Source organism: Streptomyces mangrovisoli (genome assembly GCF_000974985.2).
Taxonomy (GTDB): Bacteria; Actinomycetota; Actinomycetes; order Streptomycetales; family Streptomycetaceae; genus Streptomyces; species Streptomyces mangrovisoli.
The window spans coordinates 1-43849 of record NZ_LAVA02000040.1; the positions used below are offsets into that span (position 1 = coordinate 1).

The window sequence follows — 43849 nt, forward strand, 5'->3', positions numbered from 1 at the left end:
CCCTGCGGACCGGCCCCTGCGGACCGGCCCCGGCGGGCCGGGGCCGTGCACCGGCCCCCGGCGGATCGGGTGCGCGGTGGACGGGCCCCCGGCGGACCGGGCTGCCGCGTCCCTGGCCCGTCCGAGAGTCGGGTCCTAGGCCAGCAGTGCCTCCGCCTCCGCCAGTGTCTCGGTGACCCGCAGTGCGAAGGCCGCGTCGCAGGGGTGCGGGGTGCCCGTGCGGGCGGAGTCGAGGAGTGCGTCGGCGGCCCGGCGGAAGGCCGCGACGCCGTCGTCCGAGCCGGCGGGCAGCAGCGTCGCGCCCGCCTCGCCGCGCAGCTCCAGCGCGGCCCCGGCCGCGGCGGGCGGGGCGCTGAGGCTGAGGGTGAGCGTGCTCGACGCGCCGCCGGTGTGCTCCAGCACCAGGTGTACGGCGTCGCGCGGCCCGCGGACGGCGGCGGCCACCCGGCGCACGTCGCCGAGGACCGGGACCAGCACCGACAGGGCGTGCGGGCCGATGTCCCAGAGCGGGCCCTTCTCCCGCCGCCAGGGCGAGTCGGCGAACGGGCTGTCGCTGGTGAAGACGGCGCCGAGCCAGTGGGCTCGCGCCGTGAACCAGCCCGGCTTGGCGGCCTGTTCGGCGATCCAGACCGCGGGTTCCCGCTGGAAGCGGGTGGTGAAGAAGACGACCGAGGCGACCTGCGCCTTCTCGGCCGCCGTCACCACCGCGCGGCCCTCCGGCACGGACAGCGCGATCGGTTTGTCCAGCAGCAGGTGGCGGCCCGCCCCGGCCGCCCGGACCGCCAACTCGGCCTGCACGGACGGGGGGAGCGCCACCGCGACGGCGTCGACGTCGTCGAGGAGGGCGTCGACGTCGGCGTAGGCGCGGGTGCCGAAGCGGTCGGCCAACTCCCGTGCCGCCTCGGGGCGCCGGCCCCACACCCCGGCGAAGTCCAGCCGGTCGTGCTCGTGCAGGGCGGGTGCGTGCACCATCCGCGCCCAGGGTCCGGTGCCCAGCAGTCCGATGCGCATACGGTGGCCTCTCCTCGGCACGCCGCCGCGGTGGCCGCCGATGTCGTACGGACGCACGGTCGCGTCCGCGGTGATCGTGACATGGCCCCCCGGCCCGCGCGCAAGCCCCTGCCGGCCGTGCCGGGTTCCCGGCCCGCGCCGCAGCTCAGGACGTGGTGCGGGCGGTCCCGTTGGCGTGTGCGTGCGCCGGGCGGGGCTCGCCCGCGAGCCACTCGGCGATGCTGCGGGCGATGGGCTGGCCGGTGTCCATCTCGATGAAGCCGAACTGGCCGGACTGGTTGCACTCCAGGAACCACCAGATGCCGTCCGCGTCCTCGGCGAAGTCGAAGGCACCGTAGGCGAGTTCGGCCTCGTGAAGGTAGGTGCGGACGGCGGCGCCGACGCGCGGCGGGACCTCCACGGGCCGCCAGGGTTCGGTGGACTCGGCGAACCGCACGTCCACCACGTCGGGGTCGGCGTCCGCGGCCACGGCCTTGCGGGCGCCGTGGAGACGGTCGCCCACCACGGTCAGCCGGATGTCGGCCCGTTTGGCGATCCGGCGTTGCAGCAGTGTCGGGCCGTAGGCGACGGCCGCGAAGTCGGCGTCCGGGGCGACCCTGCTGGTCGGCACCGCCCGCGGCGGTTCCTGCGGGTGCGCGCCGGAGACCGGCTTGACCACCAGGTCCGGGAAGCGCTCCGCGAAGTCCCGGGCCGCCTGCGGGAACGTCGTGATGAGGGTGGCGGGCACGGCCAGGCCGCTGCGCTGGGCGAGCCGCAGCTGCCAGGGCTTGTGGCGGGCGCGGGTGGCCGCGTCGGGATGGTTCATCCAGCGGGCGTCGGTGGAGCGCAGCATCCCGTACAGCGCCTGGGAGGACTCCTCGGACAGCCAGGCGGACGGGTCGGCGGCGCGGGCGGCGGGCACGCCCGGTCTGCGCACCCAGACGGACCGCAGACCGGACATGCTGACCAGGCGGCCCGCCACGGACAGATGCCCGCGTGAGACGCCGTGCACGTACTCGCCCGAGAGGGCGACGCCGTGGGTCAGGTCGGCGGGGTCGAACCGGAGCACCGGGACGCCCGCCTCGTGCAGACGGACGACCACCATGTCGGCCGTCACGTCTTCTTCACTCGTCAGGATGAGCACGGTCATGTCGGATTCCGCGGTCAGTCGTCGAAGTGCGTCTTGGAACCCGCGGTCGAGGTGGTGGTCCCCAGCGCGCGCATGACGGCGAAGTCGGTGGCGGCGAGCCGACCGTCGGGGAGCACGTTCAACTGGAGTCCGGAGTCGTAGACATACGGAACGGTGACTTCCAACTGTGCCGCTGGGCGCGCGTAGTTGAGCGCGAACGGTTGCATCGTCTCTCCCTGTTCGGTGCTGCCTCCGCCGGACGGGCCCTCTTATCGGATGCCCCGCTCCGCCCGCCTGGTTTCGGCTTCCACGGACTTATACGAATCGAACGGGTGAATGGTTTCCTTACTCTCCGTAGTCATCGTCCGGGCCTGCGCTTTTCCAGCATGTTCAACGACCACGTGTCGCCTTAATCACATCCGCCACTTGAGCAACATGGCGCGAACGCGCCCCGGGAGTACCCAAGTCCACCTGTTCGGATGACAATTCCCGCCCGTACGTCCTCAGTTGGGCGGGCTGTCCGAGGTTGACCGGGACGCCGGAAGTATGCGCCCGCACGGGACCGATACCGGGAAAGACGCGCGCGGAGCCGCCGACGTTTCGCCGGGGCGGTGCACCCTGTCCGCGCGGACGCCGTCACCGGGCGCCGATGGTGCGGCGCGGGGTCGTACGCGATGATGGCCGGCGTGAACCTCGAGCCGCACCGCAGCGAGTTGGTTACGTACTGCTACCGCATGACCGGGTCCTTCCACGAGGCGGAGGACCTGACGCAGGAGACGCTGCTGCGCGCCTGGAAGGCCCGCGACCGCTACGACCCGGCGCGCGCCTCACTGCGGACCTGGCTCTACCGGATCGCCACCAACGTGTGCCTGACCGCCCTGCGGGGCCGCGCCCGCCGCCCGCTGCCCTCCGGGCTCGGCGCGCCGAGCGACGACCCGGCGGCGCCGCTGACGCCCGCGACGGACATCCCGTGGCTCCAGCCGTTCCCCGACGCGCGGTTCGACCCGGAGCTGCGCACCGGCCTGCGGCTCGCGCTCGTCGCGGCCCTCCAGCTGCTGCCGGCCCGGCAGCGGGCCGTGCTCGTGCTCCGCGAGGTCCTGGAGTTCAGCGCCGCCGAGGTCGCCGAACAGCTCGACACCTCGGTCGCCGCGGTCAACAGCGCGCTCCAGCGCGCCCGGTCCGCGCTGGCCGGGATCGAGGACGCGGGCGAGGTGCCCGAACCGGACGACCCGGCCGCCCGCGCCACCGTCGAGCGGTACGTCCGCGCCTTCGAGGCCGCCGACGTGGCCGCGCTCGTACGGCTGCTCACCGACGCCGTCGTCCTGGAGATGCCGCCGATCCCGTTCTGGTACCGCGGCGGCGAGCACTACGGCGCCTTCATGGAGGGGGTGTTCGCGCGGCGCGGCACCGGCTGGCGGGTGCGGGTCGTGACGGCGGGCGGCCAGCCCGCGCTCGCCGCGTACGCCCCCGGGCCGGGCCGGGACGACGGGCCGGTGCTGCACTCCGTCCAGGTCCTCACCCTGCTCGGGGACCGGATCGCGCGGAACTCGGTGTTCGTCGACCCGCAGGTGCTGGCCTCCTTCGGCCTGCCGCCCCAGCCGCCCGCGAACGAATTCTCCCCGCCGCGATGAGTCCGGCCGGTGCCGCCGGTATGTACCTGCGAGCATCGACCGAGAGGACAGTCGCGATGAGCGTCATCGTCATTCAATTCATCACCGTGGACGGGGTGGCCGCCGACCCGGCCGGCGCCTCGGGCACGCCGACCGGTGGCTGGGTCCTGCGGCACGGCCGGGAGCAGATCGCGGGGGACAAGTTCGGGATCGCGGACGTGCTGGAGGACGGCGCGATGCTGCTGGGCCGCGCGACCTGGCAGGAGTTCGCGCGGATCTGGCCCGGTCGGTCCGGTCCCTTCGCGGACCGCATGAACGCGGCGCGCAAGCTGGTCGTCTCCCGCACCGGCCTGGACACCTCGGCCTGGAGCAACTCGACCGTCGTCGACGGCGACCCGGCCGCCGCCGTCCGCAAGGCGGAGGGCGACATCGTGGTGCTGGGCAGCCGCAGCGTCGTCGGGGCCCTCGCGGCCGAGGACCTGGTCGACGAGTACCGCCTGCTGACCTTCCCGGAGGTCGTCGGCACCGGAGATCCGTTCTTCCCCGCGGGGACGGCGCCGGTCCACCTGCGGTGCCTGTCGGTGGAGCCGTCCGGCGTCGGCTTCCTGACCCGCTATGCGAGGACCGGCGCGTGAACCAGCGCGACACGCGCGCGGGGCCGGACGCCGTACGGCGTCCGGCCCCGCGCTGTCCTGCCCGTTCCCGTTGTGCGGCGGGTCAGACGCCCCAGGTGCCCTGGTTCACGGCGCAGTTCCAGCCGGTCCCCTTCAGCGTGAACTTCACCTTGTAGGAGTGCGTGTTGAGCAGGTGCGTGCGCACCGTGACGCCGAGCTTCCCCTTGGCCTTGAGCGTGGCCGTGTAGACGGAGACGGTCTTGGACGTGCGGTGCGTGACCTTGCCGCCCTTCGCCGTCGCCGTCCCGAAGCGGATGTTCTTCACGTCGGTCACCGTGAAGGTGACCTTCTTGAAGCTCTTCGTGGTGCTCTTGTTGTTGACACCGAAGTACAGCCCGCTGCCGGTCACCCAGCCGTTCGAGTCGACGTAGAAGCGGCTCGGGTAGCTGATGCTGATCGGGCAGCTCGAACTCGTCGCCGAGGCGGACGCCGCCGACGCGGCGCCCGCGAAGCCGAGCTGAGCGGCGGTGACGATCCCGGCCGTCGCCAGGACGGCCGTCGTCGTACGCGTACGGTTCACTGCGGTCTACCTCCCCCTGAGGCCCCCGTGGGCCCTGCTGACGGAACGTGCGGTGTTCCGGACCGCCCGACTCGATGGAGCGTCAAGGCGGCGCGCCGCCATTCCTAGCACGAACCCCCACCCCCACACGCCCTCAAAAGCGCCCCCCACCCAACCGGTGACGAAATCCGAACATCCACCGGGCATAGGGCCGTTGAGCGCCACCTCGCACCGGCCGCCGCACTGCCCCACCGCCGCTCCCGTCGCACCGCCGCTCCCGTCGCACCGCCCCACGCCGCGCGGCGCGGGTGCCGCCTCGCCAGGATGACGCGCTCCCCGAACATCATCGTCCGGAGGGGTCGTTCCGAGGGAAGCTCAGGGGACTGGGCATCTTCACCGCGGGCGCCGTCATGGGTGCCGGCGGTGACGGCGGACAGCAGGACGCCGGGGCTTCCGGAGTGGATCGAGCGGGGGCACCGGAACCAGCGGGAGCGGCAGCGGATCGGGCTCCACCACCACCTGCTCGATCCGGTCCAACGCCGGCAACTGCTACTCCGCAGGCCAGTTCTGCCGCAACAGCGACCACGGTGCCACGACGACCACCGCGAGCGGCGCGCGGATCCGGTGTTCCTACAGTGCGAACGCTTGGCGGTGGACGTACGCCTGAGTGGGTGTCGGTTGGGGCGAACGTGTATTCCTGTAGCGGCCATGTTTTCTCAAGGCGAGGCAACGGGGCGGCAACGGCGGTATGGCGTGGGTCATGGGTTGGTCAATCCCTTCCTTCCCGTTGTCCGCCTGTTCATCATCGGCCCCTGACGCCGCACACCGCGGCGAGCGGAGAGTGGCGGGCGACCAGTCCGCGAGAACACTCGACAAGGGGTATCCATGGCCGAGTTGACACGTCGTAGACTTCTGGGTTCGACCGCGGGCGCGCTGGGCGGCGCCGCGGCGCTCTCCCTCCTCCCACCGAGCGTCCAGAAGGCGGTCGCAGCCGAACCGCCCAAGCACAGCTCGCTGCGCGACATCGAGCACGTCGTCCTGCTGATGCAGGAGAACCGGTCGTTCGACCACTACTTCGGGACCTTGTCCGGCGTCCGCGGCTTCTCGGACCCGCACGCGCTGCGCCTCGACACCGGCCGCAGCGTCTTCTACCAGCCCGACGCCGTGAACCCCAAGGGCTATCTGCTCCCCTTCCACCTGGACACCCATACGTCCAGCGCCCAGGCCATCCCGTCGACCAGCCACGCCTGGTCCGTGCAGCACTCGGCGTGGAACAACGGCAAGATGGACCAGTGGCTCCCCGCCCACCGCGCGGCCGACGGGGTCAACGGCCCCTACGTCATGGGCTACTACACGCGCGAGGACATCCCCTTCCAGTTCGCGCTCGCCGAGACGTTCACCATCTGCGACAACTACTTCTGCTCGGTCTTCGGCCCCACCTGGCCGAACCGCCTGATGTGGATGACCGGTTCGATCGACCCCGGCGGCACCCTGGGCGGCCCGGTCATCAAGAACTCGGCTCCGCAGCCCTACCGCTGGACGACCTACGCCGAACGCCTCCAGGACGCCGGAGTCAGCTGGAAGGTCTACCAGCAGGACGACGACTACGGCTGCAACATGCTGGAGCAGTTCGCCACCTTCAAGAACGCGCAGCCCGGTTCCGACCTGTACGAGCGCGGTGTGCGCCCGCAGCCCGAGGGCACCTTCGAGGACGACGCTCGCAACGACCGGCTGCCGGCCGTGTCCTGGATCATGCCCACCAGCTACCAGTCCGAGCACCCGGACTACCTTCCCGCGGCCGGCGCCGACTTCGTCGCGTCGAAGATCGAGGCCATCGCGTCCAACCCGAAGGTGTGGCGCAAGACGGCCTTCATCCTCAACTACGACGAGAACGACGGCCTGTTCGACCACGTCGCCCCGCCCACCCCGCCCGCCGGCACGGCCGACGAGTTCATCTCCGGCCTGCCCATCGGCGGCGGCTTCCGGGTGCCCGCCATCATCATCTCGCCCTGGACGGTGGGCGGCTGGGTCGCCACCGAGGCGTTCGACCACACCTCGGCACTCCAGTTCCTGGAGCGCTTCACCGGGGTGGCGGAGCCGAACGTCAGCGCCTGGCGGCGCGACACCTTCGGCGACTTCACCTCCGCGTTCCGCTTCTCCCGCCCCCGGCGCCACGCCCCGAGCCTCCCCGACGACACCGCGGAGCAGCTGGAGAAGGCCAAGGAGGAGGTCGCCACCCTGCCCAAGCCGACCCTGCCCGGCGCCGACCAGACGTTCCCGCACCAGGAGCGCGGCCGCCGCCCGCACGTGTGACCCGCGCCGCTCGGCATCCCGTGGTGCGGGGCCTTCCCACCGGCCCCGCACCACCCGGTGTCAACGGCCCGCCGACCGCGTACGATCCCGCCACCGACGTACCACCGGCGGGGACCGAGGAGAGCGACGCGTGGACAGCGTGGACACAGGGGCGGACACGACCGTCGTGGTGACCGGCGGCAGCGGATTCGTCGGCAGCCATCTCGTACGGCGGCTGCTGGAGCGGGGCTACACCGTGCGCACGACCGTGCGCCGCGCCGCGGACCCCGTGAAGACCCGCCCGCTGCGCGAGATGCAGGAGGCCTTCCCCAGCCGCCTGACGCTCTTCGAGGCCGACCTGCTCGCCGAGGGCTCCTTCGACGAGGCCATGAAGGACTGCCGCACCGTCTTCCACGTGGCGTCCCCGTTCCTGATGCCCGAGAAGATCACGGACGGGCAGCGCGACATGGTCGACCCCGCGCTGCTCGGCACCCGCAACGTCCTGGCGAGCGTCGAACGCACCCCGAGCGTCGGCACGGTGGTCCTGACGTCCACCGTCGGCACCGTCTTCGGCGACTACGCCGACGTCCTGGAGATGGACGGACAGGTCCTGAGCGAGCGGTACTTCAACACGTCGAGCACGGTGGAGAACAACCCCTACCACTACGCCAAGACCCTCGCCGAGGCCGCCGCCCGCGAGGCCGCCGCCGGCCAGGACCGCTGGCGGCTGGTCTGCCTCAACCCCGGCCTGGTGCTGGGCCCCTCGCTCACCCCCGCGTCCACGTCCGGCAGCCTGTTCCTGCTCGACGAACTCTTCAAGGGCTACTTCTTCTACGGCGCCCCCGACTTCAGCTTCACCACGGTCGACGTCCGTGACCTGGCCGACGCCCATGTCGCCGCCGCCGAACATCCCGAGGCCACCGGCCGGTACATCGTCGCGGCCGAGACCATGACGTCGTTCCACGACATGGCCCGGATCGTCCGCACCCGCCACCCCCGCGACCCGCGGCTGCCGCGCACCGCCCTGCCGCACTGGCCCGTCCGGATCCTCGGCCCCGCCTTCGGCCTCACCCAGGACTACATCCGCAAGCACCTCGGCATCCGCTTCCGCGTGGACAACACCCGCGGACTGCGCGAACTCGGCCTCACCTACCGGCCGACAGCGGAGACCGTGCTGGACCACCACGCGTCGTGGCGGGCCCAGCGCCGCCGTACCCGCTGAACCCGCCCCGGACCGCGCACGGCAACGGGCCGGGCGGAAAAGGGCCGGGCGGAAAAGGGCCGGACGACAAAGGGCCGGACGACGAAGGGCTGCACGGCAAAGGCCCTACGCGTCCTGCCCGTTCCGCAGCGCCCGTCGCGCCCCCACCTCGCTCGGGTACTCCCGGACCGTGAACGCGGCGAGGACCCAGCCGACGAGCCACGCCGCGCACGCGGGCAGCACGGGCGCCGCCACCAGCAACAGGAAGCGGCCCGCGACCGCGCGCCCGCCGGACCGCCGCGTCTCGTCCCGCTTGCCCGCACGGGCCGCGGCGGGCGACGGCGGGTCCTGGAGCCGGCGCCGGTGCTCCCGGCGCTGCACCACCCAGCCCCACACGAGCGCCCCACAGGACGCGACGACCTGGACCCAGTCCCACACCGGCCGCACCGCGGAGGGCAGTTCGCCCCGGAAGCCGCCGTAGAGCCGCAGCGCGACGAAACACGCGAAGGCCGTCACCGCGAACCAGAGCAGGGCGCCGAAGGCGCGCCGAAGCCAGTAGCGCGGGCCCCGCTCGTACCAGGTGGTGCCTAGCCCCGGCAGGGCCGGGACGCGGGCGGGAGCCCCCGCGGCGGGCGCTTCAGAAGAGGCTCTTGATGCCATGCCAGACGTCATCCTTCAGTCGTACGAAGTCGTCCCCGGTCTCCGACAGCACGTTCCCGGAGCCGTGCAGGATCCCCCCGACCACGCCGTGGTCGTGGATGTCCTCGCTCCAGTGCTCGTGGAAGGAGTGGTCGATGATGCCCGTCGCGCCGATCACGACCGCGCCGCCGACCCCGGCGACCACGGCCACCGGAACATCGACCGGCGCGGCGGCCACCAGCCCGGCCGTGATCGCCGTCCCGGCGACCAGACCGGCGATGTTGGCGCCGCCGTCGACGGTGACGGAATGCTGCCACGACCAGCCCTTGTCGTGGTCGTCGGACGCCTCCAGCAGCCCGCAGGCGCCGGCCGCCGCGACGTCCAGGACCGGTATCTCCTTGAGGAAGTCGGGGAGTTTCTCGACGCCCTCGCCGAGCCGCAGCGCGTCCGCGGCGTCGGCGAGCTTCACGTTGAGCGCGCGGTCGTACGGCAGTGCCGTACTGCCGTGGTCGGCGCGGGCGATGTCCGACTCCAGCGACTCGACCTGCGCGACCGCGTCCCGGTAGGCACCCTTTGCGGGGAGGTCCTTGGGCAGGTTCTTGCCGGCCTTCTGGAACGCCTTGCGCTCGGAGCGCAGCGCCTTCTTGGCCGCCGTCTCCTCGGCCTTGGCGTCGTCCAGGGCCGCGCGCGCCTTGGCCCCGCCGGCCCGCGCGTCCTCGGCGTCGTAGGCGTACAGACCGCGCAGATAGTCCGCGAGGGTGACCTTGTCGCCCTGCGAGACCGGGCCGGTGACCTGCGCGTACAGCGCGGTCAGCTGGTCGGCGGCGACCAGGCGGGCGTGCTGCGCGGTGTGCAGGATCTCCTGGCGCACCTGGTCGTACTCGTGGAACGCGGAGATCGTCTTCTGGTCGTCCGCGGTGGGCGGATCGGCGGTGACGAAGGAGTTCGGCACGCCCTTGGCGCCCATCGGCACGCCCTTGCCCACCGCGACGGCCTCGGCGTTCTGGAGAGCCGTCTCGCACCCGGACAGCGACTGGACGAGCGTGTCGAGGATGGCGCCCGCGTCGTGCACGAGGTTGGCGAAGGCGCCCGCGGTGAGCGCGTCCTCGCTCCAGCGGCCGCGGAAGCTCTCGGCGGCCTCGCCCTGCCAGCCCGCGTCGGTCACCAACGCCTCCACGGCGTCGGTGACCGGGCGCACGACGTCGTCGAGCTTGCCCTTGGCGTTCTTGTAGGTGTCCGCCATCGTGCGCAGCCCGCCGATGTCACCGCCGACCCAGCTGTCGCCCATCAGCCCTCACCCGTCATCAGGTCCTCGAACACGCCGTGCACGTCGACGTCGTGGCGCTGGAAGGAGTCGCGTGCGTACGCCACCTTGTCGCCGTGGTCGTCCAGCCGGTCGGCGAACCCGATGTGCAGGGCCACGATCAGGTCGGCGATCTCCTTGATCGCGTGGTCGCAGCCGCCGTCACCGCTGTCCGCGACCGGCGGGGTCACGTCCGGGCCGAGGCCCCGGTAGTCGCGGGCCTGGTCGTGGAAGGTCTTGGTCATCGCGGTGAGATCGCTCATCACCGCCTGGAAGTCGGCCATCAGCGCGCCTCCCGCGCGTACGCGGCCAGGTCCTCCGGCCGCCAGTTGGATTGTCCCGGCGCCACGCGCGGGTCGAGCAGCACGGTCATGCCGCGCCCGCGCACATCCTCGGCGAGCGGTCCGAGCGAAGTGGCCACCCACGGCTGGTTGTCGCCCAGCGCCGCCACCAGCGCGCTCAGGCTGGTGAACGCGAAGGCCACCGTGGAGCCCGCCGGGTGCGCGAAGAACTCGTAGACGATGAAGGGGACTCGGACGGGCCGTCCGGCCTCGTCCCTCGCGTCGACGTAGCGCGGATGCGCGGGCACGAACACCGGTGTGTGGTACGGCGGGACGCCGGGCCGGGGTCCCGGGCGGGCGTCGGCCGGTCCCGCCGGGGCCGGTTGGGCGTCGGCGTAGTCCTGGAGACGGGAACGGACGGTCTTCGGCGTGCCGTCGGCCCGCGTGCCGTCCGGCGGTTCGGGCCCGACGAAGTCCAGTATGCGCGAACGCGTCACCACCCCTGCCCCCGTCCCCTTTGGCTGTGTCGTCGATCGGGTGGCACCACCGTAGCCAGCGTGCGCGAGGGCAAATCCGGCTATGTCGGTTCGGGCCGGGGGACCGATGCAGAACCCGTACAGCGGCTTGGCCGACGCCTGGGTATCGCTTGACCGTTCGATGACCTGGCCGGGAATCGCCGGTGGCCACCGTCGTACGACGGTGGCCACCGGCGAGCGGCGCCGCGGCGCCGGGTGTCACGCGGGCCGGATCGCGCCCTGGATGGCCTGCGGGCCGGCGAAGAAGATGGACTCCTCCTGGATGGACCCGCCGGGGCCGGGCGCGTGGATCATCAGGCCGTTGCCCGTGGACATGCCGACATGGGCGGCACCGGCGTGGAAGAAGATCAGGTCGCCGGGCTTGAGCCGGGTGAGGGGGATCTGCCGCCCGGCGCCGACCTGTTCCTGTGCCGTGCGCGGCAGGGCGACTCCGGCGGCCCGCCAGGCGGCCTGCGTGAGGCTGGCGCAGTCGTAGGCCTCCGGCCCGGCGGCACCCATGAGACACGGCCTGCCGACCTGTGCGCGGGCGAACTCCAGCGCCTTGGCGGCCTTGAGGGCGTAACGGGTGGGCTGCCCCGGGGCGGACGGCTGGGCCGGTGCCGGTGCCGGTGCCGGTGCTTGTGCCGCTGCGGCCGCGGGCATGGCCGCCTGGGCCTGGGCGGCGGCGGCCGGCCATTCCACCGGGGGAGGGGTCTGGGCGGCGACGGCGGGGATCTGCCCGGTGTCCCACTCCGCCTGGGCCGGGACCACGGGCACGGCACCCGTGCCCCACGCCTGCTGCGCGGGCGCGACAGGCATCTGTCCCGTGCCCCAGTCGGGGGTGGGGGTGGCGGTCGGGATGGCGCCCGTGCCCCAGTCGGGGGTGGGGGTGGCGGTCGGGATGGCGCCCGTGCCCCAGTCGGGAGCGGGGGCCGCGGTCGGTACGGCACCGGTGCCCCACTCGACGCGCGGGGTCGGCGGCTGGGCCTGGGCGCCGCTCGTGCCCCACTGGACCCGTGGGGTCGGCATCTGGGCGGCGGCGTCGGTGCCCCACTGCACGCGCGGGGTCGCGGTCGGTACGGCGCGGGCGGCCGGGGGAGCGGCGGGGACGACCGGGGCGGCCTGAGCGGCGGCCGGGGTCGCGGGGAAGGATCCGGTGTTCCACTCCGGCTGAGGCTGCGCCTGGGGCGGGACCGTGGGGACGGCGCCGGTGCCCCAGTCGCCCTGCGCGCCGGGCACCTGGGGAATCGGACCGCTGCCCCAGTCGTTCTGCGCGGGCACGGCCGGGATCTGCCCGGTGCCCCACTCGGGCTGTGCGGGGACCTGAGGGATCGCACCCGTGCCCCAGTCCGGCTGCGAGACCTGCGGGACGGCGCCCGTGCCCCAGTCCGGCTGCGCGGGGACGACGGGCATTCCGCCGGTGGCCCAGTCGGGCAGATCGGCCACCGTCGGGACGGCTCCCGTACCCGGGCCGACCGAGGACGGGACGACCGGGATCGGGCCGCTGCCCCAGTCGTTCTGGGCCGGGATGACCGGCATGGGGCCCGTGCCCCAACCGGGCTGGGCGGCGGGGACGACGGGCATCTGCCCGGTGCCCCACTCCGCCTGCGCGGGGACCTGGGGGATGGCACCGGTTCCCCAGTCGGCCTGTGCGGGGACCTGGGGGATGGCGCCCGTGCCCCAGTCGGCCTGTGCGGGGACCTGGGGGATGGCGCCCGTGCCCCAGTCCGGCTGTGCGGGGACCTGCGGGATCGCACCCGTTCCCCAGTCCGGCTGAGCCGGGACGACGGGCATGGCGCCCGTGCCCCAGTCCGGCTGTGCGGGGACCTGCGGGATCGCACCCGTGCCCCACTCCGCCTGGGCCGGAACCGCCGGGATCTGCCCGGTACCCCACTCGGGCTGCACGGTCGGCAGGACACTCGTCGGGCCGGGCGCGGCGGCGGGGGAGGCCGTCAACTCGGGGCGCGGAGCGGTGGGTTGCGCGGGCGCGGCGGGCAGGGCGAGCGGGGCTGCGGCCGGGCGGGCCGGGGCCGCCGGAAATTCCGCAACCGCGGCGGAGCCCGAACCGCCGGTCAGCTCCGGGGTCTTGCGGAGAGCGGCCTCCAGGTCGCTGAGGGTGGGACCGGAGTCCTTGTCCTTGCGCGGGGCGGGCGAGGAGGAGCGCGGGCGGTCCGCCTCGCGCTGGGGGAGCCGGTCCCGGGGCAGCGCGGCGGCGACCGTCGGGCCGATCGCGTTGCGGGCCATGTCGAACCACTGCCGCGCGACGCCGTCCATCTCCGAGCCGGAACCCGAACCGCCCCGACCGGAACCCGAACCGCCTCTGCCCGCACCGGACTTGCCGGATCGGCGGGAGGCGCCGACGGTCATCGCGCGGGTGGCGTTGTACGTTCCGGAGTCCGTCTCGGCGCGGTTGTACAGGTTGTTGATCCGCTGCTCGATCTCGGCGCCGCTGGGCCCCTCGTCTCGCGCCATGGTGGGAGACGTACTCCTTCCGTGCTCCGCCTACCGAGTTAGCTGACGGGTTCGGGCGGTATCGGAAGGCGTGCCCTACGGCCCTCGCCCGGGTGGGCGGTCGGGTCGATTCACCCCGGAGATCGGTGGGTCCCCGGCTCCGGTTCGCCCCTGGGGGCCGTACCGGATTCGACGGAGGCCGCGCGACCCGGCGAGGTTCGCCGGAGGGAGTCGTACAGCCTGGGGTCAAAATAACGAACTTGTGTGCCGTGTGTGAAGGTTGGAGCGCGGTATGTCCGATACGTAATTGTGATATTCGCCTTAGTCATTGGTGGGCAAAGTCACCACGGGGCCGGGCGGGGTCTGGTGTCGTCCGTTCAGGCCCGTGTTGCGACCGCTCCCACAACGGCCGTGACCGTCCGGCGCACTGCCTCGGCGTCGGGCGGGGTGCCCGTGCGGTCGGCGAACAGCAGATGCCCGGCCCCGATGAGCGTGGGGGCGAGGGTTCGCACGTCGGCGTCGGCGGCGACGCGTCCGCGCTCGCGCTCGGCGTCGAGGTAGCCCGCGAGCATGGCCGTCGCCTCCGCGAGCAGGGGCACCCCCGACGGTGCGGTGCGGCGCAGCCGGGCGCGCAGCTCGTCGCGGAACGTGATGAGGCTGACGATCGCCACGGCCACCGAGCCGAACACCTCCGTCAGCGCCTCGGCGAGGTTGTCCACCACGGTGCCGGTGCCCGCGCGGTCGCGGAGCGCGGCGGCCTGCGTCTCGACGCGGGCGACCCGGTCCTGCACCAACTCGGCGAGGAAGGCGTCGAAGTCGGCGAAGTGCCGGTGCAGCACGCCCTTGGCGCACCCGGCCTCCGTGGTCACCGCCCTGCTGGTCAGCGCGCTGGGCCCGGACCGCAGCAGAATGCGCTCGGCCGCGTCGAAGAGCTGTTCGCGCGGGTCGCGCAGGGCCACGCCGGTCGGCGCCATACGGGTCGTCCTCTCCTTGCCGGAACACGGCCGAGGGTAACCCTCCCCGTTGACGAGTGGGCACGTGCCCACCATAGTGGGCGTATGCCCACTCCTTCGCTCCCGGAGAGCGCGCCCCACCGGCACCGCGACGTGGCGGAGTCCTTCGGCGAGGACGCCGAGCGCTACGACCGCACCCGTCCCCGCTATCCCGAGGCCCTGGTCCGGCGGATCGTCGACGCCTGCCCCGGCCCGGACGTCCTCGACGTCGGCTGCGGTACCGGCATCGTCGCCCGCCAGTTCCGGGCCGCCGGCTGCACCGTGCTCGGCGTGGAACCCGACGCGCGCATGGCTGGCCTCGCCCGCCGTTCGGGCATCGCGACCGAGGTCGCCCGCTGGGAGGAGTGGGATCCCGCCGGACGGACCTTCGACGCGGTGGTGTCGGGGCAGGCGTGGCACTGGATCGACCCGGTGGAGGGGGCCGTTCAGGCCGCGCGCGTGCTGCGTCCCGGCGGCCTCCTGGCCCTGTTCTGGAACGTGCCCGAACTCCCCGTCGAGGTCATGGAGGCGTTCGCCGCCGTCTTCGAACGGGTCGTGCCCGACTCGCCGTTCGACTTCCGGGCGCTCTCCGGCGGCGCCCTGACCGGCTATGCGAGGCTGCTCGACAAGGTCGCCGAAGGCATCGGCGGCACGGGCCGGTTCGGCGGGCCGGAGCAGTGGCGGTGTGCGTGGGAGTGGTCGTACACCCGGGACGCGTGGCTGGCGCAGATGCCCACCTTCGGCCCGCTCACCCGGCTGCCGAAACCGCAGCTGGAGCAGGTGCTGGACGGGGCGGGTGCGGCGGTGGACGCCCTCGGTGGTACCTTCACGGCGCGCTACACGACCATGGCGGTAGGGGCGTCCCTGCTGCCCGGGTGATGACCCCATAACCCCCTGTCGGACCCGTCGAGCCCGACCGTACACTGACAACTCATAGGCATGAGGCCGCAGTTGACGGGGGGAGCCGCCATGTCCGGTGACACACAGGGTCCGTACGGCCCATCAGAGGGCTTCGGCCCCCCGCAGGGCCAGCCGGGCCAGCCGCCCCAGGGCCAGCCGGGTCCGCCGCCGCAAGGATATCCGTCGCCGGGCTATCCGGCGCAAGCACACCCGGCCCAGGGATTCGGTGCGCCGCAGGGCTACGGCGGTCAGCCGCAGGGCTACGGCCCGCCCGCCGGCGCGGGCTTCCCGCCGCTGCCGCCGAGACCGCCGGGCCCGCCGCCCGCGCCCGCCGACGGCTGGCGCGCGGCCGCCGTGGCCCTGCTCAACCTCAGCGGCCTCGGCCTCGGTTACGTGCTGCTGCGCCGCTGGATCGGTGCCGCGGTCTGCTGGGCCGCGACGATCGTGCTGCTGCTCGTGGCGCTGCCGGCCGACGCCGACGGCGTGTCGGGCACGGCCCTCGTCGCGTACGCCGTCCTGCTCGTCCTCGCCGCCGTGCACGGCGCGGTGGTGGGGCTGCGGACCCGGCTGGTGTGGCCGGGGCGGGCGCCGCTCGCCGCCCTGCTCGGTCTGGTCCTGCTCGCCGTCCCGGTCGGGGGCGGGGTGCTCTACGACCGGGCGCACGACGAGGCGATCCAGCAGATGCTGCTCGACCGGCTCGACAAGGCCGACCAGTTGGTCGCGGACGCCGGGGAACGGCCGTTCAGCAGCGCCGAGTCCTCCTACCGGAGCGCGCTGCACACCTACAGCGGCCTGGTCGCCGACCATCCGGACTCGCGTGCGGCGGGCAAGGTGTCCGACCGCATGACGACGTTCTACGAGACGGTCGGCGCCGCCTACGACAAGAAGCAGTACTGCGACGCGATTCCGGCGCTGAAGTATCTGCGCAAGGTGCCCGACACCCTGCCGAAGAAGCAGCTCGGCTCGCTCGTCACCTGGCCCGACGACCGGCTCGCGACCTCCCTGTACGAGTGCGGGGCCTCCGACCTGACCTCCGACGGGTCGGCCTGGGCCGGGCAGTTCGGTGATCTGCTGGCCACCTTCCCCGAGTCGGACCAGGCGGGCAAGGTGGAACCGGCCGTCGGTTCGGCCGTCACCAAGGCCGCGAAGGGCGTGCACGGCAGCGACCCCTGCACCGCCGTCGACCGGCTGAAGGGGCTCAGCTCCCAGATCGGTTCGCTGTCCGGGGCCAAGGCCCAGGACGCCCTCGACGCGGACGCCTCGCGCGCCGACCGGAGCGCGTCCACGGGCGGCTACGCGTGCGGCGTGGACCAGTACAAGGACGGCGACTTCGACTCCGCGATGACGACGCTGAACGACTTCGTCGACGCCAACAAGCACGACAAGAACGCCGCCCGCGCGAAGAAGATCGTGATCGCCGCCGAGATCGCCAAGACCACCCCCGCGGCCGGCAAGCACCTGCCGACGACCGCGTCGGGCGGCAGCATCTCGGTGACCGTCGAGAACGACAGCCCCGACGAGATCACGGTCCTCTACACCGGGCCCGTGACCGGCAGCTTCACCCTGAAGGCGTGCGGCAGTTGCCGGTCCTACTCGCTGAGCGACACGCTGGTGGACTTCAAGCCGTGCTCCAGCGGCAAGAACTACCCGAAGCGGACCATCAGCCTGCCGGCCGGCACGACCTACTTCCTGCACAAGCCCAAGGGCGACAGCGTGTCGACCCCGGGCTCCGACACGGCCAAGCTGCGCTCCGGCTACATCTACACCGAATGTGCCTACGTCACCCAGGGGTTCGGCACCAGCAGCGGCTGACGCCCGCCCGCCGCGCGGCGGGTCCGGCACCCCTGCCGGGCCCGGTCGCGGGGCTGACACGACGTCAAGAAGATTCCGAGACGGCCTCGTCCAGGGCGGCCGTCGCCGCCTCCAGGGCCGCCGCCCGGTCCGTCGGCACCAGTCCGATCCGGGTGCGGCGGTCCAGGAGGTCGGACGCGTCCAGGGCGCCCTCGTGGCGTACCGCCCACAGGAGTTCGGCGCGGGTCACGGGGTGGCCCGGGACGACGGGTTCGCGCAGCCGGGGGTCGTGGTCGCCGAGCGCGTGGACGGCCGGGGCCTCGGTGCCGTAGCGCTGGATCAGGCGGTGCGGGGCCCGCAGCGCGGCGAGCGTGTGCGGCGCGGCGGCGCCGACGAGCGGGAGGGCGGCGGTCGTCGACGGACCGGCCGGCAGGCCGTGCGTCCGCACCACGGCGTCCACGGCGTCCTGCGCCATGCGGCGGTAGGTGGTGAGCTTGCCGCCCACGACCGTCGTGACGCCTTCCGTCGAGGTGAGCACCGCGTGCTTGCGGGAGACGTCGGAGGTGCGGGTGGTGCCGCCCGGCCCCGAGGTGTCCAGCAGCGGGCGCAGCCCGGCGAACGCGCCCACCACGTCGTCGCGGTGGACCGGGACGTCCAGCGCGGTGCCGAGCACGTCGAGCAGGAAGCCGATGTCGGCCTCGGGCACCTCGGGCACGTCCGGGATACCGCCGTCGACGGGTTCGTCGGTGAGGCCGACGTAGACCCGGCCGTCGCCCTGCGGGAGGACGAGGACGAAGCGGTTGCTCTCCCCGGGGATCGGGATGTGCAGGCCCGCAGGGAGCGGCCCGAGCCGGTCCGCGCGCAGGACCAGATGCGTGCCGCGGGAGGGGCGCACGCGGATGCCGTCGACCAGCCCGCCCGCCCACACGCCGGAGGCGTTGAGCACCGCGCGGGCCCTGATCTCGCCCTCCTCGCCGGTGAGTTCGTCCCGCACACGGGCGCCCGAGCCGGTGAGTTCCAGCGCGCGGACCCGGGTCAGGACGCGTGCGCCGCGCGCGGCGGCGGTGCGGGCGAGCGCGGTCACCAGCCGGGCGTCGTCGGTGACCTTGCCGTCCCAGGAGAGCAGCCCGCCGCGCAGGCCGCCGGTGCGCAGCGCGGGGGCGAGGTGCCGGGTCTCCACCGCCGACAGCCGGCGGGGCGCGGGGAGCGTGGCGCGGGCGGTGCGCGCCGCGAGCCGCAGGGTGTCGCCCGCGCGCAGTCCGGTCCAGGCGAGCGCGGCCTGAGCGCGGGAGACCATGGGCGTCAGCGGCAGCACGAACGGCTCGGCGCGCACCAGGTGCGGCGCCGTGCGCTCCATCAGCACGCCCCGTTCGACGGCGGACTCGTGGGCGACGTCCAACTGCCCCGAGGCCAGGTAGCGCAGTCCCCCGTGGATGAGCTTCGAGCTCCAGCGGGAGGTGCCGAAGGCCAGGTCGTGGGCGTCCACGGCGACCACCCGCAGTCCGCGCGCCGCCGCGTCCAGGGCGGCTCCGGCGCCGGTCGCGCCGAGGCCGATCACCAGCACGTCGGCGACGAAGTCGGCGCCGGAATCGGCGAGTTCGCGGCGGCGGCGCGCGGCGGACAGCGAGGAACCGGGTGCGACGGGGGCCGGGAGGGCGGGGCTCATGGCGTCAATGTCCTCTCCAGGACGGTCCGCAACTCCGCCAGGAAGGCGTCGGAGTCGAGGTCGGGGTCGTCCTCGTCGGTCATGGTGCGCAGGGACAGGGTGAAGGACTGCACCACCAACAGCACCGCACGGGCCTGCCGTTCGGGGTGGTCCGCGCGCACGGAGCCGTCGGCGTGGCCCTCGCGGAGGGCGTCGGCGAGGAGCGCGAGCAGCGCCTCCTGGCTCGCGCCGCGGCGGTCGAGGACGTAGGGGAGCAGCAGCTCGGGATCGACGTCGACGATCTTCTGGAAGAGCGGGTGGGCGCGGAACGCCGCCACCCCGGCGACCAGTCCGTCGACCGTGAGCGCGCGCGTGGTCGTGCCGGGGCGCCGCTCGGGCATCGCCGACGTGGCCACGTCGACCCACTCCCGGGTCATCAGGTCCCCGACCAGGGTGCGCACATCGGGCCAGCGCCGGTAGAGCGTCATCCGGGAGACGCCGGCGCGGCGGGCCACGTCCGTGAGGGTGGTGCGGCGGACCCCGACGGCGAGGACGCAGTCGCGCACCGCGTCGAGCACGGGATCGCTGTCCGAGTGGTTGTGACGAATAGGCGTCATGTGTAACAGTGTAACGCCCGCCGGCCGCGGCGAGCGGCGGCACTCCGTCCGTGGTCGGCGGGGCCCCCGGCCCCGAACCCGTCGCGGACCCGCGGCACCCCGCGAAGCGACCGACTGTGAGGACAAGCGCGATGGACATGCTCTGGAGCGGCTGGGGCGACCCGGCCAAGGCGACGCCGCTGCCCGAGTCGGTGACCGGTCTGCTGCACGACCTGCTCGGGGTGAAGCCGTACGACGCCGAGCCGATCGCCCTCGACGACATCGCCGTACCCGACTCACCCCTCGGCGCGGCCGCCCGCGACGCGCTCCTCGACGCCGTCGGCGGCGACCCGGCGCACCTGCGCACCGACGCGGAGAGCCGCATCCGGCACACCCGCGGCAAGTCCACGCCCGACCTGCTGCGCATCCGTACCGGGGACGTCGACGACACACCCGCGGTGGTGGCGCTGCCCGCGAGCCACGACGAGGTGCTCGCCGTACTGCGCGCCTGCGCCGAGCACGGTCTGACGCTCGTCCCGTTCGGCGGCGGCACCTCCGTGGTCGGCGGGCTCGCGCCCGAGCGGCGCGGCCCGTCCGTCGCGCTCGACCTGCGCCGCATGAACCGGCTGCTCGACCTCGACCCGGTCTCCCGCACGGCCACCCTCCAGCCCGGGCTGCGCGCCCCGCAGGCCGAGGCGCTGCTCGCCGGGCACGGCTTCACCCTCGGCCACTTCCCGCAGTCCTACGAGTGGGCCACCATCGGCGGGTTCGCCGCGGCCCGCTCCAGCGGCCAGGCGTCCGCGGGCTACGGCCGCTTCGACGAGATGGTGCTCGGACTGACCCTCGCCACCCCGCGCGGCACCCTGGAGACCGGCCGCGCCCCGCGCTCGGCGGCCGGCCCCGACCTGCGCCAGCTCGTGCTCGGCTCCGAGGGCGCCTTCGGGGTGATCACCTCCGTGACGGTCCGGATCCGCCCGGTGCCGCAGACGCGGATCTACGAGGGCTGGCGCTTCGCCTCGTTCGAGGAGGGCACCGCCGCGCTGCGCCGGCTCGCCCAGGACGGGCCCCGGCCCACCGTGCTGCGGCTCTCGGACGAGACGGAGACGCTGATCGGCCTGGCCCAGCCCGACGCCATCGGCGCGCCCGACGCCGCGACCCCGGCCGGCTGCCAGGCGATCGTCGGCTTCGAGGGCACGGAGGAGGACACCACCCACCGCCGCCGGCGGGCCGCCGAGGTGCTCACCGCCTGCGGCGGCACCCCCCTCGGGCAGGAGCCGGGGGAGCGCTGGGCGCACGGCCGCTACTCGGCGCCCTACCTGCGCGACGCGCTGCTCGACGCGGGCGCCTTCGCGGAGACCCTGGAGACGGCGGCCTTCTGGTCGCGCATCCCCGAGCTGTACGCCGCCGTCCGCGGGGCGCTGACCGCCGCGCTCACCGAGGCCGGCACCCCGCCGCTGGTCATGTGCCACATCTCGCACGTCTACGAGAACGGCGCGTCGCTCTACTTCACGGTGGTCTCGGCCCAGGGCGAGGACCCCGTCGCCCACTGGGCGCCGGCCAAGCGCGCCGCGGGCGAGGCGATCCTCGCGGCCGGCGGCACCATCACCCACCACCACGGCGTGGGCACCGACCACCGCGACTGGTACGTCCGCGAGGCGGGCCCGCTCGGCATCGACGCCCTGCGCGCCGTCAAGCGGCAGCTGGACCCCGCCGGGCTGCTCAACCCCGGGGTGCTGCTGCCGGCCGACTGACCGCGAGCTGTTCCGGCGGGGCACCCGTGTCCGTGTCGGCTGTTCCGGCGGGGCCACCGCGCCCAGCCGCTCCGGCGAGCCACCGGCACCCCGGAACCGACCTGCCCGGCCCCCGCCGCTCCCGCTGAGCGACACTGTTGCGACTCGCGCCCCGCTCCACCCGGCCCGACACCCCGTACCCGCCCGACCCGCCGATTCTCCGGAGGCCCACCGATGCGACAGTTCACCGCCGTCGTCAACCCCACCGCGGGCGGCTCGACCGGCGCCGCGGCGCTGCTGAAGGTGGCCCGGGTCCTGCGGGAGGCGGGCGCGGAGCTGGAGACCGAGTACAGCCGCAGCCTCGCCCACGCCCAGGAGCTCGCCCGCGCGGCGGGGGAGCGGGGCCGGGTGGTCCTCGCCGTCGGCGGCGACGGCATCGCGGGCGGCATAGGCGGCGCGCTCAGCGGCACCGGCACCGCCCTGGGGCTGGTCCCGGCCGGGCGCGGCAACGACTTCGCCCGCGCCCTCGGCCTGCCCGAGGAGCCCGAGGCGCTCGCCGAGGTGCTGCTGCACAACCCCGCCCGGCCGGTCGACACCATCGAGGTCGAATCCGCCGCGCACGGCCGCGTGGTGGTCCTCGGCAGCGTGTACGCAGGCGTCGACGCGCTCGCCAACCGGCACGCCAACCGCTCCCGGCTGCTGCGCGGCGCCGCCTCCTACTACGCCGGCGGGCTGCGCGCCGTCACGACCTGGCGCCCGGCGTCGTACCGGGTGACCGTCGACGGCGAGCTGCACATCCACCGCGGCTACACCGTGGTGGCCGCCAACTCGGCCTACTACGGCTCCGGCCGCATGATCGCCCCCGGCGCCCGGGTGGACGACGGCCTCCTGGACGTGGTGCTGATCCGGCACGCCCCGCGCAGGCTGTTCTTCGCGCTGATGAACGAGCTCAGCGCCGGCACCCACGTCGAACGGCCCCAGGTGCAGGTCCTGCGCGGCAAGGAGATCCGCATCGAGGCCGACCGGGAGGTGCCCTACGGCGCCGACGGCGAGGTCGACGCCGTCCTGCCGGTCACCGCGCGGGTGCTGCCGGGGGCGCTGCGGGTGGTGCGGTAGGGGGCGCCGGGTGGGGACGGCCGGGCGCCGGCCGGGGCGGGGACGGCCGGGGCGGGGACGGCCGGTCGCCGGGTTCCGCGTTTGCGGCCGGGCCGGGTGCCGGGGCAGGGTGCGGGGTGTGGCCACCTTGCTGATCGTGCATCACACGCCCTCACCCAACTGCCAGGCGCTGTTCGAGGCCGTCGTGTCCGGGGCGACGGCCCCGGAGATCGAGGGGGTGCGGGTGGAGCGGCGGGCGGCGCTGTCCGCCACGCCGTCCGACGTGCTCGCCGCCGATGCCTATCTGCTGGGCACCCCGGCGAACCTCGGCTACATGTCCGGCGCCCTGAAGCACTTCCTCGACCAGATCTACTACCCCTGCCTCGACGAGACGCGCGGGCGTCCGTTCGGCTACTGGGTGCACGGCGGCAACGACGTGACGGGGGCGGTCCGCGCCATCGAGTCGATCACCACCGGGCTCGGCTGGCGGCGCGCCGCCGACGCGGTGACGGTCACCGGGGAGCCCGCCAAGGCGGACACCGAGGCGTGCTGGGAGCTCGGCGCGATGCTCGCCGCGGGGCTCATGGAGTGATGTTCGGCACGTCGCGGCCCGACGCACCCGGACGGCCCGGACGGACGCCCCGCGACTGCACGGAGTGACGCCGCCGACGCGGCGGAGTGACCGTCCGGGGTCCGTGTTCACCGGTTGCGGAACGCGTGGTGACGGTTGGTCACCTGCGCATTCTGCCTGATGAGCTGTGGTGTGGACCACGCTTCCGCTACCGCAAGTAACAAGATCATCATCATTTCTCGTACCCCCTTGCTCCGAGTACGAGGACCGTCATGACCGATCAGCAGGACCCCGCCGTCGAGCAGGCGCGCGACGCCTACGACAGCCACATGCGCACCTGCCGCCAGTGCGCGTACGACGGTGCCGCGTGCCCGGTCGCCAAGCACCTTCTGCGCATCTACAACAACGTGCGGAGAACGCACGGCCGTTGAGACCGGCGCGCGGCCCCGCGCCGACGCGGGTCCCCCGGGGGTCGTGGGCTCGCGTCGGCGCGGTGTCGGTCAGCCGATGTGGTAACTGTCGCCGTACACCTTCCAGTCGAGCGGCGGGGTGAGGTCGAGATTGCCCTTGCGCAGGAACACCCGTTGCTCGGTGTCGACGCGGGTGGTGTCGCTGTGCGCCTCCTCCTGCTTCATCGCCCAGACGCGGGCGTCGAGGAAGGCGTTGAGGTACGTCACCTCGTTGCCGCCCTGGGCCGGCGGCTTGGCCGAACGCAGCGCCCGCGCCCGGATGTTGCGGAAGCTGGTCGGGTCGTCGCCGTCGCCGTGCATGACGATGGCGTCGTAGTAGGCGAACTGGCCGAGGGCCCGCAGCCCGTCGGTCTTCCCCTGCCGGACCGCGGGGTCGAAGTACACGCGGTCCCGCTCGTCGTTCTGGGCCTGCTGGAAGGCTGTGTCCTGCGCCGCCTTGCGCCAGTCCTTCGGGAAGTTCGGGTCGAGGCCCGCGTGCGAGTCGCTGCCGTCGACCGTGCGGAGCGCGGGCAGGTACGTGGCGAGGACGTTGCCGGGCTTGCGGTCGGTGTAGAGCTGCACCAGGTCGAGCATGTCGCCGGTGCCGGAACAGAAGCCGATGATGCCCGCGGTGTAGCCGCGGCCGTCGCCTATGTCCTCGATGTACTTGTACTGCGCCTTCCAGTCGAGGGAGGAGTTCTCCGCGCTGGAGACCAGCTGCATGGCGATCTCCTTCTTCGCCGGGTCGTCCAGGCCCACGGCGGCGGCCGTGGCCGGGGTGCTCGCGGAGGCGTGCGCGGCGCGCAGCAGCGGCACGGCGGCCACCGACGCGCCGAGGGCGGCGAGCAGGGTGCGACGGGTGGTGAGGCGGGGCGACGGTTCTTCGGGTGCGTGGACCACGACGACTCCAAGTGCGAGTGGGGGGTGGACAGTTGGCTGCCCGTGGGGGCCGCGGCCAACTGATAGGAAGGTTTCCTATCAGGCCGCGACCGCAGCGGTCACCCACTCGGTCAGAAGTTCGTAGCTATGAACAAAGAATCGACCGCCGGGCCGGTCCGAAGTGAACTCCTCGGTTCCAGAGGCGAGTTGGGCACCTCGGTGCGAGTTTGGTTCGCAGTATGAGTCGGGCTCACGGCATGAGTACGACGCGCCGACCCGGCTCGGTGGGCCGGTTCCACGCCTGCTCCACGTCGGCGAGCGGCACCGTGAGCACGTCCACGGCCAGCGCCCCGGACGCGATCTCGGCGGCGAGGGAAGGGAGTTCGGCGACGATCCCCGCGGTGGTCACCGAACCCTGCCCGCTGCCCATGACGGTGAGCGCGGCGGCGCGCAACACGGAGGACGGCAGGGTGACCTCCGGGCCGGCCACCGAGCCGATCTGGACCCAGGCCAGCGGCTTGGCGCGGTCGGTGCGGGCGCGCAGCAGGGCCGGGATGGTGTGCTGCGCGGGCGCGCCCCACAGATAGTCGAGGACGACGTCCACGTCCGCGGCGGCCCGCCCGACCCGGGCGGCGGCCTCCTCGACGTCGCCGGTCAGGTCGACCACGTCGTCCGCGCCCTGTGCGCGGACCAGTGCGAGGCGGCGCGGGTCGCGGCCCGCGCCGACGACGCGCTCGGCCCCGAGGTGCCGGGAGATCGCCACGGCCAGCCGGCCGGCGCTGCCGGTGGCGCCGAGGACGAGGGCCGAGCCGCCCGGCCGGAAGGCGGCCCGGCGTCGCAGCGCCACCCACGAGGACATGCCGGGGTTCATGGCGGCGGCCACGGCGACGGGGTCCGTCCCGGGCGGCAGGGTGATCGAGCGGCGGCGGTCCACCACGGACCGCTCGGCCAGGGTGCCGGTCGCGCCGTCGTCGGCGACGAAGTAGAGCAGCTCGCCGTCGGCGGTACGGCCGACGGCGTCGATCCCGGGCACGAGCGGGAGGGTGCCGTCGGAGGTGTAGTGGGTCCCGTCGGCCGCGGACCGGACCCGCGGATGGAGCCCGGCGGCCAGCACGTCCACCAGGACCTCGTGCGCGCCGGCCGCCACCGGTTCCGGGAAGTCGGCGTAGCGGGGCGGGGCGTCGAAAGAGTGGACGACGGCGGCGCGCATGGGGTTCTCCTCAGCTGGGACGGGTGCCGGTCCCGGCGAGTGCGGGGCGGTCACCGGATTTGGTTTGCGTCACGTACTACTCGTGCGGGACCGACGTTAGTTTGTGCCGCGTACCAAGTCAACAGAACTAGTTCGTGCCGCGTACTAAAGCGCTAGACTCGGACCATGACCAGCGACGACACGCATGCCGCGGACCCCGGCGACGGCTCCGACGAAGACCCCGGCAGCCGCGGTGACGACCGCCGAGATGACGACGGCCGCCCCCTGAACACCGTGGACGCCTTGGTGCAGCTGTCGTTCCGGATCCAGCGCATCCTGAGCGACACCGGGGGCGAGCACGACCTGTCGCTCGTACAGATGCGGCTGCTGGGCGTGTTGCGCGACCGGCAGGCCGGAATGCTCGAACTCGCGGCCCACCTCGGCCTGGACAAGTCCTCCATGACCGGTCTCGTCGGCCGGGCCGAGAAGCGCGGCCTGGTCCGCCGCGCCCCGTCACCGCACGACGGCCGCGCCGTCGTCGTGACGCTCACCGCGCACGGTCACGACCTCGCGGCCCGCTGCACCGCCGAGATCGCCGGCCGCGTCACCGCCTTCACCGAGCCCCTCCCGCAGGACCAGCGGACGGCCCTCACCAGGCTGGCGACGGCCCTCCTGTCGGCCGACGCGCGGTCGGCCGGGAGCTGAACACCCACCCGTCGTCCACGGAACACCCACCCGTCGTCCACGGGTGTCGGCGGTTGGCCCTATTCTCCTGCGCATGAACGTGGGGGAGAACGGCAGAAGAGTCGTCGACGGGCGATTCGAGCTACAGACGCGGCTCGGTGGCGGCGGCATGGGAACCGTATGGCGCGCCCGTGACCTCCTGCTGCACCGCAGCGTCGCGGTGAAGGAGGTGCGCCCGCCGGACATCGACCTCGCCGAGCACGATCCCGAGGGCGCCCGGATGCTGCGCGAACGGGTGCTGCGCGAGGCCCGCGCCCTGGCCAGCGTGCAGCACCCCAACGTCGTCACCATCCACCACATCGTCGACGGCGGCGAGGGCACCTACCCCTGGCTCGTCATGGAACTGGTGGAGGGCGGATCGCTCGCCGACCGCCTGGAGCGCGGGCCGATGGCCCCGCACGAGGCCGCCCGCCTCGGCCGCGAGGTGCTCGCCGCGCTCGACGCCGCCCACGCAGCCGGCATCCAGCACCGCGACGTCAAACCCGCGAACGTGCTGCTGCGCCCCGACGGCCGGCCTGTCCTCACCGACTTCGGCATCGCCGCGATCCGCGAGTCGACCACGCTCACCGCGACCGGCTCCATCATCGGCACGCCGGACTACATGGCCCCCGAGCGCATCACCGGCGTGCGCGGCGGTCCGGCGTCCGACCTGTGGTCGCTCGCGATGATGCTGTACGTCGCCGTCGAGGGCCATCATCCGCTGCGCCGCGGCACCACCCTCGCCACCCTGGCCGCCGTCCTCCACGACGACGTGCCGCCGCCCAAGCAGGCGGGCGCCCTGACCCCCGTGCTCAACCGGGTGCTGGTCCGCGACCCCGACGCCCGGCCGGACGCCGCCGAACTCGAACGGATGCTCGCGGCCGCCGAGGACCCGGGCCAGTCCGCCGCGCCCGCCACCTCCTACCATCTCGCGCCGCCCGGCGCCTTCGGCCCCGCCACGGGGTTCGGCCCGCCGACGGGGCCGCGGGACGCCGTACCGCCCATGCCCACCGGGGGATTCCCGCCGCCTGCCGGGTATCCGGCGCCCGCCGGTCCCGTGACGGCCGGCTCGCCGTATCCGCCCGGAGCCGTGACCACGCCGGTCGTGCCGAAGCGGCCCGGCCGCCGCGGCCTGACGATCGCCTCGTCCGCCGTCGGGGTCGCGCTCGTCGGCGTCCTGGTCTGGACGCAGCTGCCCAGCGGGGGCACGGACGACAAGGGCACCGGGGCGGACAGCAGCGCCTCCGGCGGCTCGCGCACCGGCGGCACCCCGACACCGAGTTCGACGGCCTCGGCGCAGGACACCGCCAAGGTGAAGGACCTGCTCACGCCCGACGGGATCCGCACCGCGCTGAAGGCCATCGAGAAGAAGACGGGCAGTCATCTGTTCGCCGACTTCACGGTCTATCCGGAGTACGTCTCGGCCAGCGTGATCGTCAAGGGGAGCCGGACCGCCTACGACGACTACACCTATCGACCCGGCACAGGGGTGGAGAAGGGGATCATCTCCAACTCGGCCGACAAGGGCGAGGTGGTCGACATCGACGACTGGAACTGGGACGCCGTGCCCGCGCTGCTCAGCGAGGCGCGCAAGAAGCTGAAGGTGCCGAACGAGGACACCCGCTATCTGGTGGTCAACCCGCCGGACACGACCTTCGACACCCCGGCGAACATGGCCATCTACCTGAACAACAAGTACAGCCAGGGCGGCTACCTCGAAGCCGATCCCCACACCGGCAAGGTGACCACCCTGATGCCGTACGACGAGGGCAGCTAGAACCCGACTGGCACCGAACGCGCGAGCGGGCGGGCACCACGGTGCCCGCCCGCTCCCGCGGAACAGTGGAACGAGGAAACGTCAGGCCGCGTCGCCCGCCGCCACCCCCGTGGTCTGCGGTGCCGCCGCCGGCTCCTCGGCGTGGGCCGCGTGGCCGCGCGTGCACATGACGAGGGCGACGCCCGCCGCGACCAGCATCCCGATGCCGCCGACGACCGCGCAGGTGTGCAGCGCGTCGGTGAACGCGGCGCCGTACGCCGACTGCGCGAGCCCCGTCGTCTCGGGCGTCTTCAGCTGCAGGAACGCGCCCGCCTGGATGCCGACGTGCTGGACGATGCCGTTGACCTGGCCCTGGTCGGCCGGGTTCAGGCTGGTCGCGGCGAGGTGGCCCGGCAGCGTGGACAGCGTGCGCTGGGTGAGGATGACACCGAACACGGCGGGGCCGAGCGCGCTGCCGATCTGGCGCAGGGCGCTGTTCGAGGCCGCCGCGGTGCCCGCGAGCCGCCCCGGCAGGCTGTCCATGGCGATCGTGGTGATCGGGGCCATGGCCAGCGCGATGCCGATGCCGAGGACCGCGATGACCAGCGCGGCGGTCCCGGTGCCCGTGGACGCCTGGAAGGTGTTGACCAACAGCGCGCCGATGCCCGCCACCAGCAGACCGGCCACCAGTACCCGGCCCGGCGACACCTTGTTCATCAGCCGCCCGATGACCGGGGCCAGCACGACGGTGAAGCCGTTGAGGGCGATCAGCCTGAGGCCGATGTCCCACGTGGAGGCGTGGTGCACGAGCCCGAAGTACTCGCTCAGCGCGAAGACCAGGCCGACCTGCGCGAAGAGGGTGAGCCCCATGACGATCGCGGCCCCGGAGAACGCGCGCGACCTGAACAGCCGCATGTCCAGCATCGGGCAGGGCGAGCGCAGCTCCACCACGACGAAGCCCGCGAGACCCAGCGCGGCGGCGACGAAGGCGAGCACGACCTCCGCCGACCCCCAGCCGGCGCTGCCGCCCTCGATGACGCCGTAGACGAGACCGGTGATGGCGACGATGGCCAGCAGCTGGCCGGGGATGTCGAGGTGACGCTCGCGCTCGGCCCGCGAGTCCGGCAGCACCGCGGCGCCGACCACGACGGTGATCACGCCGACCACCAGGGAGGGCAGGAAGATCCAGCGCCAGCTCGCGTGCTCCACGATGACGCCGTTGATCAGCGGGCCGACGGTGAGCCCGAGGCCCAGGCTCGCCGTCCACAGGGCTATCGAGCGGGCTCGTTTGCCGGGCTCGGGGCGGACGTGGCTGATCAGCGCCAGGGTCGACGGGAGCAGCGCGGCGGTGCCCACGCCCGCCAGCGCCTGGCCGATGCAGACCTGGACCACGCTGTGGGCGGTCAGACAGACCAGACAGCCGAGGGAGAACACGGTCAGGCCGCCGAGGTACATCTTCTTGCGGCCGTAGAGGTCACCGAGGATCCCGCAGGTCAGCAGCAGGGCCGCGGTGGGCAGGATGAACGCGTCGGTGATCCACTGAAGTCCGGTCGTGGTGGCGTCGAGTCCCTGCTGGATCACCGGCAGGGCGGTGGAGACGCCGACCACCGGCAGGTAGGAGACGAACACACCCACACAGGCCACCAGGATGGTGACCAATGCGTGCCGTGCCGCTGTGGGCGACGGCGGGACCTGGCCCTGGGGCGAGGTCGGGGAAATGCTGGTCGACATGACACCTCTAGACATCGTGCGATGCGGGACAGCGGGATGAGCGGTGTGGGGAGGCGGGCGGCCGGGGCAGGCGCGGGGCCCTGCCCGGGGTCGTGCCTACGGCTCGGCCGGCGGCGCGGGGACCGACGGTTCGCGTCTCCGATGCCGGACGGGGCCGCCCGGCGTCATCCCGTGCGCACGAGGGGCGAAGAGTACGGAAGCCTGGTGATCGCACATCGACAGCGCGGTGTGTTCGGCTTGAATCTCCATTGACGTAAGCCATTTCTGATCAGCGAAAGTGCTTTGGACCGTATACCGGCCACCCTGTCGAGGAGATGCCGTTGGACCTGCAATCTAAGGTGAACGACGGTGATGCTGTCCAGTGAATCCGCAGGTCAAAGTAGGTGAGCGGACCTTTTGGCCGGGACGGCGGTCCCCGCGGCCGGGACCGTCGGCGGCCCGTTCGGGCCTTGCGCACCCGGGTCGGTGGTCCCGGGGCGGCGCGGGTCCCGTCGGCGGCGGCGACGGGAAACTCGTGTGACACACCCGCGTCGCGCTGCTGGGATGGCGCGATGCGCGACGAGGCACCGGTACGGCTGGACCGCGGGCGGTACCAGCACGCGGTCACCCCCTGGGACGACGACGAGTGGCGGCGGGACGCCCGCGCGTGGGTGGCGGACTGCATCGCCGCGCACGGGCTGCGGACGGCCGGCGAGCCGACGGTGCGGCTGCGGCCGTGGTCCGTCCTGGTCCGCGTGCCGGTCGAGGGGGCCGGCCGCGTCTGGTTCAAGGCCAACCCGCCCGGCAGCCGCTTCGAGGGCACGCTGACCGCCGCACTCGCCCGCCGGGCGCCGGACCATGTCCTGCGGCCGCTCGCGGTGGACGCGGCGCGCGGCTGGTCGCTGCTGCCCGACGGGGGCGAACTCTTCCGTGACGCCCTCGCCCTGCGGCCCGTCGCGCCGGACGCGTGGGAGGCGCTGCTCCGGCAGTACGCGACGATGCAGCGCCGGCTCGCCCCGCACACCCGGCAGTTCGAGGAACTGGGCGTGCCCGGCGCGCGCACCGCCGAACTGCCCGCCCTCTTCGACGAACTCGTGGAGCGCGGTACGGCGCCGGGGCGGGAGGACCGGCGGCGGTTCGCGGAGCTGCGGCCACGGCTGGCGGACTGGTGCGCGGAGCTCGCGGCGGCCGGCGTCGAGGACGGACTCGACCACGGCGACCTGCACGAGGGCCAGGTCTTCCACCGGGACCTGGCCAGGTTCACCGTCTTCGACTGGGGGGACGCGGCGATCGCCCACCCGTTCATGAGCCTTCAGGTGCCCGTGGCCAGAGCCTGCGAGCGCCACGGCCCCGAGGTGGGGGCGCGCCTGCGGGACGTCTATCTGGAGCCGTGGACGGCGGACGGCGCCACGGGGCGGGAACTGCGCCGGGCCGTGCGCCTCGCGTGGCGGCTGAGCGCGCTGCGCCGCGCCTGCTCCTGGCTGCGGCTGTTCCCGGGCGCGGCGGACGCGACCGGGCGGGCGCAGAGCGCGGAGCGGCTCAGGGAACTGTTCGCCGAGCCGCCGCTGTGAGGCACCGCGCGGCGCCGGGGGCACCCGCACCGCGCGGCGCCGGGGGCACCCGCGGGAGAGCGGGACCCCGGCGCCGCGGCGGGAGTGGACCGGAGCCGGCCGCGGGGCCGGCTCCCGATCCGCACGAAGGGGCCGGTCAGAGCTGGCCGGAGGCCGAGATCGTGATCTTCGCGGAGGTGCGGCCGCTCTGCGAACCGAGGCCCTCGATCTTCTTCACGAGGTCCAGGGAGGCCTGGTCGGCGACCTCGCCGAAGACGACGTGCTTGCCGTCGAGCCAGGGGGTGAGAACCGTGGTGATGAAGAACTGCGAGCCGTTCGTGTTCGGACCGGCGTTCGCCATGGAGAGCAGGCCCACCCGGTCGTGCTTCAGCTTGAAGTTCTCGTCGGCGAACTTCTCGCCGTAGATGCTCTTGCCGCCGGTGCCGTTGCCCGCCGTGAAGTCGCCGCCCTGGAGCATGAACTCGGGGATGACGCGGTGGAACGACGAGCCGGCGTAACCGAAGCCCTTCTCGCCCGTGCACAGCGCGCGGAAGTTCTCAGCCGTCTTCGGGACGACGTCCTCGTAGAGGTTGAAGGTGATCCGCCCGGCGGGCTGGTCGTTGATGGTGATGTCGAAGTAGGTCTGAATTGCCATGGGAAGATCCTCCCATCCCGCGCCGCCGGACGCGTAACCGGCATGCCCCGGCACGTCGGGCGGTGCGCGGACCGCCGTCCGCCGAGTCGTCCGACCGCCGTCGGGCGGTCCTCTCGGGGGGACACGGCGATGCCGAGGCCGGTCCTGTCAGGGGGACACGGCGATGCCGAGGGAGTCGGCGCCGAGGGTCTTCGGGGCGCCCTTCTCGTAGAAGACGTCGAGCTCGGCGATGGTGAAACCCGCCGAGGTGAGCAGGTCGACGATGGGCCGGGTGAGATGGCAGCCGTCCAGGACCCGCTGCTCCATCGGGTCGAAGCGGTGCTGCCAGCGGCGCACCCGCTCGTCCGGGGCCAGGCCGTGTTCGACGAAGTGCAGGGTTCCGCCCGGCTTGAGGACGCGTCGCACCTCCCGCAGGGCGGCATCGACATCGGGGATGGTGCAGAGCGTCCAGGTGGACAGCGCCGCGTCGAAGGTGTCGTCGGCGAAGGGCAGCGACTGGCCGTCGAGCCCACGGCGCTCGACCACGGTGCCGGACGCGCCGACCCGCTTGCCGGCCAGCTTCCAGCCCACGTCGGACGGGTCGATCGCCGACACCCGCGTGACCGCGCGCGGGTAGAAGGGAACGTTGTGCCCGGAGCCGAATCCGATCTCCAGGACCTCGCCCTCCAGGCCCTCGCACACCCGGCGGCGCAGGTCCTTGGCCTCGCCCATGGCGCAGACGACGTTGAGGATGCGTGGAACGATTTGCTCGGCGTAGATACCCATGGCAGCCTCCACCGTTCACGTCCAGTCTGGCACCGCACGGGGTGCGCTCGCGACCCTCGCCGTACCGGATCTCGACCGTGCCGGCCACCCCGGGCGCGGACGGCCGATGCCCGGGGCGACAGGCATGGCCCGGCACGCCGTCGTGGCGCGCCGGGCCATGCCGCCCCCCTCCGCCGCGCGGGTCAGGCCGCGGGCGACGGGAAGGTCGGGTACTCCACCCCGGAGACGTGCTGCACGACCCGGACCACCTGGCAGGAGTAGCCGAACTCGTTGTCGTACCAGAGGTAGAGGATCGCGTTGTCGCCGTCGACCTTGGTCGCGCCCGCGTCCACGATCGAGGCGTGGCGCGAGCCGATGAAGTCGCTGGAGACCGCGTCGGGGGCGGTGGTGAAGTCGATCTGGCGCTTCAGCGGCGACGTCAGCGACACCTCGCGCAGATGGTCGAGGACCTCCTCGCGGGTGGTCTCCCGGCCGAGCCGCAGGCTCAGGATGGCGATCGACACGTCCGGCACCGGGACGCGGATCGAGCTGCCGGTGATCGGCGCCTTGAGGTCCGGCAGCGCCTTCGCGACGGCGGAGGCGGCACCGGTCTCGGTGATGACCATGTTGAGCGGCGCGGACCGGCCGCGACGGTCGGCCGCGTGGTAGTTGTCGAGCAGGTTCTGGTCGTTGGTGAACGAGTGGACCGTCTCCACGTGCCCGCGCAGGACGCCGAACTCGTCGTCCATGGCCTTCAGCGGCGGCACGATCGCGTTGGTGGTGCAGGAGGCGCAGGACAGGACCTGCTCGTCCGGCTTGATCGTGTCGTGGTTGACGCCGTGCACGATGTTGGGCACGTCGCCCTTGCCCGGCGCGGTCAGCACCACCTTGTCGATGCCGGGGCGCAGGTGCTGGGACAGGCCCTCGCGGTCGCGCCACTTGCCGGTGTTGTCGATGAGGATGGCGTCCTTGATGCCGTACGCCGTGTAGTCGACCTCGGACGGGTCGTTCGCGTAGATCACCCGGATCGCGTTGCCGTTGGCGATGATCGACGAGGTCTCCTCGTCGACGGTGATCGTGCCCTGGAACTGGCCGTGGATGGAGTCGCGGCGCATCAGCGAGGCGCGCTTGACCAGGTCCTCCGCCGCACGGCCGCCGCCCCCGCGTACCACGATGGCGCGCAGCCTGAGGCCGTTGCCGGAACCGGTCTTCTCGATGAGCAGCCGGGCCACGAGGCGCCCGATGCGGCCGAAGCCGTACAGCACCACGTCGCGGCCCTCGGCGCGCTCCGCCTTGTTGGCGCCGGTCGCGCCGGCCACCGCCCCGGCGGTGAACTCCGCCACCGTGAGGCCGCGGTCGTCGGCGCGGTAGGTCGCGGCCAGCATCCCGATGTCGATCTGGGAGGGGCCGAGGTCGAGCGTGGTGAGCGCCTGGAGGAACGGCAGGGTCTCCGTGACGGAGAGCTCCTCGCCCGCGATCTGCCGGGCGAAGCGGTGGGTCTTGAGGATGCTCACCACCGACTTGTTCACCAGGGAGCGGCTGTGCAGAAGGACGGTGACGTCCCGCTCCCGGTGCAGCTTGCCGATCATCGGGATCATCGACTCCGCGATCTCCTCGCGGGTCTTCCAGTTGGTGAACGAGTCGTCGTTGACAGTCACGTAGATCCATCTTTCGAGCTAGGTGGCGCTCATATGGTAACCGCACTGTTGAACGGGGTTGCCAGTGGCCCTCCACCGGTCCTCCGCCGGTCGTCCCGCCAGCGGTCTCGCCAGCCGTCCCGCCGGTCGGCGGGTGTGTTCCGCGCGGCGCAGGGCACTGGGGGTACGACGGCACAGGCGTGCCGCGCGGCCGTGCGCGGACGCCGGTCCCCATGCCGGGACCCCCGGCCTCGGAAGGCGGAAGGCGGAACGCGCATGGGAACGACCACGCGGCACCGGCCGCTGCACCGACGGCAGCGCTGGGCGGCCAGGGCGGCCCTGACCGCGGTGGCGCTGGCCGTGCTGCTGCCCCTGGTGCGCAGTGGGGCCGGCGGGCTCGTGCTGCTGGTGGCCGCGCCCGTCGCGCTCGCGCTGACCGCGGCCGCCCTGTGGTGGGTGCTGTCCCGCAGGGGCGCGGCCCGCGCCGGAGCGGTGCTGCTCGCGGTCGCCGCGCCCGTCACCCTCATCACCGTATTCGCCGCGCAGAACCTCCTGTGGGTGCTGGCCGGTTCCGTGTGTCTGTGGGGGGTGGCCGTGTGGTGCGGGCGGTACGCCCTGCGCAGCTCGGGCCTGCGCCCGGTACGGGTCAAGGAGCACCGCACGCCGCCGCCGCGCCGGCCGTTCCTGATCCTCAACCCGCTCTCCGGCGGCGGGAAGGTGGAGAAGTTCGCGGTGCGGGAGAAGGCCGAGCGGCTCGGCGCCCGGGTCGTCCTGCTCGACCCGGACCGCCCCCAGGACGTCACCGCGCTGGCCCGCGAGGCCGTCGCGGACGGCGCCGACCTCCTCGGCGTGGCGGGCGGGGACGGCACGCAGGCCCTGGTGGCGGCTGTCGCGGCGGAGCACGGTCTGCCGTTCCTCGTCATCGCGGCCGGCACCCGCAACCACTTCGCGATGGATCTCGGCCTGAGCCGCGACGATCCGGCGGCCTGCCTGGACGCGCTCACCGACGGCGTCGAGCTGCACGTGGACCTGGGCTTCGCCGACGACCGGCCGTTCGTCAACAACGCCTCGTTCGGCGCGTACGGAGCCGTGGTGCAGAGCCCGGGATACCGCGACGACAAGGTCGCCACGGCCCTGGAGGTGCTGCCCGACCTGCTCACCCGGCAGCGCGGACCCCGCCTCACCGTGCACGCCGACGGCACCGAGGTCACCGACCCGCAGGCGGTTCTGGTCAGCAACAACCCCTACCGCACGGGCGACCCCTTCGGCCTCGGCCGCCGGGCCCGGCTCAACTCGGGCCGGCTCGGGCTGCTCGCGGTGAAGGTCGACAGCGGCCTGGAGGCGGCGGAGCTGCTGCTGGACCCGCAGCCGCGCGGGCTGGCCGTCGAGACCGCCCGCGAGGTCGTCGTCGAGGGCGACGAACCCGAACTCGACGTCGGCCTGGACGGCGAGGCCGTCGTCATGCGTTCCCCCGTCCGCTGCCGCATCGCCCGCCGCGCCCTGCGGGTCCGCGTCCCCCGCGAGCGTCCCGGCGTGCCGGACGCCCAGCCCCGCCTGAACTGGCGACGGCTGAGCAGGCTGGCCACCACGGTGGGGCGCACGGCGGCGCCGGGAGGGGACGGGGCGGGCCGCCCGGGTGGCGAGGCGTGCCGCCCGGGCGGCACGGCGGGCCACCCCGGTGACGTGGCGCGTCCCCGCCGAGTGGAGAAGTCACCCCCGGCCTCCCACACTGAAGGCTGAGCCCCCAACGGCTGAGGGGATGACAGCGTGACCTCCTTCTCGCCCGGATTCCACGGGCGCGGCCGCCGGCTGGCGGAGCGGCTGCCGCCCGGGCAGTACCCCACCGAATCGTTCCCCGTGCTCTCCGCGGGCCCCACGCCGAAGGTGCCCACCGAGGGCTGGGCGTTCACCGTGACCACGGAGCACGGTGAGACCCGCAGCTGGTCCTGGGACGACATGATGGCGCTGCCGCAGCAGGAGACCGTCCACGACATCCACTGCGTGACCCGCTGGTCGAAGTTCGACACGCGCTGGCGCGGCGTGGCCCTGGACGCCTTCCTGGACGGCGTCGAGACCGAGGCGGAGCACGTCGTCGTCACCAGCTACGGCGGCTACACCACCAACCTGCCGCTCGCGGACCTCCGAGGCGGCCGGGCCTGGGTGGCCCACACCTACGACGGCTTCCCGCTCTCCCCGGAGCACGGCGGCCCGGCCCGCCTGCTCGTGCCGCACCTCTACCTCTGGAAGTCCGCGAAATGGGTGCGCGGACTGCGGCTCACCCTCCAGGACGAGCCGGGCTTCTGGGAGAGCGTCGGCTACCACGCCTACGGCGACCCCTGGCGCGAGCAGCGCACCTGGGGCGACTGACGTGGCGCCGGTCTGGCTCCCCGCCCGGCTCGACGAGCGGCGCCCCGAGACGGCCACCGCCCGCACCCTGGCCTTCACCGTGCCGGGCTGGCCCGGACACCTGGCCGGGCAGCATGTCGACGTGCGGCTCACCGCCGACGACGGCTACCAGGCCGTACGCAGCTACTCCCTGGCCGCGCCCGCCGACGGCGACCGGGTCGAGCTCGGGGTGCAGCCGGTGCCCGACGGGGAGGTCTCGCCCTACCTCGCCGCCGAGCTGCCCGTCGGGGCCGAGGTGGAGCTGCGCGGCCCGCTCGGCAACTGGTTCGTCTGGCGGCCGGAGCAGTCCGCTCCGGTGCTGCTCGTGGCGGGCGGCTCCGGCGTCGTCCCGCTGGTGGCGATGGTGCGCGCCCACCGCCGGATCGCGGCGCGGAGCCGCTTCCACCTGCTGTACTCCGTGCGCAGCCCCGAGGACGTCTGGTACGGCGGCCTGCTCGCCGACGGCGACCCCCGGCTGGACGTACGGATCGTCTACACCCGGCGCGCCCCGGCCGGCGACGGCCGCGCCCCCGGCCGGATCACCGCCGACGACCTGGACCGGGGGGTGACCGGACTCGAACCCGCCAGTCCGATCTACGTCTGCGGTCCGACCGCCTTCGTGGAGGCGGTCGCGGACCGGCTGACCGAACTGGGCCGGGACCCGGCCACCATCCGCACCGAACGCTTCGGCTGATCCATGCCCGTGCCCGTGCCCATGCCCGTGCCCGTGCCCGTGCCCATGCCCGTGCCCGTGCCCGTGCCCATGCCCGTGCCCGTGCCCATGCCCGTGCCCATGCCCGTGCCCGTGCCCATGCCCGTGCCCATGCCCGTGCCCGTGCCCGTGCCTGAGACCGAGCCGGAGACCGAGCCCGTGCCCCCGCCTCGCATCGGCATCGGCACCCCACCCCGTTCCGCCGCCCCGGGAGTACCCCATGCAGGACTCGACCCCTCGTCTCGACGGCAACTGTCTCGCCGGACCGCTGTCGGAGATCCTCGCCGTGGAGCCCACCACCGCCTGGTGGCGCTGCCCGGTCTGTGCCCGCTCCGGGCCGCTCGCGCAGCTCCATGTCTACGGCCCCGAACCGGGCCTGACCGCCCGCTGCCCCGACTGCGCGTACATCGCGCTGCGCCTGGTCAGGGAGGGGCCCCACGTGTGGCTGACACTCGGCACCGGTGAGGGCGCCTTCCGCTTCACCAGCGCCCGCCCCGCCTGACCGGCCGGCAGGGCGCGCAGGCCGGCGTCAGGCCGCGCGGCGCTCCCGCACGCGGCGTACGAGATCGTCCGCCGCGTCCTGCCACCGCGGGTGATCGAAGCGGAAACCCTCGGCCAGGAGGCGGCCGGGGACCACCCGGCGGCTCTTGAGCAGCAGTTCGGTGTCCGAGCGCAGGGCGAGCGCGCCCAGCTCCGCCATCCACCGCGTCGCCGGCAGCCCCACCGGCACGCCCCACGCGGTGCGCAGCGCGTGCATGAACAGACGCTGGGGGAGCGGTTCGGGGGCGGCCAGGTTCACCGGGCCCTCGATGTCCTCGCGGGCCGTCAGGTACTCGACGGCGCGCACGAAGTCGCGGTCGTGGATCCACGACACGTACTGGGCGCCGCCCGCGACCGGGCCGCCGAGACCGAGCCGGGCGAGCCCCAGCAGCACGTCGAAGACCCCGCCCCGGTCCGGGCTCATCACCATGGCGGAGCGCAGGGCCACCTTGCGGGTGTGCGGGGTGTCGGCCCGCTCCTGCTCGCGCTCCCAGGCCCTGGCGATGTCGACGCTGTAGGACCAGTAGCCGGGTACGCCGGGCTCGGCGCCGCCGATCACGCCGTTGGCCTCGTCGTTGGGGGCGTCGTGGCGGTGCGCGTAGATGGTGGCGGTGCTCATCTGCAACCACACGCGGGGCGGCCGTACGGCTCGGGCGACGGCCTCGCCCACGACGCGCGCGGAGTCCACGCGGGACTCCATCATGGCCTTCAGGTTGGGCGCGGTGTAGCGGCAACTGACGCTGCGCCCGGCGAGGTTGACGACGACGTCGCTGCCGTCGACCGCCTCCGCCCACGGCCCGAGCGTCCGGCCGTCCCACGGCACCTCGCCCTTGCGCGCCGGGTGCCTGCTCAGGACGACGACCTCGTGTCCGGCCGCGGCGAACGCGCGGTGCAGGACGGAGCCGACCTGTCCCGTGCCCCCGGGCATGACGATCTTCATGGAGCCCTCCCCTCCCTGTACGGCACCCACCATAGCCCAGAATTGAACACGTTCAACTCCGATGGGTCCGGCATCGGCCGAGGTCTGAAACATCCCGTCCGGGGAAGGCGTACCGCAGGCGGCCCGCACCGATCCGGGGGGAGCCCGATGACCTTCTTCGCCCTCTCGCAGACGCATCCGCTGCGCCTGCTGTCGGCCACCGACCTGGCGAACGAATGCGCGCGCCTGGAGGGCGAGAACGCCCAGCTGCGACGGGCCGTCTCCTCTCACGCGGCGGTCGACCAGGCGATCGGCGCACTGGTGGTCCTCGGTCGGATCGCGCCGGAGGACGCGTGGCGCGTCCTGCGCGACGTCTCCCAGCACACCAACACCAAGCTGCGCGCGGTCGCCGAGGACGTCCTGAAGTTCGCCCAGGGAGGCGCCCTCCCGGAACCCGAACGGGACGAGCTGTGGCAGGCGATCGAGCGGTGTCGCGGGTAGACCGGGCGGTGCCGGGGGTGGATCGAGCAGTGTCGGGGTGGATCGGGCGCTGCCGGAGGCAGGGGGCCGGACCGGACCGGCCGGGTTTCCGAAGGGGGCCGCTCCACGGGCCCGGGCCCGTTCCCGTGTGGCCGACGCCACGCCGGCGTCGGGACGTTCGGCCGCATCGGGCCGGTGGGGTGACATGTACCGTTTTGAACGACCCCCTCGGCCTCCGGTGACCCGCCCCGGAAGCCTCCGGCACCATCTGGGACGGCCCGGCAGTGCTCGCAGACCTCTCCCCGCTGATCGCGGCGACCTCGCAATGGCTGTTGCGCGCCTACCCGCCCTGCGGCGGCCCGATGGCCGCCGCCCTGTGCGAGGCGCAGGCCCGGCTGGCGGTCGGAGCCGCCGCCTGGCTGCGCTACCCCACCCCCATGGACGCCGCGCTGGTCGGCATGGCGGGGCCGGGCGGCCCGGACCGGCTCACCGGTGCGGCCGGGAACGACATCGGCGACGACGCCACGAACGACACCAGGGGCGACCCTGGGAACCACTCCGGGAGGGGACTCGACGACGCCCCGGCCTGGCACACCTGGGTCGACGAGGTCGTGGCGAGCTGGGCGGCCTGCCTGCTGGGCGACACCGAGCTGGCCGACCGGGCGGTGGACGCCGTCGCCGCGGACGGCCGCGCGGCGGGCCTGGCGGCCGAGTTCCGGCGCCTGGCGCAGCCGACCGAGCGTGACCGGCAGGCGGCGGCGCTGCTCCGCCACCCCGACCTCCTCGCCCCGGTGGCGGCGCTCCACCGCGCCCAGCTCATGGCCCGGCTGTCATCGGGTCAGGCGCTGGTCCCCTGAACCGCGCGGCCCGAGCCGCGACTTCACGCCCCGGCCGGGCGTACGGCGGCAGGGAGCCCTCGTCGTCCACGGGTCATCCCTCGGCCGGGCGCAGGCCCGTCAGCAGCAGGTCCACCACCTGCTCCGCGTAGCCCTCGTCCACCGGCCTGCGGGTCAGCAGCAGTTGGAAGTGGACCGGCGCGATCAGGGCGTCCAGGACGAGCCGCGTGTCCGGTGCGGCCGCCAACTCGCCGCGGGCGACGGCCCGGTCGATCATCACCCCTGCCGACTCGGCCCGCGTGCGCCAGAACTCCGTGCGCAACTGGGCGAGTTCGGGCCCGTCCTCGGCGGCCGCCATCGCCCGGACCAGCCGCCCGCCGAGCGGGGAGTTCACCATCCGCACCGTGGAGGCGGCGTACGCGGTCAGGTCGCCGCGCAGGGTCCCGGTGTCCGGCACCGGCTGGGCCTGCTCGCTGTGCGCGAGCATCGCGGCCGCGATCAGGCCCTCGCGCGTGCCCCAGCGCCGGTACACGGACGTCTCGTGCACCTCGGCGCGGGCCGCCACGTCGGCGATGCTGAGCTTCTCGGCGCCGTGCTCGGCCAGCGCCGCGAGCGCCGCGTCGAGGACCGCCCGCCGCACCCGCGCGGAGCGCCCTCCCGTACGGCGCTGAACCTGACGACCCTGACGATCGCTCATCGGCGCATTCTAAGCCGGGATTCTTGCGTTAAGCCCCCGGGCGCGTCACGCGCCCGCCCGACCGGGGAGACACCCCGCCGCAAGCCCGCAAGCCCGCAAGCCCGCAAGCCCGCACGATCCCAAGACCGCACGATCCCAAGACCGCACGATCCCAAGACCGACGGCGCCGGTCACCGGAGCGGGCGTGCCCCCGGCCCCGGCCGTGCCGTGACGTCCTTCGGGGTCAGCTCCTCGTGACCCCCCGTGCACTCCACCGCGATCCGCACCGGCGCCCCGCAATCGCTGTGCCGTACGTCCAGCACCGGACCCGCCGGGTCGGCCTCGTACGTCTCCCCCCACTGCCGCAGTGCGATCAGCACGGGCCACAGGTCCCAGCCCTTGCGGGTGAGCCGGTACTCGTTGCGGGAGCGGCTGCCGGGGTCCCGGTAGGGGGCCGTCCGCAGGATGCCGGCCGCGGTCAGCTTGCGCAGCCGGTCGCTCAGCACCGCCTCGGACAGGCCCATGTGCCGCCGGAAGTCCTCGAACCGGCGCACGCCGTTGGCCGCGTCGCGCAGGATCGACAGGGTCCACTTCTCCCCGATCACGTCGAGCGTCCGCTGGACCGGGCAGTTCTCCGTGCTCGCCTCAAGCCACTCCATGCGGCCATCGTAGGCCTCTGGCTTTGCCATTGACAGGCAGGTGACGGGACAACTAGCTTCGATCGAAGAAGCCAGCCAGGGAGGAACAGGGATCATGGGACGGACGCGTACGTACGAGTGGGAGGATCCCGCGGTCTCGGCCGCGGCCGTCGGACGCGCCTCCGGCCTGGACTTCCTGCGCGAGATGCAGGCGGGACGGCTGCCGGGGCCGCCCATCCTCGCGACCCTCGACTTCACGCTGGAGGAGACCGGCCACGGCCGGGTGGTCTTCTCGCTGGTGCCGGGGGAGGAGCACTACAACCCCATCGGCAGCGTGCACGGCGGGGTCTACGCCACCCTGCTCGACTCGGCGGCGGGCTGCGCCGTGCAGTCCACCCTGCCGGCGGGGACGGGCTACACCTCGCTCGACCTGAGCGTGAAGTTCCTGCGCCGGATCACTGTCGACACCGGCCGGGTGCGGGCCGTCGGCACGGTGGTCAACGGCGGCCGGCGCACCGCGCTCGCCCAGGCCGAACTGCTGGACGCCGACGACCGGCTGCTCGCCCACGCCACCAGCAGCTGCCTGCTCTTCCCGATGCCGGCCCCCGACGCCTGAGGCGACGAGGGCCGGGGGTGAGGGGCCGGTTGCGGGAGGCCGGGGGCCGGGGCCCCGCGCCTCAGCCGATCTCGCGCTTGAGGATCTTGCCCGTGGACGTCATCGGCAGCGCGTCGGCGAACTCGACCACCCGCGGGTACTTGTACGCCGCGAGCCGCTCCTTGCTCCAGGCCACGAGCTCGTCCTCGGTCACCGCGGCGCCGGGCCTGCGCACCACCACCGCCTTGATCTCCTCGCCGTGCGAGGGGTGCGCCACGCCGACGACCGCGACCAGCGAGACGGCCGGGTGCTCCATCAGGAGCTCCTCGATCTCGCGCGGGTACACGTTGAACCCGCCGCGGATGATCATGTCCTTGGCGCGGTCGACGATGTAGTAGTAGCCGTCCGCGTCCTTGCGGGCGAGGTCGCCGGTGCGGAACCAGCCGTCGCGGATCACCTCGTCCGTGGCCTCCGGGCGGCGGAAGTAGCCCTTCATCACGTTGTGGCCGCGCACGGCGATCTCGCCGATCGTGTCGGGACCGCCCTGCGCGTCCGACCAGTCGGGCTCGACGAGCCTCATCTCCACACCCGGGACCGGCACGCCGATCGAGCCGACGCGCGGCTCCTCGCCGAGCACCGCGAACGACGCCACGGGTGACGTCTCCGACAGCCCGTACCCCTCCAGGATCGTCACGCCGAACCGCTCCCGGAACGCGCGGTGCACCTCCCGGGGCAGCGCGGACCCGCCCGACACGGCGATCCGCAGCTCGCGGGCGAGCGCGGCGACGTCGACCGAGTCGTCCAGCGCGCCGAGCAACGCCCAGTACATCGTGGGCACCCCGCCGAAGAACGTCACCCGCTCCTTTGCCATCAGCCTGAGCGCCGCCGTCGGCTCGAACCGCGGCAGCATCACGATCGTGCCGCCGTACGCGAGCGCGCCGTTCTGGATGACCGTCTGGCCGAACGAGTGGAACAGCGGCAGCACGCACAGATAGGTGTCCGGGCGGTCCGCCGACGCGCCGAACAGGGCCTCGTCGATGCGGACGTTGTCGCGCATGTTGCGGTGCCGCAGTTCGGCGCCCTTGGGACGGCCCGTGGTGCCGGACGTGTACAGGATGACCGCGGTGTCGTCCTCGTCCGTCGCGACCGTCTCGAAGGAGTACGGCCGCCCCGCCCACGGCAGCTCGGCGGCCGGGTCGACGATCAGCAGCTCCACACCCGGCACCTGGGCGGCCGCGGCCCGCGCCGCGTCACCGATCGGCAGCTCCGGCGAGCCCTCGAACGCGATGTACGCGCGGGCGTCGGAGTCCTCCAGGTGGTACGTCACCTCCCGCGCCTTCAGCAGCACGTTCAGCGGTACGACGGTGGCGCCGGCCTTGAGGATGCCGAAGTAGGCGATGGTGAAGTACGGCAGGTTCGGCATCGACAGCGCGACCTTGTCGCCCGGCCGCACACCGCGCTCCACCAGCAGGTGCGCCACCTGCGCGGCGGCCGCGTCGACCTGGGCGTAGGACAGCCGGGTGTCGCCCAGCACGATCGCGGTGCGCTCGGGGTGCCGGGCGGCGGAGCCTTCCAGCAGTTCGGCGAGGTTGTATCGGGTCACGCCCGGAACGCTAATGCGGCCGGAGCCCCTATCGCAAGCATCTTGCGTTTGTGTGACAGCCCACGTTCCGCCCTGTGGATATCGGGAAGTGCCTTGACAGGGTGCGTGCAGGTTCGCGACGTTTGATCCTTGCCGGAGGGTGCTGAATCCCGCTTGTTTGCCGGATTTGGGGAGTGCGCCCGGTGCGTCCGGGGCAGATGCCGGGGAAGTGGCGACGGGGCGCCGTGAGGGCGTCATCGGGGGGAGCGGTCGGCGATGCGTGATGTGGG

The 43849-nt window shown here is 73.5% G+C and carries 42 protein-coding genes, 1 pseudogene and 1 riboswitch; of the genes and pseudogenes, 21 read left to right on the forward strand and 22 right to left on the reverse strand.

Annotated features, from left to right (window positions below):
* Positions 1-135 precede the first annotated feature (135 nt).
* The 3 genes from WN71_RS18480 to tgmA form a co-directional block, all read right to left on the reverse strand.
* On the reverse strand, positions 136-1011 hold the full coding sequence (locus tag WN71_RS18480; protein WP_046591789.1) for a Gfo/Idh/MocA family protein: 876 nt from the start codon (positions 1009-1011) through the stop codon (positions 136-138).
* 145 nt (positions 1012-1156) lie between these two features.
* The gene (tgmB, locus tag WN71_RS18485) at positions 1157-2140 is read right to left on the reverse strand and encodes an ATP-grasp ribosomal peptide maturase (RefSeq protein ID WP_046591790.1); all 984 of its coding nucleotides are present in this window, start codon (positions 2138-2140) and stop codon (positions 1157-1159) included.
* Between the two features lie 14 nt (positions 2141-2154).
* On the reverse strand, positions 2155-2346 hold the full coding sequence (tgmA, locus tag WN71_RS18490) for a putative ATP-grasp-modified RiPP (RefSeq protein ID WP_046591791.1): 192 nt from the start codon (positions 2344-2346) through the stop codon (positions 2155-2157).
* A 450-nt stretch (positions 2347-2796) separates the two neighbouring features.
* Between tgmA and WN71_RS18495 the strand changes: the two genes are divergently transcribed.
* Positions 2797-3750, forward strand: coding sequence for an RNA polymerase subunit sigma-70 (locus WN71_RS18495; RefSeq protein WP_046591821.1), 954 nt, complete (start codon positions 2797-2799; stop codon positions 3748-3750).
* Positions 3751-3806: 56 nt separating this feature from the next.
* The gene (locus WN71_RS18500) at positions 3807-4364 is read left to right on the forward strand and encodes a dihydrofolate reductase family protein (RefSeq protein WP_046591792.1); all 558 of its coding nucleotides are present in this window, start codon (positions 3807-3809) and stop codon (positions 4362-4364) included.
* A gap of 82 nt (positions 4365-4446) precedes the next feature.
* On the opposite strand, the gene WN71_RS18505 is transcribed toward WN71_RS18500, so the two are convergent.
* Complete coding sequence (locus WN71_RS18505; RefSeq protein ID WP_046591793.1) at positions 4447-4923, reverse strand: hypothetical protein; 477 nt, start codon at positions 4921-4923, stop codon at positions 4447-4449.
* Positions 4924-5359: 436 nt separating this feature from the next.
* Here WN71_RS18505 and WN71_RS42740 point away from each other — a divergent pair.
* The 3 genes and pseudogenes from WN71_RS42740 to WN71_RS18515 all read left to right on the forward strand — a co-directional run.
* A pseudogene (locus WN71_RS42740) lies at positions 5360-5569 on the forward strand (hypothetical protein); the annotation flags it as partial.
* A gap of 218 nt (positions 5570-5787) precedes the next feature.
* Entirely contained in the window at positions 5788-7215 is a 1428-nt protein-coding gene (locus tag WN71_RS18510) for an alkaline phosphatase family protein (protein WP_046591794.1), read from the forward strand.
* A 130-nt stretch (positions 7216-7345) separates the two neighbouring features.
* Positions 7346-8416 carry an NAD-dependent epimerase/dehydratase family protein gene (locus tag WN71_RS18515; RefSeq protein ID WP_420856509.1) on the forward strand — a complete coding sequence of 357 codons (1071 nt, stop codon included), beginning with the start codon at positions 7346-7348 and terminating at the stop codon, positions 8414-8416.
* A 105-nt stretch (positions 8417-8521) separates the two neighbouring features.
* Here the strand turns inward: WN71_RS18515 and WN71_RS18520 are convergent, their stop codons facing one another.
* The 6 genes from WN71_RS18520 to WN71_RS18545 all read right to left on the reverse strand — a co-directional run bounded on the left by WN71_RS18520 (position 8522) and on the right by WN71_RS18545 (position 14558).
* Positions 8522-9055 (reverse strand): hypothetical protein, encoded by a 534-nt coding sequence (locus WN71_RS18520; RefSeq protein WP_052743190.1) that lies wholly within the window; start codon positions 9053-9055, stop codon positions 8522-8524.
* A complete protein-coding gene (locus WN71_RS18525; RefSeq protein ID WP_046591795.1) occupies positions 9033-10322 on the reverse strand; it encodes a WXG100 family type VII secretion target in 1290 nt (429 codons plus the stop codon). The genes WN71_RS18520 and WN71_RS18525 overlap by 23 nt, the downstream gene beginning before the upstream one ends.
* Positions 10322-10621: a DUF6317 family protein gene (locus WN71_RS18530; protein ID WP_240529693.1), complete on the reverse strand. Its 300-nt coding sequence runs from the start codon at positions 10619-10621 to the stop codon at positions 10322-10324. The genes WN71_RS18525 and WN71_RS18530 overlap by 1 nt, the downstream gene beginning before the upstream one ends.
* Complete coding sequence (locus WN71_RS42745; RefSeq protein WP_240529694.1) at positions 10621-11118, reverse strand: SAV_915 family protein; 498 nt, start codon at positions 11116-11118, stop codon at positions 10621-10623. Before WN71_RS42745 ends, WN71_RS18530 begins: the two co-directional genes overlap by 1 nt.
* Before the next feature lie 234 nt (positions 11119-11352).
* Positions 11353-13605 (reverse strand): NlpC/P60 family protein, encoded by a 2253-nt coding sequence (locus WN71_RS42750; protein ID WP_052743191.1) that lies wholly within the window; start codon positions 13603-13605, stop codon positions 11353-11355.
* 11 nt (positions 13606-13616) lie between these two features.
* Positions 13617-13774: riboswitch (cyclic di-AMP (ydaO/yuaA leader) on the reverse strand.
* A 187-nt stretch (positions 13775-13961) separates the two neighbouring features.
* Complete coding sequence (locus tag WN71_RS18545; RefSeq protein ID WP_046591796.1) at positions 13962-14558, reverse strand: TetR family transcriptional regulator; 597 nt, start codon at positions 14556-14558, stop codon at positions 13962-13964.
* A gap of 84 nt (positions 14559-14642) precedes the next feature.
* On the opposite strand from WN71_RS18545, the gene WN71_RS18550 reads away from it, so the two are divergent.
* Positions 14643-15455 carry a class I SAM-dependent methyltransferase gene (locus WN71_RS18550; protein ID WP_079177945.1) on the forward strand — a complete coding sequence of 271 codons (813 nt, stop codon included), beginning with the start codon at positions 14643-14645 and terminating at the stop codon, positions 15453-15455.
* Between the two features lie 90 nt (positions 15456-15545).
* On the forward strand, positions 15546-17288 hold the full coding sequence (locus tag WN71_RS18555) for a hypothetical protein (protein WP_240529695.1): 1743 nt from the start codon (positions 15546-15548) through the stop codon (positions 17286-17288).
* 64 nt (positions 17289-17352) lie between these two features.
* Here the strand turns inward: WN71_RS18555 and WN71_RS18560 are convergent, their stop codons facing one another.
* Positions 17353-18933: a glycerol-3-phosphate dehydrogenase/oxidase gene (locus WN71_RS18560; protein WP_046591798.1), complete on the reverse strand. Its 1581-nt coding sequence runs from the start codon at positions 18931-18933 to the stop codon at positions 17353-17355.
* Positions 18930-19529 carry a TetR/AcrR family transcriptional regulator gene (locus WN71_RS18565; protein ID WP_079177946.1) on the reverse strand — a complete coding sequence of 200 codons (600 nt, stop codon included), beginning with the start codon at positions 19527-19529 and terminating at the stop codon, positions 18930-18932. Before WN71_RS18565 ends, WN71_RS18560 begins: the two co-directional genes overlap by 4 nt.
* Positions 19530-19660: 131 nt before the next feature.
* On the opposite strand from WN71_RS18565, the gene WN71_RS18570 reads away from it, so the two are divergent.
* From WN71_RS18570 to WN71_RS41955, 4 genes are all read left to right on the forward strand, one after another.
* Positions 19661-21259 (forward strand): FAD-binding oxidoreductase, encoded by a 1599-nt coding sequence (locus tag WN71_RS18570; RefSeq protein ID WP_046591800.1) that lies wholly within the window; start codon positions 19661-19663, stop codon positions 21257-21259.
* A gap of 213 nt (positions 21260-21472) precedes the next feature.
* Positions 21473-22354 carry a YegS/Rv2252/BmrU family lipid kinase gene (locus WN71_RS18575; protein WP_046591801.1) on the forward strand — a complete coding sequence of 294 codons (882 nt, stop codon included), beginning with the start codon at positions 21473-21475 and terminating at the stop codon, positions 22352-22354.
* Between the two features lie 118 nt (positions 22355-22472).
* Positions 22473-22925 carry a flavodoxin family protein gene (locus WN71_RS18580; RefSeq protein WP_046591802.1) on the forward strand — a complete coding sequence of 151 codons (453 nt, stop codon included), beginning with the start codon at positions 22473-22475 and terminating at the stop codon, positions 22923-22925.
* A gap of 251 nt (positions 22926-23176) precedes the next feature.
* Complete coding sequence (locus tag WN71_RS41955) at positions 23177-23335, forward strand: hypothetical protein (RefSeq protein WP_167382934.1); 159 nt, start codon at positions 23177-23179, stop codon at positions 23333-23335.
* A 69-nt stretch (positions 23336-23404) separates the two neighbouring features.
* Here the strand turns inward: WN71_RS41955 and WN71_RS18585 are convergent, their stop codons facing one another.
* The gene (locus WN71_RS18585; RefSeq protein WP_046591803.1) at positions 23405-24253 is read right to left on the reverse strand and encodes a chitosanase; all 849 of its coding nucleotides are present in this window, start codon (positions 24251-24253) and stop codon (positions 23405-23407) included.
* A gap of 229 nt (positions 24254-24482) precedes the next feature.
* On the reverse strand, positions 24483-25442 hold the full coding sequence (locus WN71_RS18590) for a quinone oxidoreductase family protein (RefSeq protein ID WP_046591804.1): 960 nt from the start codon (positions 25440-25442) through the stop codon (positions 24483-24485).
* Between the two features lie 165 nt (positions 25443-25607).
* Here WN71_RS18590 and WN71_RS18595 point away from each other — a divergent pair, with 165 nt between their 5' ends.
* Together WN71_RS18595 and WN71_RS18600 are read left to right on the forward strand one after the other, a co-directional pair.
* A complete protein-coding gene (locus WN71_RS18595; RefSeq protein ID WP_079177947.1) occupies positions 25608-26126 on the forward strand; it encodes a MarR family winged helix-turn-helix transcriptional regulator in 519 nt (172 codons plus the stop codon).
* 73 nt (positions 26127-26199) lie between these two features.
* Positions 26200-27921, forward strand: coding sequence for a serine/threonine-protein kinase (locus tag WN71_RS18600; RefSeq protein WP_046591805.1), 1722 nt, complete (start codon positions 26200-26202; stop codon positions 27919-27921).
* An 81-nt stretch (positions 27922-28002) separates the two neighbouring features.
* On the opposite strand, the gene WN71_RS18605 is transcribed toward WN71_RS18600, so the two are convergent.
* On the reverse strand, positions 28003-29631 hold the full coding sequence (locus WN71_RS18605) for a DHA2 family efflux MFS transporter permease subunit (protein ID WP_052743192.1): 1629 nt from the start codon (positions 29629-29631) through the stop codon (positions 28003-28005).
* A gap of 551 nt (positions 29632-30182) precedes the next feature.
* On the opposite strand from WN71_RS18605, the gene WN71_RS18610 reads away from it, so the two are divergent.
* A complete protein-coding gene (locus WN71_RS18610) occupies positions 30183-31181 on the forward strand; it encodes an aminoglycoside phosphotransferase family protein (protein ID WP_046591807.1) in 999 nt (332 codons plus the stop codon).
* Between the two features lie 136 nt (positions 31182-31317).
* Here WN71_RS18610 and WN71_RS18615 read toward each other — a convergent pair whose 3' ends face one another.
* The 3 genes from WN71_RS18615 to WN71_RS18625 form a co-directional block, all read right to left on the reverse strand.
* Positions 31318-31815 (reverse strand): peptidylprolyl isomerase, encoded by a 498-nt coding sequence (locus WN71_RS18615; protein ID WP_046591808.1) that lies wholly within the window; start codon positions 31813-31815, stop codon positions 31318-31320.
* A gap of 147 nt (positions 31816-31962) precedes the next feature.
* A complete protein-coding gene (locus WN71_RS18620; protein WP_046591809.1) occupies positions 31963-32580 on the reverse strand; it encodes a class I SAM-dependent methyltransferase in 618 nt (205 codons plus the stop codon).
* A 182-nt stretch (positions 32581-32762) separates the two neighbouring features.
* Positions 32763-34217 carry a glyceraldehyde-3-phosphate dehydrogenase gene (locus tag WN71_RS18625; protein ID WP_046591810.1) on the reverse strand — a complete coding sequence of 485 codons (1455 nt, stop codon included), beginning with the start codon at positions 34215-34217 and terminating at the stop codon, positions 32763-32765.
* A gap of 255 nt (positions 34218-34472) precedes the next feature.
* Here WN71_RS18625 and WN71_RS18630 point away from each other — a divergent pair, with 255 nt between their 5' ends.
* The 4 genes from WN71_RS18630 to WN71_RS18645 all read left to right on the forward strand — a co-directional run bounded on the left by WN71_RS18630 (position 34473) and on the right by WN71_RS18645 (position 37795).
* A complete protein-coding gene (locus tag WN71_RS18630) occupies positions 34473-35936 on the forward strand; it encodes a diacylglycerol/lipid kinase family protein (RefSeq protein WP_079177948.1) in 1464 nt (487 codons plus the stop codon).
* Positions 35937-35963: 27 nt separating this feature from the next.
* A complete protein-coding gene (locus tag WN71_RS18635; RefSeq protein ID WP_046591811.1) occupies positions 35964-36563 on the forward strand; it encodes a molybdopterin-dependent oxidoreductase in 600 nt (199 codons plus the stop codon).
* Between the two features lies 1 nt (position 36564).
* Positions 36565-37275, forward strand: coding sequence for a ferredoxin reductase (locus WN71_RS18640; RefSeq protein ID WP_046591812.1), 711 nt, complete (start codon positions 36565-36567; stop codon positions 37273-37275).
* 238 nt (positions 37276-37513) lie between these two features.
* A complete protein-coding gene (locus WN71_RS18645) occupies positions 37514-37795 on the forward strand; it encodes a DUF6510 family protein (protein ID WP_046591813.1) in 282 nt (93 codons plus the stop codon).
* A 27-nt stretch (positions 37796-37822) separates the two neighbouring features.
* Here WN71_RS18645 and WN71_RS18650 read toward each other — a convergent pair whose 3' ends face one another.
* Positions 37823-38773 (reverse strand): DUF1731 domain-containing protein, encoded by a 951-nt coding sequence (locus tag WN71_RS18650; RefSeq protein ID WP_046591814.1) that lies wholly within the window; start codon positions 38771-38773, stop codon positions 37823-37825.
* 147 nt (positions 38774-38920) lie between these two features.
* Between WN71_RS18650 and WN71_RS18655 the strand changes: the two genes are divergently transcribed.
* Both WN71_RS18655 and WN71_RS18660 read left to right on the forward strand, forming a co-directional pair.
* Positions 38921-39253: an ANTAR domain-containing protein gene (locus tag WN71_RS18655; RefSeq protein ID WP_046591815.1), complete on the forward strand. Its 333-nt coding sequence runs from the start codon at positions 38921-38923 to the stop codon at positions 39251-39253.
* 263 nt (positions 39254-39516) lie between these two features.
* Complete coding sequence (locus WN71_RS18660; protein WP_046591816.1) at positions 39517-40089, forward strand: hypothetical protein; 573 nt, start codon at positions 39517-39519, stop codon at positions 40087-40089.
* Between the two features lie 73 nt (positions 40090-40162).
* On the opposite strand, the gene WN71_RS18665 is transcribed toward WN71_RS18660, so the two are convergent.
* Together WN71_RS18665 and WN71_RS18670 are read right to left on the reverse strand one after the other, a co-directional pair.
* Complete coding sequence (locus tag WN71_RS18665) at positions 40163-40765, reverse strand: TetR/AcrR family transcriptional regulator (RefSeq protein ID WP_046591817.1); 603 nt, start codon at positions 40763-40765, stop codon at positions 40163-40165.
* A gap of 170 nt (positions 40766-40935) precedes the next feature.
* Positions 40936-41403 (reverse strand): winged helix-turn-helix transcriptional regulator, encoded by a 468-nt coding sequence (locus WN71_RS18670; protein WP_046591818.1) that lies wholly within the window; start codon positions 41401-41403, stop codon positions 40936-40938.
* Positions 41404-41497: 94 nt separating this feature from the next.
* On the opposite strand from WN71_RS18670, the gene WN71_RS18675 reads away from it, so the two are divergent.
* Complete coding sequence (locus WN71_RS18675) at positions 41498-41998, forward strand: PaaI family thioesterase (RefSeq protein WP_046591819.1); 501 nt, start codon at positions 41498-41500, stop codon at positions 41996-41998.
* Positions 41999-42059: 61 nt separating this feature from the next.
* Here WN71_RS18675 and WN71_RS18680 read toward each other — a convergent pair whose 3' ends face one another.
* Complete coding sequence (locus WN71_RS18680; protein WP_046591820.1) at positions 42060-43580, reverse strand: long-chain-fatty-acid--CoA ligase; 1521 nt, start codon at positions 43578-43580, stop codon at positions 42060-42062.
* Between the last annotated feature and the right edge of the window lie 269 nt (positions 43581-43849).

Excerpts from the sequence above, each read along its gene's own strand:
- WN71_RS18480 (WP_046591789.1), bottom strand. The coding sequence starts at position 1,011 with ATGCGCATCGGACTGCTGGGCACCGGACCCTGGGCGCGGATGGTGCAC.
- tgmB (WP_046591790.1), bottom strand. The coding sequence starts at position 2,140 with ATGACCGTGCTCATCCTGACGAGTGAAGAAGACGTGACGGCCGACATG.
- tgmA (WP_046591791.1), bottom strand. The coding sequence starts at position 2,346 with ATGCAACCGTTCGCGCTCAACTACGCGCGCCCAGCGGCACAGTTGGAA.
- WN71_RS18495 (WP_046591821.1), top strand. The coding sequence starts at position 2,797 with ATGGCCGGCGTGAACCTCGAGCCGCACCGCAGCGAGTTGGTTACGTAC.
- WN71_RS18500 (WP_046591792.1), top strand. The coding sequence starts at position 3,807 with ATGAGCGTCATCGTCATTCAATTCATCACCGTGGACGGGGTGGCCGCC.
- WN71_RS18510 (WP_046591794.1), top strand. The coding sequence starts at position 5,788 with ATGGCCGAGTTGACACGTCGTAGACTTCTGGGTTCGACCGCGGGCGCG.
- WN71_RS18520 (WP_052743190.1), bottom strand. The coding sequence starts at position 9,055 with ATGGCATCAAGAGCCTCTTCTGAAGCGCCCGCCGCGGGGGCTCCCGCC.
- WN71_RS18525 (WP_046591795.1), bottom strand. The coding sequence starts at position 10,322 with ATGGGCGACAGCTGGGTCGGCGGTGACATCGGCGGGCTGCGCACGATG.
- WN71_RS18530 (WP_240529693.1), bottom strand. The coding sequence starts at position 10,621 with ATGGCCGACTTCCAGGCGGTGATGAGCGATCTCACCGCGATGACCAAG.
- WN71_RS42750 (WP_052743191.1), bottom strand. The coding sequence starts at position 13,605 with ATGGCGCGAGACGAGGGGCCCAGCGGCGCCGAGATCGAGCAGCGGATC.
- WN71_RS18545 (WP_046591796.1), bottom strand. The coding sequence starts at position 14,558 with ATGGCGCCGACCGGCGTGGCCCTGCGCGACCCGCGCGAACAGCTCTTC.
- WN71_RS18550 (WP_079177945.1), top strand. The coding sequence starts at position 14,643 with ATGCCCACTCCTTCGCTCCCGGAGAGCGCGCCCCACCGGCACCGCGAC.
- WN71_RS18555 (WP_240529695.1), top strand. The coding sequence starts at position 15,546 with ATGTCCGGTGACACACAGGGTCCGTACGGCCCATCAGAGGGCTTCGGC.
- WN71_RS18560 (WP_046591798.1), bottom strand. The coding sequence starts at position 18,933 with ATGAGCCCCGCCCTCCCGGCCCCCGTCGCACCCGGTTCCTCGCTGTCC.
- WN71_RS18565 (WP_079177946.1), bottom strand. The coding sequence starts at position 19,529 with ATGACGCCTATTCGTCACAACCACTCGGACAGCGATCCCGTGCTCGAC.
- WN71_RS18570 (WP_046591800.1), top strand. The coding sequence starts at position 19,661 with ATGGACATGCTCTGGAGCGGCTGGGGCGACCCGGCCAAGGCGACGCCG.
- WN71_RS18575 (WP_046591801.1), top strand. The coding sequence starts at position 21,473 with ATGCGACAGTTCACCGCCGTCGTCAACCCCACCGCGGGCGGCTCGACC.
- WN71_RS41955 (WP_167382934.1), top strand. The coding sequence starts at position 23,177 with ATGACCGATCAGCAGGACCCCGCCGTCGAGCAGGCGCGCGACGCCTAC.
- WN71_RS18590 (WP_046591804.1), bottom strand. The coding sequence starts at position 25,442 with ATGCGCGCCGCCGTCGTCCACTCTTTCGACGCCCCGCCCCGCTACGCC.
- WN71_RS18595 (WP_079177947.1), top strand. The coding sequence starts at position 25,608 with ATGACCAGCGACGACACGCATGCCGCGGACCCCGGCGACGGCTCCGAC.
- WN71_RS18600 (WP_046591805.1), top strand. The coding sequence starts at position 26,200 with ATGAACGTGGGGGAGAACGGCAGAAGAGTCGTCGACGGGCGATTCGAG.
- WN71_RS18605 (WP_052743192.1), bottom strand. The coding sequence starts at position 29,631 with ATGTCGACCAGCATTTCCCCGACCTCGCCCCAGGGCCAGGTCCCGCCG.
- WN71_RS18610 (WP_046591807.1), top strand. The coding sequence starts at position 30,183 with ATGCGCGACGAGGCACCGGTACGGCTGGACCGCGGGCGGTACCAGCAC.
- WN71_RS18615 (WP_046591808.1), bottom strand. The coding sequence starts at position 31,815 with ATGGCAATTCAGACCTACTTCGACATCACCATCAACGACCAGCCCGCC.
- WN71_RS18620 (WP_046591809.1), bottom strand. The coding sequence starts at position 32,580 with ATGGGTATCTACGCCGAGCAAATCGTTCCACGCATCCTCAACGTCGTC.
- WN71_RS18630 (WP_079177948.1), top strand. The coding sequence starts at position 34,473 with ATGGGAACGACCACGCGGCACCGGCCGCTGCACCGACGGCAGCGCTGG.
- WN71_RS18645 (WP_046591813.1), top strand. The coding sequence starts at position 37,514 with ATGCAGGACTCGACCCCTCGTCTCGACGGCAACTGTCTCGCCGGACCG.
- WN71_RS18650 (WP_046591814.1), bottom strand. The coding sequence starts at position 38,773 with ATGAAGATCGTCATGCCCGGGGGCACGGGACAGGTCGGCTCCGTCCTG.
- WN71_RS18655 (WP_046591815.1), top strand. The coding sequence starts at position 38,921 with ATGACCTTCTTCGCCCTCTCGCAGACGCATCCGCTGCGCCTGCTGTCG.
- WN71_RS18665 (WP_046591817.1), bottom strand. The coding sequence starts at position 40,765 with ATGAGCGATCGTCAGGGTCGTCAGGTTCAGCGCCGTACGGGAGGGCGC.
- WN71_RS18670 (WP_046591818.1), bottom strand. The coding sequence starts at position 41,403 with ATGGAGTGGCTTGAGGCGAGCACGGAGAACTGCCCGGTCCAGCGGACG.
- WN71_RS18675 (WP_046591819.1), top strand. The coding sequence starts at position 41,498 with ATGGGACGGACGCGTACGTACGAGTGGGAGGATCCCGCGGTCTCGGCC.